42 protein-coding genes, 1 rRNA gene and 1 other RNA gene (1 of these 44 running past the window's edge) are annotated in these 57,671 nt (G+C 73.1%); 18 read left to right on the top strand and 26 right to left on the bottom strand.

The features are described 5' to 3' along the window. The 5 genes from ACIQVI_RS07445 to ACIQVI_RS07425 form a co-directional block, all read right to left on the bottom strand. Window positions 1-192: the start of an NAD-dependent malic enzyme gene (locus ACIQVI_RS07445; RefSeq protein WP_351969815.1), read on the bottom strand. Its footprint begins 1,239 nt before the window's first position; the window shows 192 of its 1,431 coding nt (coding positions 1-192); the start codon lies at window positions 190-192; the stop codon falls past the left edge of the window. A 422-nt stretch (window positions 193-614) separates the two neighbouring features. Next, window positions 615-2,954 carry a HelD family protein gene (locus ACIQVI_RS07440; RefSeq protein WP_403592419.1) on the bottom strand — a complete coding sequence of 780 codons (2,340 nt, stop codon included), beginning with the start codon at window positions 2,952-2,954 and terminating at the stop codon, window positions 615-617. Between the two features lie 125 nt (window positions 2,955-3,079). Next, a complete protein-coding gene (locus tag ACIQVI_RS07435; protein WP_403592416.1) occupies window positions 3,080-4,216 on the bottom strand; it encodes a uroporphyrinogen-III synthase in 1,137 nt (378 codons plus the stop codon). Between the two features lie 84 nt (window positions 4,217-4,300). Continuing rightward, window positions 4,301-5,656, bottom strand: a complete 1,356-nt coding sequence (locus ACIQVI_RS07430) for a nitrate/nitrite transporter (RefSeq protein WP_403592413.1) — start codon at window positions 5,654-5,656, stop codon at window positions 4,301-4,303. A gap of 118 nt (window positions 5,657-5,774) precedes the next feature. Next, window positions 5,775-6,818 (bottom strand): LysR family transcriptional regulator, encoded by a 1,044-nt coding sequence (locus ACIQVI_RS07425; RefSeq protein ID WP_351969819.1) that lies wholly within the window; start codon window positions 6,816-6,818, stop codon window positions 5,775-5,777. 47 nt (window positions 6,819-6,865) lie between these two features. Between ACIQVI_RS07425 and ACIQVI_RS07420 the strand changes: the two genes are divergently transcribed. Beyond that, on the top strand, window positions 6,866-8,155 hold the full coding sequence (locus ACIQVI_RS07420) for an MFS transporter (RefSeq protein WP_403592410.1): 1,290 nt from the start codon (window positions 6,866-6,868) through the stop codon (window positions 8,153-8,155). 26 nt (window positions 8,156-8,181) lie between these two features. Here the strand turns inward: ACIQVI_RS07420 and ssrA are convergent. The 5 genes from ssrA to ftsE all read right to left on the bottom strand — a co-directional run bounded on the left by ssrA (window position 8,182) and on the right by ftsE (window position 12,138). Continuing rightward, window positions 8,182-8,574, bottom strand: a transfer-messenger RNA (tmRNA) gene (gene ssrA, locus ACIQVI_RS07415). Between the two features lie 103 nt (window positions 8,575-8,677). Continuing rightward, on the bottom strand, window positions 8,678-9,217 hold the full coding sequence (smpB, locus tag ACIQVI_RS07410) for an SsrA-binding protein SmpB (protein WP_351969821.1): 540 nt from the start codon (window positions 9,215-9,217) through the stop codon (window positions 8,678-8,680). An 18-nt stretch (window positions 9,218-9,235) separates the two neighbouring features. Further along, the gene (locus ACIQVI_RS07405) at window positions 9,236-10,423 is read right to left on the bottom strand and encodes a S41 family peptidase (protein ID WP_403592407.1); all 1,188 of its coding nucleotides are present in this window, start codon (window positions 10,421-10,423) and stop codon (window positions 9,236-9,238) included. 78 nt (window positions 10,424-10,501) lie between these two features. Beyond that, window positions 10,502-11,419, bottom strand: coding sequence for a permease-like cell division protein FtsX (gene ftsX, locus ACIQVI_RS07400; protein WP_351969823.1), 918 nt, complete (start codon window positions 11,417-11,419; stop codon window positions 10,502-10,504). Window positions 11,420-11,448: 29 nt separating this feature from the next. After that, complete coding sequence (gene ftsE / locus ACIQVI_RS07395) at window positions 11,449-12,138, bottom strand: cell division ATP-binding protein FtsE (RefSeq protein WP_053648390.1); 690 nt, start codon at window positions 12,136-12,138, stop codon at window positions 11,449-11,451. A gap of 233 nt (window positions 12,139-12,371) precedes the next feature. Here ftsE and ACIQVI_RS07390 point away from each other — a divergent pair, with 233 nt between their 5' ends. Next, window positions 12,372-12,554: a hypothetical protein gene (locus ACIQVI_RS07390; RefSeq protein WP_053648388.1), complete on the top strand. Its 183-nt coding sequence runs from the start codon at window positions 12,372-12,374 to the stop codon at window positions 12,552-12,554. Window positions 12,555-12,662: 108 nt separating this feature from the next. On the opposite strand, the gene ACIQVI_RS07385 is transcribed toward ACIQVI_RS07390, so the two are convergent. The 4 genes from ACIQVI_RS07385 to ACIQVI_RS07370 all read right to left on the bottom strand — a co-directional run bounded on the left by ACIQVI_RS07385 (window position 12,663) and on the right by ACIQVI_RS07370 (window position 18,439). After that, window positions 12,663-13,760, bottom strand: coding sequence for a hypothetical protein (locus tag ACIQVI_RS07385; RefSeq protein WP_403592402.1), 1,098 nt, complete (start codon window positions 13,758-13,760; stop codon window positions 12,663-12,665). Window positions 13,761-14,120: 360 nt separating this feature from the next. Further along, window positions 14,121-15,224 (bottom strand): peptide chain release factor 2, encoded by a 1,104-nt coding sequence (prfB, locus tag ACIQVI_RS07380; protein ID WP_121830831.1) that lies wholly within the window; start codon window positions 15,222-15,224, stop codon window positions 14,121-14,123. Window positions 15,225-15,299: 75 nt separating this feature from the next. Continuing rightward, the gene (locus tag ACIQVI_RS07375; RefSeq protein WP_403592399.1) at window positions 15,300-16,541 is read right to left on the bottom strand and encodes a protein kinase; all 1,242 of its coding nucleotides are present in this window, start codon (window positions 16,539-16,541) and stop codon (window positions 15,300-15,302) included. A gap of 107 nt (window positions 16,542-16,648) precedes the next feature. Then, the gene (locus tag ACIQVI_RS07370) at window positions 16,649-18,439 is read right to left on the bottom strand and encodes a serine/threonine-protein kinase (RefSeq protein WP_403592396.1); all 1,791 of its coding nucleotides are present in this window, start codon (window positions 18,437-18,439) and stop codon (window positions 16,649-16,651) included. Between the two features lie 478 nt (window positions 18,440-18,917). Between ACIQVI_RS07370 and ACIQVI_RS07365 the strand changes: the two genes are divergently transcribed. The 4 genes from ACIQVI_RS07365 to ACIQVI_RS07350 all read left to right on the top strand — a co-directional run bounded on the left by ACIQVI_RS07365 (window position 18,918) and on the right by ACIQVI_RS07350 (window position 26,533). Beyond that, a complete protein-coding gene (locus tag ACIQVI_RS07365; protein ID WP_403592393.1) occupies window positions 18,918-22,811 on the top strand; it encodes an FHA domain-containing protein in 3,894 nt (1,297 codons plus the stop codon). Between the two features lie 124 nt (window positions 22,812-22,935). Further along, window positions 22,936-24,294 carry an ABC transporter substrate-binding protein gene (locus tag ACIQVI_RS07360; protein ID WP_403592390.1) on the top strand — a complete coding sequence of 453 codons (1,359 nt, stop codon included), beginning with the start codon at window positions 22,936-22,938 and terminating at the stop codon, window positions 24,292-24,294. An 8-nt stretch (window positions 24,295-24,302) separates the two neighbouring features. Beyond that, entirely contained in the window at window positions 24,303-25,652 is a 1,350-nt protein-coding gene (locus ACIQVI_RS07355) for a sugar ABC transporter permease (RefSeq protein WP_351971624.1), read from the top strand. Further along, a complete protein-coding gene (locus ACIQVI_RS07350; protein WP_403592386.1) occupies window positions 25,649-26,533 on the top strand; it encodes a carbohydrate ABC transporter permease in 885 nt (294 codons plus the stop codon). The genes ACIQVI_RS07355 and ACIQVI_RS07350 overlap by 4 nt, the downstream gene beginning before the upstream one ends. A gap of 15 nt (window positions 26,534-26,548) precedes the next feature. Here ACIQVI_RS07350 and ACIQVI_RS07345 read toward each other — a convergent pair whose 3' ends face one another. Continuing rightward, on the bottom strand, window positions 26,549-27,148 hold the full coding sequence (locus ACIQVI_RS07345; protein WP_403592383.1) for a TetR/AcrR family transcriptional regulator: 600 nt from the start codon (window positions 27,146-27,148) through the stop codon (window positions 26,549-26,551). Window positions 27,149-27,404: 256 nt separating this feature from the next. Between ACIQVI_RS07345 and ACIQVI_RS07340 the strand changes: the two genes are divergently transcribed. From ACIQVI_RS07340 to ACIQVI_RS07330, 3 genes are read left to right on the top strand one after another with little or no spacing between them, the layout of a single operon-like run. After that, window positions 27,405-28,322 carry an ABC transporter permease gene (locus ACIQVI_RS07340; RefSeq protein WP_403592380.1) on the top strand — a complete coding sequence of 306 codons (918 nt, stop codon included), beginning with the start codon at window positions 27,405-27,407 and terminating at the stop codon, window positions 28,320-28,322. Beyond that, entirely contained in the window at window positions 28,315-29,118 is an 804-nt protein-coding gene (locus tag ACIQVI_RS07335; protein ID WP_403592377.1) for an ABC transporter ATP-binding protein, read from the top strand. The genes ACIQVI_RS07340 and ACIQVI_RS07335 overlap by 8 nt, the downstream gene beginning before the upstream one ends. A gap of 11 nt (window positions 29,119-29,129) precedes the next feature. Continuing rightward, window positions 29,130-30,488 (top strand): glycosyltransferase 87 family protein, encoded by a 1,359-nt coding sequence (locus ACIQVI_RS07330; protein WP_403592374.1) that lies wholly within the window; start codon window positions 29,130-29,132, stop codon window positions 30,486-30,488. Between the two features lie 72 nt (window positions 30,489-30,560). Here the strand turns inward: ACIQVI_RS07330 and ACIQVI_RS07325 are convergent, their stop codons facing one another. After that, window positions 30,561-35,525: an NAD-glutamate dehydrogenase gene (locus tag ACIQVI_RS07325; RefSeq protein WP_403592371.1), complete on the bottom strand. Its 4,965-nt coding sequence runs from the start codon at window positions 35,523-35,525 to the stop codon at window positions 30,561-30,563. Window positions 35,526-35,910: 385 nt separating this feature from the next. On the opposite strand from ACIQVI_RS07325, the gene ACIQVI_RS07320 reads away from it, so the two are divergent. After that, complete coding sequence (locus ACIQVI_RS07320) at window positions 35,911-36,465, top strand: DJ-1/PfpI family protein (RefSeq protein ID WP_121832668.1); 555 nt, start codon at window positions 35,911-35,913, stop codon at window positions 36,463-36,465. 97 nt (window positions 36,466-36,562) lie between these two features. Here the strand turns inward: ACIQVI_RS07320 and ACIQVI_RS07315 are convergent, their stop codons facing one another. Then, entirely contained in the window at window positions 36,563-37,222 is a 660-nt protein-coding gene (locus tag ACIQVI_RS07315) for an HAD family hydrolase (protein ID WP_351971627.1), read from the bottom strand. Window positions 37,223-37,290: 68 nt separating this feature from the next. After that, window positions 37,291-37,797 carry a DUF6912 family protein gene (locus tag ACIQVI_RS07310; RefSeq protein ID WP_121832670.1) on the bottom strand — a complete coding sequence of 169 codons (507 nt, stop codon included), beginning with the start codon at window positions 37,795-37,797 and terminating at the stop codon, window positions 37,291-37,293. Window positions 37,798-38,072: 275 nt separating this feature from the next. Here ACIQVI_RS07310 and ACIQVI_RS07305 point away from each other — a divergent pair, with 275 nt between their 5' ends. Next, entirely contained in the window at window positions 38,073-38,996 is a 924-nt protein-coding gene (locus ACIQVI_RS07305; protein WP_403592367.1) for an Rv3235 family protein, read from the top strand. A 62-nt stretch (window positions 38,997-39,058) separates the two neighbouring features. On the opposite strand, the gene secA is transcribed toward ACIQVI_RS07305, so the two are convergent. Then, window positions 39,059-41,863 carry a preprotein translocase subunit SecA gene (secA, locus tag ACIQVI_RS07300; RefSeq protein ID WP_403592364.1) on the bottom strand — a complete coding sequence of 935 codons (2,805 nt, stop codon included), beginning with the start codon at window positions 41,861-41,863 and terminating at the stop codon, window positions 39,059-39,061. 239 nt (window positions 41,864-42,102) lie between these two features. On the opposite strand from secA, the gene ACIQVI_RS07295 reads away from it, so the two are divergent. Then, a complete protein-coding gene (locus tag ACIQVI_RS07295) occupies window positions 42,103-42,687 on the top strand; it encodes a GNAT family N-acetyltransferase (RefSeq protein ID WP_403592361.1) in 585 nt (194 codons plus the stop codon). 46 nt (window positions 42,688-42,733) lie between these two features. Continuing rightward, window positions 42,734-43,903: a winged helix-turn-helix domain-containing protein gene (locus ACIQVI_RS07290; protein ID WP_403592359.1), complete on the top strand. Its 1,170-nt coding sequence runs from the start codon at window positions 42,734-42,736 to the stop codon at window positions 43,901-43,903. A gap of 124 nt (window positions 43,904-44,027) precedes the next feature. Here the strand turns inward: ACIQVI_RS07290 and ACIQVI_RS07285 are convergent, their stop codons facing one another. The 6 genes from ACIQVI_RS07285 to mtrA all read right to left on the bottom strand — a co-directional run bounded on the left by ACIQVI_RS07285 (window position 44,028) and on the right by mtrA (window position 51,533). After that, a complete protein-coding gene (locus ACIQVI_RS07285; RefSeq protein ID WP_351971867.1) occupies window positions 44,028-44,780 on the bottom strand; it encodes a response regulator transcription factor in 753 nt (250 codons plus the stop codon). Between the two features lie 197 nt (window positions 44,781-44,977). Next, window positions 44,978-45,673 (bottom strand): ribosome hibernation-promoting factor, HPF/YfiA family, encoded by a 696-nt coding sequence (hpf, locus tag ACIQVI_RS07280; protein WP_351971868.1) that lies wholly within the window; start codon window positions 45,671-45,673, stop codon window positions 44,978-44,980. A gap of 295 nt (window positions 45,674-45,968) precedes the next feature. After that, a complete protein-coding gene (locus ACIQVI_RS07275) occupies window positions 45,969-46,772 on the bottom strand; it encodes a ComF family protein (RefSeq protein WP_403592355.1) in 804 nt (267 codons plus the stop codon). Between the two features lie 169 nt (window positions 46,773-46,941). After that, window positions 46,942-48,804, bottom strand: a complete 1,863-nt coding sequence (locus tag ACIQVI_RS07270) for an LpqB family beta-propeller domain-containing protein (protein ID WP_403592352.1) — start codon at window positions 48,802-48,804, stop codon at window positions 46,942-46,944. Continuing rightward, complete coding sequence (gene mtrB, locus ACIQVI_RS07265) at window positions 48,794-50,854, bottom strand: MtrAB system histidine kinase MtrB (RefSeq protein ID WP_403592349.1); 2,061 nt, start codon at window positions 50,852-50,854, stop codon at window positions 48,794-48,796. Before mtrB ends, ACIQVI_RS07270 begins: the two co-directional genes overlap by 11 nt. A 1-nt stretch (window position 50,855) precedes the next feature. After that, window positions 50,856-51,533, bottom strand: coding sequence for a two-component system response regulator MtrA (gene mtrA, locus ACIQVI_RS07260; RefSeq protein WP_010356958.1), 678 nt, complete (start codon window positions 51,531-51,533; stop codon window positions 50,856-50,858). Window positions 51,534-51,865: 332 nt separating this feature from the next. Here mtrA and ACIQVI_RS07255 point away from each other — a divergent pair, with 332 nt between their 5' ends. From ACIQVI_RS07255 to ACIQVI_RS07235, 5 genes are read left to right on the top strand one after another with little or no spacing between them, the layout of a single operon-like run. Then, on the top strand, window positions 51,866-53,080 hold the full coding sequence (locus tag ACIQVI_RS07255; protein ID WP_403592346.1) for a hypothetical protein: 1,215 nt from the start codon (window positions 51,866-51,868) through the stop codon (window positions 53,078-53,080). A 4-nt stretch (window positions 53,081-53,084) separates the two neighbouring features. Beyond that, window positions 53,085-53,777 carry a DUF4129 domain-containing protein gene (locus ACIQVI_RS07250; protein WP_403592343.1) on the top strand — a complete coding sequence of 231 codons (693 nt, stop codon included), beginning with the start codon at window positions 53,085-53,087 and terminating at the stop codon, window positions 53,775-53,777. Continuing rightward, entirely contained in the window at window positions 53,774-55,009 is a 1,236-nt protein-coding gene (locus tag ACIQVI_RS07245) for a DUF4350 domain-containing protein (RefSeq protein WP_403592341.1), read from the top strand. Before ACIQVI_RS07250 ends, ACIQVI_RS07245 begins: the two co-directional genes overlap by 4 nt. After that, on the top strand, window positions 55,006-55,989 hold the full coding sequence (locus tag ACIQVI_RS07240) for an AAA family ATPase (RefSeq protein ID WP_403592338.1): 984 nt from the start codon (window positions 55,006-55,008) through the stop codon (window positions 55,987-55,989). The genes ACIQVI_RS07245 and ACIQVI_RS07240 overlap by 4 nt, the downstream gene beginning before the upstream one ends. Window positions 55,990-56,001: 12 nt before the next feature. Beyond that, window positions 56,002-57,309 (top strand): DUF58 domain-containing protein, encoded by a 1,308-nt coding sequence (locus ACIQVI_RS07235; RefSeq protein WP_403592335.1) that lies wholly within the window; start codon window positions 56,002-56,004, stop codon window positions 57,307-57,309. Window positions 57,310-57,397: 88 nt separating this feature from the next. Here ACIQVI_RS07235 and rrf read toward each other — a convergent pair. Further along, a 5S ribosomal RNA gene (rrf, locus tag ACIQVI_RS07230) occupies window positions 57,398-57,514 on the bottom strand. Window positions 57,515-57,671: the final 157 nt, after the last annotated feature.

Below are 57,671 nucleotides of genomic sequence, written 5' to 3'. Positions count from 1 at the left end.
GTGGGCCGTGGAGGTCGCGGCGATGGTGACGTCGATGCGGAGCTTCTCGTGGCCGGAGGCGGTCACGTCGAGGCCGGTGACGGATCCGCCGGACGACTCCACCGCCGTGGTGAGCTGGGAGACCGCGGTCCCGCTCGCGGGAACCTCCAGCCGGACCGTCATCGAGTACGAGACGCTGGGCGCCGTTGCCATGGCCGAGTTCCTCTGCTTTCCCTGAGCTTCGTTGCTACGCCGCCCCGGCTGGTTGCCCGGCGGCGCCCTCCGATGGTCGCACCTACCAGCGAGTAGCGGGTAATGCGGTCATTTTGTTTTCGGAAAGTAGTTTCCACCATACGAGAGGGGTTCGGGAAACAGAAGAGGCCCCCGCCACCTGGGGTGACGAGGGCCTCGACTTCGTACGTACGTCCAAAGGACGGTCTAGGTGGCACCGACCCGCCATGCTCGCCTCGCGGCAAGTGGTCCCTCTGAGGGACGAAGGTTGGGCCCGGGGGCTTGGATCGAGCCGGTGCCACACCCAGGCTAACAAACCACTCCCGTTGGTGATTCCAGCGCCACAGGTTGACCTGAAACCGGCCGTGGAGCGGCCGGCCGCCGGGGGACGGCCGGCCGGGGGCTCAGTCCCGCAGCAGGTCCGGCACCCCCGCCGCGTCCGGCAGGTCACCGGCCCCCGCGACCACCGTGAGCTGCTGCGTCGCCCGGGTCAGGGCCACGTAGAGCACCCGCAGGCCGGCCGGGGACTCGTCCGCGATCTCCGCGGGCGAGACGACCACCGTGGCGTCGTACTCCAGGCCCTTGGCCTCCAGGGAGCCGAGCGCGACCACCCGGTCGCCCAGCTCCGCGAGCCAGCGGGCGGCCTCCTCGCGCCGCCGCATGGCGACGACGACGCCGACCGTGCCCTCGACCTGTTCGAGCAGCCTTCGCGCCTCGAAACGTACGGTTTCGGCCAGATCCGCGTCCCCGGCGCCCTCCGGGACCGCGACGAACCGGGGCTCGACGCCGGTCGAGCGGACCGCGCGGGGCGACTCCTTGCCCGGCATGGCGAGGGCGAGGACCCTGGCGGCCAGCTCGGCGATCTCGGCCGGGTTGCGGTAGTTCACGGTCAGCTCGAAGCGGCGGCGCGGCCGGGAGCCGAGCGCCTCGTCCCGGGCCGCGGCCGCCTCGTCCGGGTCGGACCAGGAGGACTGCGCCGGGTCCCCGACCACCGTCCAGGTGGCGTGCCGGCCGCGCCGCCCGACCATCCGCCACTGCATGGGCGTGAGGTCCTGGGCCTCGTCGACGATCACGTGCGCGTACTCGGTGCGCTCCGCCGCGAGCCGCTCGGCCCGCTCGCGCTGGGTCTCCTCCCGTACCGGCATCAGCTCCTCCAGGCCCGTGAGCTGGTCCAGCGGGTCGTACTCCCGCCGCTTCCGGGGCCGGGCCGGGGCGCCGAGCAGGGTGTTCAGCTCGTCGAGGAGGGCCACGTCGTGGACGGAGAGCTCCGGGCGGCGCAGCGAGCGGGCGAGCCTGCGCACCTCGCCCGGGTTGAGGATCCGGCGGGCCCAGCGGCCGAGCCGCCGCTCGTCGGCCATCGCGCCGAGGACCTGCCGGGGGGTCAGCTCGGGCCACCAGGCGTCGAGGAAGCCGAGGAAGGAGTCCTCGGTGGAGACGTCCTCGTCGAAGGAGGAGCGCAGCTCGGCGGCCAGCTCGGGGTCGCTGTGCCGGCCGGACGCGCCGGACTTGGCGTAGAGCGCGTCGAGCAGCAGCCGGCGGGCGCGCGGGCGGAGCAGGTTGACGGGGGCGGTGCCGCCGAGGACGTTGTGGCGGATGCGCCGCAGCTCGTCGGCCTCCAGCTCCAGGCGGCGCCCGAAGGCGACGACCCGCAGCCGGGCGGGGGTGCCGGCGGGCGCCCGGTCGGCGTCCTCCCCCGGCTCGGGCCGCGTCCTGGGCGCGGGGGTCTCCAAGGCGCCCCGGGCGGCCTTGCGGAGCACCGCGAGCATCCGGGAGGAGCCCTTGATCCGGGCCACGGCCGGATCGTCGTAGGCGGTGGCCTCGGCGCCGTCGACCAGCGAGCCGACCGCGCGGATGGCGACCTGGCCCTCCTCGCCGAGGGAGGGCAGGACGCCCTCGGTGTACGAGACGAGGAGCGGGGTCGGGGAGACGATCAGGATGCCGCCCGCGTACCGCCGCCGGTCCTGGTAGAGCAGGTACGCGGCCCGGTGCAGGGCCACGGCCGTCTTGCCGGTGCCGGGGCCGCCCTCCACGTACGTCACGGAGGCGGCGGGCGCCCGGATGACGAGGTCCTGCTCGGCCTGGATGGAGGAGACGATGTCCCGCATGGTGTGGCTGCGGGCCTGGCCGAGGGCGGCCATCAGGGCGCCGTCGCCGATGACGGGCAGCTCGTGCCCGCCGAGCGTGGCCCGCAGCTCGGGGCGCATCAGGTCGTCCTCGACGCCGAGGACCCGGCGGCCCTTGGAGCGGATGACGCGGCGGCGCACGACCCGGCCGGGGTCGACGGGGGTGGACCGGTAGAAGGGCGCGGCGGCGGGCGCGCGCCAGTCGATGACGAGCGGCGCGTAGTCGGAGTCGAGGACGCCGATACGGCCGATGTGGAGGGTCTCCCCGATGTCGGCGGTGTTGTCCGGGCGGACGGCGTCCTCGGCGGGCTCGACGGAGGTGTAGGCCCCGTCGGGCCCCTTCTTCCCGTCCTTGCCGTACAGCAGGTCGATCCTGCCGAAGAGGAAGTCCTCGAACTCGTTGTTGAGGCGGTTGAGGTGGATGCCGGCGCGGAAGACCTGGGCGTCGCGCTCGGCGAGGGCGCCGGGCGTGCCGACCTGCCCGCGCCGGGCGGCGTCGTTCATCAGGAACTCCGCCTCGTGGATCTTCTCCTCCAGCCGGCGGTAGACCTGGTCAAGATGTTCCTGCTCGACACCGATCTCACGGTCCCTGACCGTGTCCACGGCTTCCTGCGCGGCCACCTAAGGCCCCCTTCTCACGTGCACTGGGCAGCCGTCGAGCGTACGCCACCGGGAGCCGCCGTGTCAGGCGGGCGGGGGGTCGCCGTGCGGGAGCCTCGGAGGAGAGGGGGCGGCCGCGTCCGGCCCTACCCGTCGTACTTGTCGTCCGCCGACGGGTCCAGGGCCAGCCGGTAGCCCCGTTTGACCACCGTCTGGATCAGTTTCGGGGTGCCGAGGGCCGTGCGGAGGCGGGCCATCGCCGTCTCGACCGCGTGCTCGTCGCGGCCCGCGCCCGGCAGGGCGCGCAGGAGGTCGGCGCGGGAGACGACCCAGCCGGGGCGGCGGGCGAGGAGGCCGAGGAGGGCCATGCCGGCGGGCGGGACGGGGCGCAGGGCGCCGTCGACGAGGACGGCGTGGCCGCGGACCTCCACGCGGTGCCCGGCCACCGGCAGGACCCGGGCCCGGGCGGGCAGTTCGGTGCAGAGGACCTGGACGAGCGGCCCGAGCCGGAAGCGCTCCGGCTGGTAGGTGTCGATGCCCTCCGCCTGGAGCGGCAGCGCGGTCACGGGCCCCACGCACACCGCGAGCACGTCGTGCCGCAGCGCCGCGACGAGTTCGGCCCGTACCCCCTTCTCCCCGGCCCGGGAGAGCAGCGAGGCGGCGGCCGGGGCGCTGGTGAAGGTGACCGCGTCCAGGCTCCCGGCGAGGACCGCGTCGAGGAGCCGGTCGAGCGGGCCGGTGTCCTCCGGCGGCATCCAGCGGTAGACGGGGACGACGACGACCTCGGCGCCGCCCTCCGTCAGCGCCTCCACGAAGCCGGGCAGCGGCTCCCCGTGCAGCTGGAGCGCGATCCGGCGGCCGGTCACGCCCTCGGCGAGGAGCCGGTCGAGGACCTCGGCCATGGACTCCGAGGACGGCGACCAGGACTCGGTGAGTCCGGCGGCCCGTACGGCCCCCTTGACCTTCGGCCCCCGGGCGAGGAGTTCGACGTCCCGCAGGACGGCGAGGAGCTCCTCGCCGTACCCCCAGCCGTCGGCGGCCTCGACCCAGCCCCGGAAGCCGATCGCCGTGGTGGCGACGACGACGTCCGGGGCGTGGCCGATGAGTTCCTTGGTGGCGGCGAGGAGTTCGGTGTCGTCGGCGAGCGGCACGATCCGCAGGGCGGGTCCGTGGACGACGGCGGCGCCGCGCCGGCGCAGCAGGGCGATGAGTTCGTCCGCGCGCCGCGCCGCGGTGACGCCGACGGTGAAGCCGGCGAGGGGGCCGTGTTCTTGCTCGTCCATGGACGCAGAGCCTGACGGGGACGCGTGACGGACGCGGTTCGCCCGTATTTCCTGGTCGTTACGGTCCGTGCCGGGCACCGGGGATCACACCTTCGCGTAACCGGGCCGGGGCTCCGGCTCCGTGACGGCCTCGGCGGTCTCGGGCACGGCCGCCGGGCGCCGAAGGTATACCGCCCGGGTGACGGCCATGCAGAGGGCGTAGAAGACGAGGAAGGCGACGAAGGCGGCGGTGCCGGTGCCGGAGGTCTGGAAGGACTGGCGGAAGGCGAGGTTGATGCCGAGTCCGCCGAGCGCGCCGACCGCCCCGATGAGGCCCATGGCGGCGCCGGAGAGGCGCCGGCCGTACGCCTCGGCGTCCTCGCCCGCGAGCCCCCTGCGGTGCCCCTGGGCGAGGAAGATCGCCGGAATCATCTTGTACGTGGAGCCGTTGCCGAGGCCGCTGAGAACGAAGAGGCCGATGAAGCCGGCGAGGAAGACGGCGAGGGACTCGATCACGGAGGCGTAGATCACCACGGAGGTCGCGGCGGCCATCGCGGCGAAGGTCCACAGGGTGATGCGGGCGCCGCCGTGCCGGTCGGCGAGGGAGCCGCCGACGGGCCGGACGAGCGAGCCGAGCAGGGGGCCGATGAAGGTGAGCGAGGCGGCCTGGAGGGGGGTGCGGCCGAACTGGGTCTGGAGCACCAGGCCGAAGGCGAAGCTGTAGCCGATGAAGGAGCCGAAGGTGCCGACGTAGAGGAAGGCCATGATCCAGGTGTGCCGGGCCCACACGGCCTCCTTCGCGGCCCCGGTGTCGTTCCTGACGGGGGCGAGGTTGTCCATGAAGAGCGCGGAGCACGTGGCGGCGACCACGATCAGGGGCAGGTAGACACCGAGCACGATCCGGGGGTGCACCGCGCCGGCGGTCCCGATGACGAGGAGGCCGACGAGCTGCACGACGGGGACGCCGATGTTGCCGCCGCCCGCGTTGAGCCCGAGCGCCCAGCCCTTCTTCCGCAGCGGGAAGAAGGCGTTGATGTTGGTCATGGAGGAGGCGAAGTTGCCGCCGCCGACGCCGGTGAGGGCCGCCACCAGGACGAAGGTGGTGTACGACGTCCCGGGCTCCATGACCGCGAAGGCGAGGCCGGTCGGCAGCAGGAGCAGCAGGGCGCTGAAGACGGTCCAGTTCCGGCCGCCGAAGCGGGCGACGGCGAAGGTGTACGGGATCCGGATCAGCGCGCCGACGAAGGTGGCGGTCGCGATCAGGAAGAACTTGCCGGCGGGGTCGACGCCGTACTGCGGTCCCATGAAGAGGACCATGACCGACCACAGGCTCCAGATCGAGAAGCCGATGTGCTCGGAGAGGACGGAGAAGATCAGGTTCCGCCGTGCGATCCGCTCCCCCTCCTCACGCCAGAAGGTCTCGTCCTCCGGTTCCCACCGTTCGATCCACCGGCCGCCCATGTCGCACCTCCGCGGGGTCGGGCCCGGGGCGTCCACTGCCCCGGTCCACCTGCCAACGACGCTAGGGAGGCCGCGTTTCAGGCCGGTGCCGCGAGGTGACGGCGGCGGAACCTTGCTCTCACCCGGAGGGCGGGGTTGCTGTGAGCGGGGGGCGCGGACGGCCGGCCCCGGGCAGGCCCGGCTCGTCCTCCGGCAGCCAGGAGTCCGGCGGGCGGACGAGCCAGCCCTCCCGGGCGCCGATCTCGGCGGCGGCGGTCCGCAGGGCGTCCAGGCCGGGGTGGCGGAGCCCCTTGCGCCACACCAGGCTGACGGGCGACAGGGGGACGGGGTCGACGAGCGGGCGCAGGACGCAGCCGGGCATGGGCGGGAACTCGACGACGGCGAGCACCGGGTGGCGGTGCTTGGCCATGATCCGGCGGAACTCCTCCTTGCCGACCGCGAGCGGGGCGGGCGGGGAGAGCGCGATGCCGCGTCCGGCGAAGAGCCGGACGGCGAGGTCGGTCCACTCGGGGGTGCGCTCGTTCCCGGCCCCGGCGTAGATCCGCTCCCCGGCGAGGGCGGCGAGCGGGACCTCGGGGAGCGCGGCGAGGGGGTGGTCGTCGGGCAGGATCACGGCCATCGGCTCGTACCGCACGAACTGCGCGTCGAGCCCGGCCCGCAGATCGGCCGCGAGGCCGCCGTAGCGGCCGAAGGAGGTGTCGAGCCGGCCGGCGAGGACGGCCCGCGCGGCGCCGGTGAGGCCGCTCTCGTAGCGGGCCATCAGTTCGAGGTCGGGGGCGAGCTCGCGGGCCCGGCGCAGGACGCGCTCGTGGGCGAGGTCGGGGCTGTTGAGGTCGACGAGGAGGGGCCGGGGCGCGGCCCGGAAGGCCTCGCGCAGCTCGTCGTGGGCGGCGAGCACCCGGCGCGCGTACGGCAGGAGGCGTTCGCCGTCGGGGGTGAGGGAGACCTGCCGGGTGGTCCGGACGAACAGCTCGGCGCCCAGCTCGCGCTCCAGGCGCCGGACGTCCCGGCTGAGGGCCTGCTGGGCGACGTAGAGGCGGGCGGCGGCGCGGGTGAAGTGCAGCTCCTCGGCGACGGCGGTGAAGGCGCGCAGGAGACGGGGGTCGGTGTCGTACGGGGAGGCCACCGCCGCATTCAACAACACGGGTGCGTGAATGGCCATCGATCAGGTGTTGGACCGGGCGGGTGCGCGCGCCCGAACCTTGATCCATGCCGCAACCGGACCTCATCCCGTCCCCGGCGGGCCCGGCCTTCGTGCCGTGCTACGACGCCCCTTCCCCCGTCCCCTCTTTCGAGAAGTTCGAGAAGAAAGACCGCCGCGCCGAGCGGAACCGCAGCCCCTACCGCCGGCTCTTCGCCCGCCCCGGCACCCTGGCCTTCACCGCCGGGGGCCTGATCGGCCGGCTGCCCGCGGGCATGTTCGGCGTCAGCGCCGTGCTCATGATCGCGGCGGCGTACGACTCGTACGCCCTGGCCGGCGCGGTCACCGCCACCGGTCTCGCCGTCGGCTCCGTCGTCGCCCCCCTGACCGCCCGGCTGGTCGACCGGTACGGGCAGGCCAGGGTCGCGGTCCCGGCCGCCGCGTACGCCCTCCTCGGCCAGCTGGTCCTGGCACTGTGCGTGCACGAGCGGGCCCCGGCCTGGACGCTCTTCGCGGCGGTCGCCCTCACCGCCACCTTCCCGAACACCGGCGGGATGTCCCGGGCCCGCTGGGCGCACCTCCTGCGGGACGACCCGGACGCGCTGCACACCGCGAACTCCTTCGAGCAGGCCGCCGACGAGCTGTGCTTCATGCTGGGCCCGGTGCTCGCCGCCCTCTTCTGCTCGGCGCTCTTCCCGGAGGCGGGCACGCTCGCGGCCGGCGCGTTCTTCCTCGGCGGGACGCTCCTCTTCACGGCCCAGCGCTCCACCGAGCCGCCGGTCGCCCCGCGCGTCCCGGCGGGCTCCCCGCTGCGGGCCCCCGGCATGGCGCCGCTGCTCGCGGTCTTCCTGGCCACCGGGGCGGTCTTCGGCTCCATGGAGGTGGTGACCCTGGCGTACGTGGACGGGCCCGTCGCCGGACCGGTCCTCGCCCTCCAGGCGGCGGGCTCCTGCGCCGCCGGCCTGCTCTACGGCCGGGCCCGCCGCACCGCCCGGCTGCGCACCTGCCTGGCCGCGATGACGGTCCTGATGGCGCTGCCCCTGCTCGCCGCCTCGACCGGCTCCCTGCTCGCCCTGGCCGCCGGCCTGCTCGTGGCGGGCATGGCGACGGCGCCGACGATGGTGACGGGAATGGGCCTGGTCCAGCGCCTCACGCCCGCCGACCGGCTCAACGAGGGCATGACCCTGGCCGTGACCGCACTCCTGGCAGGCATCGCCACCGGCTCGGCCACCGGCGGCTGGGCCGCCGACCACGCCCCGTTCCCCGCGTCCGGCTTCCTGATCCCGCTCACGGCGGCGGCCACGGCGCTGGTCCTGTGCACGGCCGCGGGCATGACGAAGGCCCGGCGGTCGTGGTGACCGCCGGGCCTTCGCCCACATGGGATGAGTGGAGATGGCGGGAATCGAACCCGCGTCCAACGGTACGGAAACAGAGCTTCTCCGTGTGCAGTCCGCTACGAGTTTCTCAGCCCCGGAGATCACGCGGACAAGTCTCCGACGGGCTCAGTCACTGTTTGATTTCCCTCCAACCCCCGTGACCGGGGCTAGAGGTTTAGATCCCTTGATGACGCCAGGATCCGGGTCGGGACCATCCCCGGGCTGACGCTCCTCACAGAGGCTTCTGTTCGTTACCTAAAATTAGGCAGCGAGGGCGAAGCGGGAGTTATCGCTCTTGGTGTTGGCGATTATTGGTTGCGACATATGGTTTACGAGATCATTGCCGCTTCCTCGACACGCTTCCTCTGCATCGGTATCCGCTGTCGAAACCGATCATCCCCATGTTGATTTTTCAAGGTGCGCACCCCTCGCGAGGCGTGCAGGCCCATCGTACGTGACCAACGGCGGCCGTCGCCAGCGTATTCCCGGCGGCCGGTCCCCCGGCTAGAGCGACTGGCCCGCGCGCTGGCGCCGCTTGGCCGCCGCGACGGCGCGGTTCGTCTCGCGCGTGTCCTGCTTCTCGCGCAGGGTCTGGCGCTTGTCGTACTCCTTCTTGCCCTTGGCGAGGGCGATCTCGACCTTGACCCGGCCGTTGAGGAAGTACAGGGCGAGGGGCACGATCGTGTGACCCGTCTCCTGGGACTTCGCCTCCAGCTTGTCGATCTCCTCCCGGTGCAGGAGCAGCTTGCGCTTCCGCTTGGCCGAGTGGTTGGTCCAGCTGCCCTGCATGTACTCGGGGACGTGGATGTTGTGCAGCCACGCCTCGCCCCCGTCGATCTGGACGAAGCCGTCGACCAGCGAGGCCCGTCCCATCCGCAGCGACTTGACCTCGGTGCCCATGAGCACCACACCGCACTCGTAGGTGTCGATGATGAGGTAGTCGTGCCGCGCCTTCTTGTTCTGCGCGATCAGCTTGCGCTCCGGCGCCTTGTCCTGGTTCTTCTTGGCAGGCTTGCCCTGCACGTTCACGAGTCCCTTTGCCATAGTGCGGTCATTTTCGCACTACGAGCCCCCTCCGAGGCCACTCAATACCGTCCTCGCCCGCTCCTCGGCCCGCTCCCCCGCCGCCAGGTCCGGGGTGATGCCGCTCCCGTCGACGGCGTGCCCGGCCGGGGTCCGGTAGTGGCCGACGGTCAGCTCGGCGACCGAGCCGTCGGGCAGGGTGCTCGGCATCTGGACCGAGCCCTTGCCGAAGGTCCGGGAGCCGACCGTGACGGCCCGCCCCCGGTCCTGGAGGGCGCCGGTGAGCAGCTCGGCCGCGCTCATCGTGCCCCCGTCGACCAGCGCCACCAGAGGCCGCTCGGTGTCGCCGCCGCCCTCCGCGTACACGGCCCGCTCCTCGCCCTCCACGTCGTACGTGGCGACGAGCCCGCCGTCCAGGAAGGCGGAGGCGGCCACGGCGGCCTCCTCGACCAGGCCGCCCGCGTTGCCCCGCAGGTCCAGGAGGACGCCCGCGCCGGCCGGGGCGTCCCGCACCGCGTCCCGCACGCGCGTGCCGGCGCCCTTGGTGAAGGCCTCGACCCGGATCAGTACGGCCCCGTCGTCGAGGCGGCGGACGGTCACCGGGTCCGTCGCGAGCCGGGCCCGGCGCAGGGTCTGCGTCCAGGCGGCGCGCCCGCGCTCGACCCGCAGGGCGACGGACGAGCCCGGCACCCCGTCGCCGCGCAGCAGGGCGACGGCCTCGGAGACGGAGAGCCCGTCGACCGGGCGGCCGTCGACGGAGACGAGCCGGTCGCCGGTGCGGAGCCCGGCCCGGGCGGCGGGGCCGCCGGGCTGGACCCGGGTGATCCGGACGCGGTCGCCGTCGGCCCGGCCCGCGGAGAGCCCGACGCCCGTGTAGGCGCCGTCGAGGGACTGCTCGAACTCCGCGTACTCCCGCTTGTCGTACACCGCGTCCCAGCGGTCGCCGCTGCGGCTGACGAACTCCTCGGCGGCCTTCTTGCCCGACTTCCCGTCGGCCATGGCCGCGGCGGCGGCGCGGCGGAGCGCGGCGCTGTCGACGGGCGCCCGGTCCCCGGACCGCCCTCCCGCGTCCGGGGTCGCCCCGGCCCGCTCGGCCGCCGGCTCCTGCCGGGGCAGCGAGCCCGTGGCGGCGGCGGTGGCGAGGACGCCGGTGAAGACCAACGTCAGAACGGCCCCACGGAGCACTCCGCGGGGCCGGCTACAGAGAAGGTCGGTGCCGTCCGGCATGTCGCCCACTCTAGGACAAGGCGATGGCGCCGCACGGGCTTTGGCCGTACGACGCCATCCACCGGCGAGGGTGTCTTCTCACACCTTCAGGTACTTGCGCAGCGCGACGAGAGCCGCCACGGCGGGCATCAGGAGCCCGATGGCGATCACCAGCGGCAGCTTGGCGAAGACCGCGTCCCAGCCGATGAACTGGATGAGCTGGACCTTGTCGGCGAGGGCGATGCCGTGGTCGATCAGGAAGTACCGGCCGGCGAGCAGCAGCACGCAGGCGACGCCGCCGCCGAGGAGTCCGGCGAAGGCGGCCTCCATGATGAACGGCATCTGGATGTAGAAGCTGGACGCGCCGACGAGCCGCATGATCCCCGTCTCGCGACGGCGGCTGAAGGCCGAGACGCGCACGGTGTTGACGATCAGCATCAGCGCGATGACCAGCATCAGGCCCATGACGCAGAGCGCGGCGATGTTCATGCCGTTCATCAGGTCGAAGAGGTTCTGCAGGATGTTCCGCTGGTCCTGGACCGACTCGACGCCGTCCCGGCCGGCGAAGGCCGTGGCCACCACCTGGTACTTCTCCGGGTCCTTGAGCTTGACCCGGAACGACGACGGCATCTGGTCCGGCGTCACCACGGAGGCGAGGGCGGTCTCGCCGTACTGCTCCTTGTAGTGCTTGTAGGCCTCGTCGGACGTCTCGTAGTGGACGGACTCGACGATGTCCATCTTCTTCAGGTCGGCCTCGATCCGCTCCTTCTGCTGGCCGGTGACCGCGCCCTTGGGGCACTTGCCGGCCGTGGCCGCGTCGGCCTTGTTGCAGAGGTAGATGGAGACGTTGACCTTGTCGTACCAGTAGTCCTTCATCGTGCTGACCTGCTCGCGCATGAGCAGCGCGCCGCCGAACAGGGCGAGCGAGAGGGCCACGGAGACGATGACGGCGAAGGTCATCGTGAGATTGCGCCGGAGGCCGACGCCGATCTCGGAGAGCACGAACTGAGCGCGCATGGGTCTGCTTTCTCCTACTCGCTACAGGCTCAGTGCTGGTATCCGTAGACGCCGCGCGCCTGGTCGCGGACGAGGCGACCCTTTTCCAGCTCGATGACGCGCTTGCGCATCTGGTCGACGATGTTCTGGTCGTGGGTCGCCATGACGACGGTGGTTCCCGTCCTGTTGATGCGGTCGAGCAGCTTCATGATGCCGACGGAGGTCTGCGGGTCGAGGTTGCCGGTGGGCTCGTCGGCGATCAGCAGCATCGGACGGTTCACGAAGGCGCGGGCGATGGCGACGCGCTGCTGCTCACCGCCGGACAGCTCGCCCGGCATCCGGTCCTCCTTGCCGCCGAGGCCGACCAGGTCGAGCACCTGCGGCACGGCCTTGCGGATCTCGCCGCGCGGCTTGCCGATGACCTCCTGGGCGAAGGCCACGTTCTGGGCGACGGTCTTGTTGGGCAGCAGGCGGAAGTCCTGGAAGACGGTCCCGAGCTGGCGCCGCATGTGCGGCACCTTCCAGTTGGACAGCCGGGCCAGGTCCTTGCCGAGGACGTGCACCTGGCCTTGGCTGGCGCGCTCCTCACGCAGGAGCAGCCGCAGGAAGGTCGACTTTCCGGAGCCGGAGGAACCGACGAGGAAGACGAACTCCCCCTTCTCGATCTCCAGGGATACATCCCGGAGCGCGGGGCGGTTCTGCTTCGGATAGGACTTGGAGACGTTGTCGAATCGGATCACGGATGCACCACGGTCGGCCGGGAGTAGGTGTGCGTGACCTTACGCGACCGGGGACGGCCCCCGCAGTCGCGGTCCTGGCTTGTGCGGTATATCCTTTTCGCCCTTCCGGACGGAGGGCGACGGGCCTGCGGGGCGCGCCGAAACGGCGCGGAGCTGGCACAGTGGTAGGGGAACGCCCGGACCCCTCCGGTCGTTGCCCTGGTGGGTACCCCAGTGCGGGAGGAGGAGAGCGCATGACCTACGACCGACTGGTGTGCGCCAACTGCGCGGCCCCGGTCGCCGAGGGCCGCTGCCCCGTCTGCCGCGCGAACCGGGAGCGACTGACCCCGCAGGGTCTTTCCCCCGCCATGCTGCTGACGGTGGCGATCGCCCTCCTCGCGGCGATCGCGCTGCTCGCGGCGGTCCGTACGGCCTAGGGCCGCCCCCAACGGGCCACAGGGCCGCCCGGACGGCCCATACGAGCCGGAGGAACGACCGAAGGGCCGGGGAGAGGTCTCCCCGGCCCTTCGTCACGCGCGGAACCGTCAGGCGGCGGTACGGCCGCCGGCGACGAGGCGCGGCAGCATACGGAAGCCGATGCCACCGGCGATCATGGTCGCGGCGCCGATGATCAGGAACGAGGTCTCGGCCGCACCGGTCTCGGCGAGCTCCTCCTTGGCCTGACCCTGCTGCACGGGCTGCGAGCCCACGTTCTGGGTGTCGGGGTTGTTGTTGTCGACGCACTCGGCGCCGTCGAGGTCGACGGTGCAGGTACCGGCGCCACCGGTGGTGGCGTTGCCGCCGGTGGTGGCGTTGCCGCCGCCGGTGGAGGAGCCGGTGTCGCCGCCCGAGCCGCTGCCGCTGCCCGAGCCGCCGCTGTCGCCGGAGCCGCCGTTGTCGCTGGAACCGCCGTTGCCGCCGTTTCCGTTGCCGCCGTTCCCGGCGTTGCCGCCGTTCCCGCCGTTTCCGTTGCCGCCGTTGCCGTTACCGCCGGCGGCGTCGTTCCCACCGTTACCGTTGCCACCGGCCGCGTCGTTACCGCCCGCCGCGTCGTTGCCACCGGCAGCGTCGTTTCCGCCCGCAGCGTCGTTACCGCCGGCGGCGTCATTGCCACCGGCAGCGTCGTTCCCGCCCGCAGCGTCATTGCCACCGGCCGCGTCGTTACCACCGGCAGCGTCGTTCCCGCCCGCAGCGTCATTGCCACCAGCGGCGTCGTTACCGCCCGCAGCGTCATTGCCACCAGCGGCGTCGTTACCGCCCGCAGCATCGTTACCACCGGCGGCGTCGTTTCCGCCCGCAGCGTCGTTACCACCGGCGGCGTCATTGCCACCGGCCGCGTCGTTACCACCGGCCGCGTCGTTCCCGCCCGCAGCGTCATTGCCACCAGCGGCGTCGTTGCCACCCGCAGCGTCATTGCCACCGGCGGTGTCCGTGCCACCGCTCTCGGCGCCCTCGATGTTGCCGACGATCGTGTTGCCGTCGATGTCGCCCTCGCTCTGGAGGGTGATCTCCTCGGACTGGTTCGTGTCCGAACCGAAGCTGTCGACGGCCTGTGCGGCGCCGGCCGCCGTCAGGGACGCACCGGCGATGATCACGGCACTGGCCGCGACCCGCACCAGGCGGACCCGCGTCTTGTTGGTCATCTGGCTGCTACCCCCAGTAGCTCATCTCGTCATGGGGCAGCGCTCGGGGCCTGCGCGGCAGGGGCGACGTCACGACTGGACCGGCCCCCGTTCACACGCGCCCCAGAAATGCGCATGCCAGTACGTCACCCTTCCGAGTTTCCGAAGAAGCGTCAAGGTCGTTGCGCGTGCGATGCCCGAAAGATCACTTGCTGACCGACATGCGACGATGCAACTGTGACGTAATCCCTGAGCTACGGGCCCCGCCGCGTCAGTTCCCTTGTCGACAAAGCGTCCTGACGGACCGTCTTCCGCTTGCTCCAGCGAATACGGGCCCCGCACCGTGTCGGTGCGGGGCCCGTAGAGAAGAGGAGCCGGAGGCTACTTGTCCTGCTGCTTGCGCCAGCGGATGCCCGCCTCCAGGAAGCCGTCGATCTCGCCGTCCAGGACGGACTGCGGGTTGCCGACCTCGAACTCCGTACGGAGGTCCTTGACCATCTGGTACGGGTGGAGGACGTACGAGCGCATCTGGTTGCCCCAGGAGCTGCCGCTGTCCTTCAGCGCGTCCATCTTGGCGCGCTCCTCCTGGCGCTGGCGCTCCAGGAGCTTGGCCTGGAGGACGTTCATGGCGCTCGCCTTGTTCTGGATCTGGGAGCGCTCGTTCTGGCAGGAGACCACGATGCCGGTCGGGAGGTGCGTGATGCGCACGGCCGAGTCGGTCGTGTTGACGCCCTGGCCGCCGGGGCCCGACGCGCGGTAGACGTCGACGCGCAGGTCCGACTCGTCGATCTCGACGTGGTCGGAGGACTCGACGACCGGCAGGACCTCGACGCCCGCGAAGGAGGTCTGGCGGCGCCCCTGGTTGTCGAAGGGCGAGATGCGGACCAGGCGGTGGGTGCCCTGCTCGACGGAGAGCGTGCCGTAGGCGTACGGGGCCTTCACCACGAAGGTGGTCGACTTGATGCCGGCCTCCTCCGCGTACGAGGTCTCGTAGATCTCGGTGGAGTAGCCGTGGCGCTCCGCCCAGCGCAGGTACATGCGCTGGAGCCGCTCGGCGAAGTCGGAGGCGTCGACGCCGCCGGCCTCGGCCCGGATGTTGACCAGGGCCTCGCGCTCGTCGTACTCGCCGGAGAGGAGGGTGCGGACCTCCATCTCGTCGAGGGCCTTGCGGACGGAGGTCAGCTCCGCCTCGGCCTCGGCGAGGGTGTCCGGGTCGTCCATCTCCTCGGCGAGCTCGAAGAGCACCCCGAGGTCGTCGATCCGCCCGCGCAGGGTCTCGGCCTTGCGGACCTCGGCCTGGAGGTGCGAAAGCTTGCTCGTGATCTTCTGCGCCGCCTCCGGGTCGTCCCACAGGGACGGGGCCGCGGCCTGCTCTTCGAGCACGGCGATGTCGGCCCTCAGCTTCTCGAGGTCCAGGACGGCCTCGATCGACCCCATGGTCGAGGAGAGGGACTTCAGCTCTTCGGATACGTCGACGACTGCCACGCGTCCAGCGTAACGGCTCCGGGCGGGGAGCCGAACCTGCGGCCGCCGGGGGGTGTCCCGGCGGTCCGCGGGGCCCTACGGCAGGGGCGAGGACTGCTTCGAGTCCTGCGGCGGGGCCTCCCCGTCGCCGGAGGCCGCGTAGTAGCCGCCGGCGCCCAGCGCTCCCGCGAGCACGACCGCCGCGACGGCGAAGGCGATCCGGCGCTTGCGGACCGTGCCCGCCTTGTGGCGGGCCGAGCCGGGGCGGCGGGCGCCCGCCGGGCGGGGGGCGCGGGCGGTGCCGAGGGGGCCGCCGGAGAGCTCGTCGGGGGCCGGGACCCGCATGGAGGTGTGGGTGTCCCGGTGGGAGTCGGCGGAGGCGCCGGGGACGAGCGGGACGGCGGCCCGGCGCGGGCCGGGCTCGGCGGCGCCCGGCGCGGTGGCGTACCCGTCCTCCTCGTACGGCTCCGGGGCCGGCTCCGCGTCGGGCTCGTCGACGTCGAGCGGCGGGATGCCCTTGAGCAGCGGCAGGACGTCCTTGAGGCGGGCGGCCAGCTCGGAGGCGCGCAGCCGGGAGGCGGGGGCCTTGGCGAGGCACTGCACGAGCAGCTGCCACAGCTCCTCGGGGATGCCGGGCAGCGGGACGACGGTCTCGGTGACGTGGCGGCGCAGGACCGCGCCGGGGTGGCCGCCGCCGAACGGGGTGAAGCCGGCGAGCAGCTCGTACAGGACGGTCGCGAGGGCGTAGATGTCGACGGCGGCGCGCGGCGGGAGGCCCTCGACGATCTCGGGGGCGAGGTAGTCGGGGGTGCCGATGATCCGGGTGGCCTTGGTGCGGCCGGGGGTGTCGATGAGCTTGGCGACGCCGAAGTCGGTGAGCAGGGCGGGGTGGGCGCCGCCGGGGCCGAGCGGGCCCTCCATGTCGAGCAGGATGTTCTCGGGCTTGACGTCCCGGTGGACGACCCCGGCGGCGTGCGCGGCGGCCAGGGCGTCGGCGACGTCGGCGACGATCGCGACGGCGGCCTCGGGGGCGAGCCGGCGCTCGCGGTCGAGGCGGGTGCGCAGGTCGGTGCCGCGCACGAGGTCCATGACGAGGGCGAGGTCGTTGCCGTCGACGACGAGGTCGCGGACCTTGACCACGCGGGGGTGGTCGAGTCCGAGCAGGGCGGTCCGCTCCCGGACGAAGCGGCCGACGAGTTCCTGGTCGGAGGCCAGGTCCTCGCGCAGCAGTTTGACGGCGACGGGCCCTTCGGGGCCCTCGCCGAGCCACACCGTTCCGGCGCTGCCCCGCCCGAGGATCTGGTGGGCGGTGTAGCGGCTGCCGATGTTCCGTGCCAAGACTGCTCCCTCAGCGGCTGCGGTTCACGCCAAACGTACGCGTCCGCGGGCGCCGGTCGTCACTTCCGGGAGGAAAACACCCCCCGGAAGTCGACAAATCAACAGTATTACTGTCCCGTACCGCCGGTAGCACCCGTGTTTCCGGTGCCGGTGCCCGTGCTCGCGCTGTCGAACAGGTCGGACACCCAGGTGGTGAAGGACGAGACGCCGTCGCCGATCGCCTCCCAGTAGCCCTTGCCCTCGGCGACCCAGCTCTGGAGCGGGGTCAGCTCCCAGACGAGCCAGCCGGCGACCACGAACAGGACGATCATGACCAGGCAGCCCTTGAGGCAGCCGAGGCCGGGGATCCGGATCGGGTTGGCGCTGCGCCGGCGCGGTTCGCGCGGCGGGCGCGGCTCGCGGGGCGCCGGGGCCTGGGGCGGCGGCTGCGGGGGCGCGTACTGCTGCTGGGGCGGGGCGTACTGCTGCTGCGGGGCGGGCGGCGGCGCGTACTGCTGGGGCTGGTGCTGCGGCTGGTACTGCTGGGGCGCGGGCCGCTGCGGAGCCGGGCGCTGCTGCTGGTACGGCGGGGGCTGCTGCCGCTGCTGGTTCTGCGGCGGGTGCGGGGGCTGCTGCGGCTGGCGCTGGGGGCGCCGGCGCAGGGGGTCCTGGCTCGGGTCCAGGTACTGCACCTGCGTCTGCTCGTTGCGGTCGCGGGCGGCGCGCAGCTGGTTCTGCCAGGGGTGCGGCTCCTCGCCCTGACCGCCCTGGCCGCCCTGTCCCGCCTGGGGCGGGCCCGGGGGCACGGGGGGCATGACGGTCGTCGGGTCGGCGCCGCCGCCCGGGCCGCCGGTCGGCATGACGCTGGTCGCGCCGGCGGGGTCGTAGCGCGGGGGCGCCCCGGCCCCGGCGGGCAGCACCTGGGTCGGGTCGGCGGATCCGGGGGCGCCGTGGGACAGCACCTGGGTCGGGTCGGCGGCCCCGGGGGTCCCGGGGACCGGCGCGGGCGCCGGGTCGGGGGCGAGGAGCGCCCCGACGCCGTCCGCCGCCTCGATCTGGGCGGGCGTGGCGTGCACGCCGATGCCGGCGGCGACCGCGCGCAGGCCCCGGGCGAGGTTCACGGCGCTCGGGCGCCGGTCGGGGTCCTTGCTGAGGCAGCGCTCTATGACCGTCCACAGCGGGCCGGGGACGGTCGAGGGGCGGCGCGGCTCCTCGCTGAGGTGGCGGTGCAGGACCTCCAGGGCGGTGCCGCCCGCGAACGGCGGGCGGCCGGTGACCAGCTCGTAGAGGAGGATGCCCGCGCCGTAGATGTCGACGGCGGAGGTCTGCGGGCGGCCCTCGGCGGACTCGGGCGCCACGTACGCGGGCGTGCCGACGAACTCGTGGGTGCGGGTCAGGCCCGGGGAGTCGGCGAGGCGCGCGATGCCGAAGTCGGTGAGCATCGGGTGCATCTCGCCGTTGTGCTCGGCGAGCAGGACGTTGGCCGGCTTCAGGTCGCGGTGGACGACGCCGTCGGCGTGGCTGGCGGCGAGCGCGTCGGCGATCTGGGCGGTGAGGAGCGCGGCGGCGACCGGGGTGAGCGGTCCGCTCTCCCGGATGTACCGGTGCAGGTCGGGGCCCTCGACGAGGTCCATGACGAGGGCGAGGACGTCGCCCTCGACGACCAGGTCGCGGGTGCGCACGATGTTCGGGTGGGTGAGCCGGAGCAGCACGGACCGCTCGCGCAGGAAGCGCATCACGATGTCCGCGTCGTTGGCCAGCTCCTCCTTGAGGACCTTGATCGCGACGGTCTCGCCGGGCTGGCCGGGCACGGCCGCCTCGGCGCCCGCCGTCTCCCGCTGGCGGGCTCGCCAGACGGTGCCCGTGGCGCCGCGGCCGAGCGGCTCCTCGAGCAGGTACTTGCTGCCGATAGGCCGCACGTCACGCGCTCCCTGCTGATCGTGGTCCTGGGGTGGTTCCTGTGCTGTCCCCGCGGTCCCTGTCCTCTGTTGTGACCCGTCCGGGTGTCCGACCCACTTTAGTGCCGCCGAACGGGTCCCAGGCCGGTCGTCCACAGGGCGTTTCCGGAGGGCGCCCTGACCGAAGATGTCCGGAACGTACCCCGGTCCTGTCCGGAAGGAGACGCTTCTCCGAGCGGGTCGGTTGCCAGGCATGTTCCGAAGGCATGTCCAACCAGGCACTTTTGCGCCCACAGCCGACCATTCAAGATCACTTACGGCCGACCGGCGGGCGCGCTGTCGGTGGCAGGTGCGAGGATGCCTCCAGCACGTCGCACCGATGGGGTCGGGAGCCCCGCGCCGTGCCGACCTGTACCGGACGACGCGTCCGTGCCGGGTGGGGGGAGACACGGGCGGTTCCCCTGCCGGGCACGTCGCGCAGAAGGGACCGCTGACGGCGATGCAGATCCGGCTGACCGTCCTCGCGCCGCACGCCGGCCACGGCGCCGGGCGCGCCTGCGACGTGCTCGTCACCGCACCGGCCGGGACGGCGCTCTCCGCCGTGGCCTCCCAGCTGGCCGCCGCCGTCACGGGCCCCGAGACCTCCGCCTCGGGCACGACCGTGCTCTACACGGGCGCGGAGCGGCTGGACGGCCGGCGCTGCGTGCTCGGCGAGCCCCCGCTGGTCGACGGCGCCGTCCTCTCGCTCCAGGTCCCCGGACCGGACGACCGGGTCGGGGAGGGCGCGGCCGCCCGGCTGCACGTGGTGGCGGGTCCGGACGCGGGCGGGGTGCACCTGCTGCACGGCGGAGCGATCAGAATCGGCCGTTCCGTCGACGCCGACGTCCCGCTCGACGACCCGGACGTCTCCCGCGCGCACTGCACGGTGACGGTCGGCGGGGACGGCCGGGTCACGGTCGCCGACCGCGGCTCGACGAACGGCACGACCCTCGACGGCGCCCCGGTCGGCGAGCGCCCGGTCCGGCTCCGGCCAGGCGCGCTGCTGCGCCTCGGCGAGTCCGCCCTCCGCCTGACGGGCCCCGGCGACGACCCCTGCGGTACGGACGCGGTGGCGACGGCCCCGGACGGCGAGGGCCACCTGCGGCTCACGCGCGGGCCCGGCGGCGCGGACCGGCCGAACCCGGCGGGCGGCCCCGGGGCGGCCCCGGGCGGCTCCCGGACGGCTCCGGGCGGCCCGGTGGACGACGACACAACCCACGGCGGCGGGCACGCGCTCGCGTGGGGCGGCGACGCGGCCGACGACGGCCGGGGCGTGCCGTACGCCGACGACCACGCCCGCGACCCGCACGACCACTACGACGACGATTCCCTCGGCCACGCGCGCGAGGGTCACAGCCACGGGCGTGACGGACGCGATCACGCGCGTGACGGCGGCTCCCACGACCCGTACGGCTCCGGCTCCGCCGGTGGCGGGGGCCCGGCCCCCCAGGCGCAGGCGCCCCGGGCGGGCGGCAGGCGCGGGCTCGGCGCGTGGGCCCGGCGCCTCGCCGGAGGCCGCGAGGAGCTTCCGGCCCCCGCCGCCGAGGCCCGTCCGGTCCCCGACACGCACGCGGGCGCCCGGCAGGGCCCCGGCGTCCGCGACGGCGCGCGGGGTCCCGTACCGGGCGCCGACACCTGGCCCGACCCGGCCACCGTCCTGCTCACCGCGCTCGGCCCCGGCCCCCGGCTCTGGGAGCGGGACCCTGACCATCCCGAGTTCCTGGCGGTCCGGCTCGGCACCACGGACCGCGCCGAGCTCTCCGGGGTGCCGGTCACGGTCGGGCTGCGCGAGGCCGGTTCGCTCGGTCTCGCGGGTCCCGGCGACCGGCTCGCCGGGTTCGCCCGCTCGGTGGTGGCCCAGCTCGCCGCCCTGCACTCCCCCTCCGACCTGGAGATCGTCCTCGTCAGCGCCGACCGGAACCGCTCCCCGGAGGAGCGGCGCCGCGCCTGGGGCTGGCTCGGCTGGCTCCCGCACGTCCGCCCGGCCCACGGCCAGGACTGCCGGCTGCTCCTGGCGTACGACCGCGAGCAGGCCCACGCGCGTACGTCCGAACTGACCCGGCGGCTCGACGACGGTCCGCTCGGGCCCGGCTGGCCCAGCGCCGACCGCGCGTCCGTCGCGGAGGCCGCCGCCCGCTACGAGGGGCCCCGGACGGTCGTCGTCGTGGACGGCGACCCCGGTACGGCGGCGCTGCGCGAGACCGTGGCGCGGCTCGCGGGGGCCGGGGCGGCGGCCGGCATCCACCTCCTCTGTCTCGCCGAGGCGCCCTCCGCGTCGCCGGTGTCGCCGGTGGCCGCGACCTACGAGGCCGCGTGCGCCGCGTCCCTCGCGTTCCGCGAGTGCGGGGCCGCCGCGCTCCTCAGCGGGGACGTGGCGACGGCGCTGCGGCTGCTGCGCACGGCGGGCGGGCGCGTGGCGGGCCACGGGACCGTCGGCGTGGTCGACGCGGTCTCCGTCGCCTGGGCCGAGCGGTTCGGGCGGGCCCTCGCGCCGCTGCGGCCGGAGACCCCGGCGGCGCCGCACGGGCGGGCCGCCGCGCTGCCCCCGTCCTCCCGGCTGCTCGACGAGCTGGGCCTCGCCCGGGCCACGCCCGCCTCCCTGATGGCCCGCTGGGCCTCCGCCGGGGACGGGACGGCCGTCCTGGGCACGGGCCCGCACGGCCCGCTGGCCGTGGACCTCACCCAGGAAGGTCCGCACCTGCTGATCGAGGGCCCGGCGGGCAGCGGGCGCACGGAGTTGCTCCGCTCGATCGCCGCCTCGCTCGCGGCGGGCGCCCGCCCCGACCGGCTCGGCCTGCTCCTCGTGGACGGGGCGGGCGGCGAGCGCGGCGAGGGCCTCGCGGCCTGTACGGAGCTGCCGCACGTGACCGAGCACCTGGTGGCGTCGGACCCGGTCCGGATGCGGGAGTTCGCGCAGGCGCTCGGCGCCGAGCTGAAGCGGCGGGCCGAGCTCCTGGGCGACACGCCCTTCGCCGACCGCCGGGGCGCCCGCGCCCCGCAGGTGTCCGAGCGGCTGGTCGGCCAGCGCGGGCCGAGCGCGGCGGAGTCCGTCCCCCGGGGCGCCCGCGCGACCGTCCGCCTCCCGGACACCGGCGACCACCCGAGCGGCCGCACCCTCCGCACGGGCGACGGCACGATCGGCGCCCTCCCGAGCAGCCGCACGGCACCCCGGACGCCGTACCCGGGCGCGGACGACGTCGACAGCCGCGCGAGCGGCCGCGCGTCCCGCACCGGAGCGGACGCCTTCCTGACCGACACCCCCAGCGGCCGACTCCCACGCCGGGACCCCGGGTCCCCGGACGACCGCCGCCCCCTCCGCCCCGGAGCAGACGACCACGCAAGCGGCCGCGTCCCCCGCCCCGGAGCAGACGACCTGGGCGGCCACGCCAGCGGCCGAACCCTCCGCACCGGAGACGGCGACCTCGACAACCGCACGAGCAGGCGCACCCCCCGCACCGGGGACGGCGACTTGGGCGACCGCCCCAGCAGCCGGACCCTCCGGGCCGGAGACGGGGACCTCGACAGCCGTACGAGCGGGCGCGTGCCCCGCGCCGGGGCCGACGACCTCACCGACCGGCCCAGCAGGCGCGTGCCCCCCGCCCGAGACGGAGACCTGGGCGGCCACGCCAGCGGCAGGACCCTCCGGACCGGAGACGCCGACCTGGGCGACCGCCCCAGCAGCCGAACCCTCCGCACCGGCGCCGACGACCTCGACAACCGCCCCAGCGGACGCGCCCCCCGTCCCGAAGGAGCCGGGATCCGGATTCCCCGGCCCGTTTCGGGCGAGGCGGCGGCGGGGGGTCGGGCGCTGCCCCGGCTGGTGGTGCTGGTGGACGACTTCGACGCCCTGGTCGCGCCCGCGCTCGGCGCCCCCGGCCGGCCGGCCGCCGGGTCCGTGGTGCGGGCCCTGGAGGCCGTCGCCCGGCACGGGGAGCGGCTCGGCGTGCACCTCGTCGTGACCTCGGCCCGCCCGGACCGCACGGCCGACACCGAGCCCGCCCACAGCGCCCGGCTGCGGATCGTGCTCGACGCGCCCCCGGTGACGGCGGGACCGGACGTCCCGGCGGCCGGGCGGGGCCGTCTCGGACACCCGGACGGCCGGGTGACCCCCTTCCAGGCGGGCCGCGTCACCGGCCGGATCCCCCGGACGGCGACGCTCCGGCCGACGGTCGTCCCGCTGGAGTGGGAGCGGATGGGCGATCCGCCCACCCGCCGCCCGGTCCGCGAGCTGGGCAACGGACCGACGGACCTGGCGCTCCTCGCGAGCGCGCTCGACCGGGCGGCCCGCTCGGTGGAGGCGACGCCCGTGGCGCCCCTCTCCTCTCCCGCGACGTCCGCCGGAAACCCTTCCTGACGTCACGTCACGAGCCAATCACGATCGTCCACTTGACACGGAAGGCGGTATTGCGGCCCCCGCATCACCGGGCGTAGACCTGTCGGCACGGGACAGCTCAGCGCACGAAAGAGACGGGGCAGCGATGCGTACAACTCTTCGTCCACGCAAGGCCGCCGTGACCTTCACGGCACTCACGGCGCTCGCCGCGCTCGCCCTCGCGGGCTGCGGCGACGGGGGTGCGAAGGACCCCGAGGCGAAACCGACCGGCGAACTCCCCCTGAAGGGGGAGAAGATCGAGGTCGCGGCCGTCTGGACGGGTCCGGAGCAGGAGAACTTCACCAAGGTCCTGAAGGAGTTCGAGAAGCGGACCGGCGCGACCGTGACGTTCGTGCCCGCCCAGGACCCGATCGTGAACTTCCTCGGCACGAAGATCGCGGGCGGCTCCCCGCCCGACGTGGCGATGCTCCCGCAGGTGGGCGCGATCCAGCAGGCCGCCGCCCAGAAGTGGCTCAAGCCGGTCGGCCCGGAGGCCAAGGCCCAGTTGGCCGCGAACTACTCGCGCGGCTGGCAGGAGCTGGGCGCGGTGGACGGCACCCAGTACGGCGTCTACTTCAAGGCCGCCAACAAGTCCCTGGTCTGGTACAACACGGCCGTCTTCGAGAACGCGGGCGCCACCGAGCCGAAGACCTGGAAGGAGTTCCTGACCACCGCCGAGACGATATCGGCGTCCGGCGTCACGCCGGTCTCGGTCGGCGGCGCGGACGGCTGGACCCTCACCGACTGGTTCGAGAACGTCTACCTCTCCCAGGCGGGCCCGGAGAAGTACGACCAGTTGGCGAAGCACGAGATCAAGTGGACGGACCCGTCCGTCACCGCCGCCCTGACCACGCTCGCCGAGCTGTTCGGCAAGCCGTCGCTGCTCGCGGGCGGAACGAGCGGCGCGCTGCAGACGGAGTACCCGGCCTCGGTCACCCAGACCTTCACCGGCGGGGCCGAGCCGAAGGGCGCGATGGTCTACGAGGGCGACTTCGCCGCCGTCAACATCGCCCAGACCGAGGCGAAGATCGGCACGGACGCGAAGGTGTTCCCCTTCCCGAAGGTCGGGGACGCCGGGACCGTGCCCGTGGTGACGGCCGGCGACGCGGCCGTGGCCCTCAAGGACACCAAGGGCGCGCAGGCGCTCCTCGCCTTCCTGGCCTCCCCGGACGCGGCGAAGATCTGGGCGGGCGCGGGCGGCTTCCTCTCGCCGAACAAGAACCTGGACCCGGCGGCGTACCCGAACGACGTCCAGCGCGAGATCGCCGAGGCGCTGATCGGCGCCGGTGACGACTTCCGGTTCGACATGTCGGACCAGATGCCGCAGTCGTTCGGCGGGACGCCCGGCAAGGGCGAGTGGAAGGCGCTCCAGGACTTCCTGAAGAACCCGAAGGACATCGCCGGGACCCAGGCGCGCCTGGAGGCGGACGCGGCGAAGGCGTACCGGGCCGCCGCGAAGGGCTGAGGCCGGTCATGTCCTCCCCCACCGCCACGCGCGCGAGGAGCACGACCGGAACGAAGGGGACCCGAAGGGACGGGGGGCGGAGCCGGGCCGTGGCGGCGGGGTTCCTGCTGCCCGCCCTGCTCCTGCTCGGCGCGCTCGTCGTCTACCCGATCGGGTACTCCGTCCAGCGCTCGTTCTTCGACCGCTCCGGCTCCTCCTTCGTCGGCCTCGACAACTACCTGGCCCTGTTCACCGACGACTCGCTCCGCACCGCCGTGAAGAACAACCTGGTCTGGCTGGTGGTGGCCCCCGCGGTCGCCACCGCCCTCGGCCTGGTCTTCGCGGTCCTGACCGAACGCGTCCGCTGGGGAACGGCGTTCAAGCTGCTCGTCTTCATGCCGATGGCGATCTCGATGCTGGCCGCCGGGATCATCTTCCGGCTGGTGTACGAGCAGGACCCGGACCGGGGCGTCGCGAACGCGGTCTGGGTTGGCGTCCACGACACCTTCGCCGAGTCCTCGGTCTTCCCGAAGGCCCGGCCGCTGCCCGTGCACCCGCTGAAGGCGGCCGGGGACGGCGCGTTCGTGACGAAGGAACCGGTGCGGGCCGGGCAGCCCGTACGGCTCCCGCTGGTCGGGGTGGCGCCGGCGCAGATGCCGGAGGGCGCGCGCCCGGCCGCGCCGCCGGCCGGCACGGATCCGGGCACGATCACCGGCACGGCCTGGCTGGACTTCACCCGGGGCGGCGGCGGGCGGCCGAACGAGGTCGACCCGGCCGAGCGGGGTCTCGCGGGGCTGCGGATCGAGGCCGTACGGGACGGGAAGGTGGTCGCGACGGCGACGGCGGCGGCCGACGGCACGTTCGCCCTGCCCGCCGACCGCGCGGACGGGGCCGTGCTGCGGCTGCCCGCGAGCAACTTCCGGGAGCAGTACAACGGCGTCGAGTGGCTGGGCCCGTCGCTCGTCACGCCCGCGATCATCGGGGCGTACGTGTGGATGTGGGCCGGGTTCGCGATGGTGCTCATCGGGGCGGGGCTCGCGGCCGTGCCGCGCGAGCTGCTCGAAGCGGCGCGGGTGGACGGGGCGAACGAGTGGCAGGTGTTCCGCCGGATCACGGTGCCGCTCCTGGCGCCGGTCCTCGCGGTCGTCCTCGTCACCCTGATGATCAACGTGCTCAAGATCTTCGACCTGGTCTTCGTGATCGCGCCGGGCTCGGCGCAGGACGACGCGAACGTACTCGCGCTCCAGCTGTACCGCTCGTCCTTCGGCACGGACGCGGACCTGGGGGTCGGCTCGGCCATCGCCGTCCTGCTGCTCCTGCTCGTGGTCCCGGTGATGGTCCTCAACATCCGCCGTATGCGCAGGGAGGCCCGCCGATGAGCACGACCGACGTCCGGCCGACCCGTCCCTCCCGCTCCCCGGCGGCGCGGCTCGCGTCCGCGGCCGCGTCCGGCGCGGTCCGGGTCTTCCTCGTCCTGGCGGGCCTGTTCTGGCTGCTGCCGACGGTCGGGCTGCTGCTCTCCTCACTCCGCTCGCCGTCCGACATCGCGGCGAGCGGCTGGTGGGAGGTGTTCGCGGCGCCGGCCCGGCTGACCACGGAGAACTACGCGCACCTGCTCGCGAACGACACGATCACCGGCTCCCTGCTCAACACCGTCCTGATCACCGTCCCGGCCACGCTGCTCGTCCTGGTGATCGGCTCGTTCGCCGGGTACGCGTTCGCGTGGCTGGAGTTCCCGGGCCGGGACTGGTGGTTCCTGGGCGTGGTGGCCCTGCTGGTGGTGCCGGTGCAGGTCGCCCTGGTGCCGGTGTCGAAGCTGTTCGGGGTGGTCGGGCTGTTCGAGACGACCGCCGGGGTGGTCCTCTTCCACACGGCCTTCGGCCTGCCGTTCGCGATCTTCCTGCTGCGGAACTTCTTCGCGGAGATCCCGCGCGAGCTCCTGGAGGCGGCGCGGCTCGACGGGGCGGGCGAGATCCGGCTGTTCACCCGGGTGGTGCTGCCGCTCGGCGGCCCGGCGATCGCCTCGCTCGGCATCTTCCAGTTCCTCTGGGTCTGGAACGACATGCTGATCGCCCTGATCTTCGCGGACTCGCAGTCACCGCCGATCACGGTGGCGCTCCAGCAGCAGGTCCGGCAGTTCGGCAACAACGTGGACGTGCTCGCACCGGGCGCGTTCCTGTCGATGGTGATACCGCTGCTGGTGTTCTTCGCGTTCCAGCGCCAGTTCGCGTCGGGGGTGATGGCGGGCGCGGTGAAGTGACCCCTCTTCGCGGGGTCAGCCCGTGAGCGCCGCCACCGCCGAGCGCGCGAGGTCGTCGACGTACCCCGGGGGCAGCGGGGTACGGACGACGACCAGGCGCCAGTACAGCGGCCCGGCGACCAGGTCGAGGGCCCGGTCCGGGTCGGCCCCCTCGGGGAGTTCGCCGCGCGCGACGGCCTCGCGGACGATCCGGGCGACGACGCCCTGCTGTCCGTCGAGCAGCGCGGCCTTGACGGCGTCGGCGATCTCGGGGTGCCGGGCGGCCTCGACGAGGAGGTCGGGGACGACCCGGGAGGCGACCGGGTGGCTCAGGGCCTGCGCGGCCACCTCCAGGAGGGCGCGCACGTCCCCGTGCAGGGAGCCGGTGGCGGGCACCGGCAGGCCCTGGGCGGCGAAGGCGCCGACGAGGTCGAGGACGAGGGAGAGCTTGGACTTCCAGCGCCGGTAGACGGCGGTCTTGCCGACGCCCGCGCGGCGCGCGATCCCCTCGATGGACATCCGGGCGAAGCCGACGGCCGCGAGCTCCTCGAAGACGGCGGCGCGGATGGCCTCGGTCACGTCCTCGCGGAGCACGGCGGCTCCGGCGGGCGTGCGGCGGGGGGTCGGTTCGGTCATGGACGGCATCCTAACCAACGGCGACGTCACGACGATACGGTTGCGTTCCGTCGCCGGGCGTCCTACTGTCCCCGTAGCGACGATACGGACCCGTTCCGTCGTGGCGAGCCCCCGTGCCGCCGACCGGACCGGGCCGCACCGCACGCCCACCGGAGCCGCCGCACTCCACACCCGGCCCCACCGACCACCCGAGCCCGCACCGCAGACGTCGGCCGCATCCGGCACCCGGCGCAGGCCCCACCCCGAAAGCCCGCCCATGACCGCCGCCCTCGCGCCACTCCCGTCACGGACCGCCGCCCCTCCCCCCGAGGACCTCCGCGCGCTCGCCCTCCGGCACGGACTGACCGTCAGCGGGGCCCGTCCCCCGCTGACGGAGTACGTCCGGCAGCTCTGGTCCCGCCGCGACTTCGTCGCCGCCTTCGCGACCGCCCGGCTGACCGCCCAGTACAGCCAGGCCCGTCTCGGCCAGCTCTGGCAGCTGGCGACCCCGCTGCTCAACGCGGCCGTCTACTACCTGATCTTCGGCGTGTTCATGAACGCCAAGCACGGCGTCCCCGACTACGTCCCCTTCCTGATCACCGGCGTCTTCGTGTGGACCTTCACCTCCAACACGCTCATGGCCGGCACCCGGGCGATCAGCGGCAACCTCGGCCTGGTCCGCGCCCTGCACTTCCCGCGCGCGAGCCTGCCGCTCTCGCTCGCCCTCCAGCAGCTCCAGCAGTTCCTGCTCTCGCTCGCCGCGCTCGTCGTGATCCTGCTCTGCTGCGGCCAGTTCCCCACCCCGAGCTGGCTGCTCGCCGTCCCCGCGCTCGCCTGCCAGACCCTGTTCAACACGGGCGCGGCGCTCGCCCTGGCCCGTCTCGCGGCCCGCACCCCGGACGTCGGCCAGCTGATGCCGTTCGCGCTCCGCACCTGGATGTACGCCTCGGGCGCCATGTGGTCGATCCAGAACCTGGCGGGCGGCGGGCGCCTCCCCGAGGGCGTGGTGCTCGCCCTCCGCTGCAACCCGGCGGCGGTCTACATCGACCTCATGCGCTTCGCCCTGATCGGGAGCCACACGGCGGACCGGCTGCCGCCGCATGTCTGGGCGCTCGCCGCAGGCTGGGCCCTGCTGTCCTTCGCGGGCGGCTTCATCTGGTTCTGGAAGGCGGAGGAGGCGTACGGCCGTGGCTGAGACCCGCGAGGACGAGAGGATCCCGACCGTCGTCGTCGACGGCGTCCACCTCACGTACACCGTGCACGGACATGGACACGGACACGGAGAGGGAAGGGAACGCGGACGATGGCGGAGGGCCCCGGCCACGACCCGGGTCCACGCCGTCAAGGGAGTCGACTTCGTCGCGTACCGGGGCGAGGCGATCGGCCTGATCGGCTCGAACGGATCCGGGAAGTCCACCCTCCTGAAGGCCGTCGCGGGGCTCCTGCCCGTCGACCGGGGCCGGATCTACACCCACGGCCGCCCCGCCCTCCTCGGCGTCGACGCGGTCCTGATGAACGACCTGACGGGCGAGCGGAACGTCGTCCTCGGCGGCCTCGCCATGGGCATGAGCCGTACGGAGGTCCGCGAGCGCTACGACGGGATCGTCGACTTCTCCGGCGTCAACGAGAAGGACGACGCGATCTCCCGCCCGATGCGGACGTACTCCTCCGGAATGGGCGCCCGGCTGCGCTTCTCCATCGCCGCCGCGAGGAGCCACGACGTCCTGCTGATCGACGAGGCCCTGGCCACCGGCGACGCCCGCTTCCGCCGCCGCAGCAGGCGGCGGATCGAGGAGCTGCGGGCGGAGGCCGGAACGGTCCTCCTGGTCAGCCACTCGCACTCCACCGTCGCGGAGACCTGCGAGCGCGCCCTGTGGCTGGAGGCGGGAACGCTCCGGATGGACGGCCCCGCGCGGGAGGTGGTGGCGGCGTACGAGGAGTTCGTCGCGTCAGGGGCGAAGACCACCGGCAAAAACGACATTACGGTCTAAAGTGCGGTGGGGTGACGAACGATCAGCCGCAGACCCCCCACCCGGCCGGCACCGCACCCCCGGGCTCCCCCGCGTCCGGGCCCCCGGCCGGCGCCGCGCGTCCCGCCGGCACCGAACCCCCCGCCCTCACCCGCTCCCCCTTCGCGTCGGACACCTTCACCTCCGCCACCTTCGTCACGGTCGGCAGCGGCCCCCGGCTCGCGCTCGCCGCCGTCTGGCTCCTCACCCGGGCCGGGATGCTCCTGCTGCTCCTCCGCGACGACCTCGGCATCGGCGGGGTGGCCCGCGAGGTGGCGCTCTACGAGCACTGGTACGGGCAGTTCGTCACGGGCACCTTCCCGCCCGGCGACGCCACCTGGCAGTACCCGCCGGGGGCCGGGCTCGTGATCATGTCCCCGGGCGCCCTCCCCTGGCTCACCTACTTCCAGGCCTTCGTCACCCTCACCCTCCTCGCCGACGCGGTCGTCACCCTCGCCCTCGCCCGCGCCGACGGCGCGCGCCTCACCCACGGCGCCTGGATCTGGGTCTGCGGCCTCCCGCTCCTCCTCCACCTCCCCCTCGCCCGGTACGACGTCCAGACCACCGCCCTCGCCGTCCTCGCCCTGCTCGCCGTCACCGCCCGGACGACCACCGCCCACCAGCTCGGCGGGGCGCTCGCCGGGATCGGGGCGATGGTCAAGGTGTGGCCGGCCCTCGCCCTCCTCGGCACGCCCCGGGGCCGGACCACCCGGGAGGCGTGGACCGCCGCCGCCGTCACCGCCGTCGCGCTCCTCGCGACCCTCGCGCTCTTCTTCTCCGAGTCGCTCGGCTTCCTGCGCCAGCAGGGCAACCGGGGCATCCAGATCGAGTCCCTGGGCGGCACCGCCCTCGCGCTCGCCCGGTCCGCCGGCGTCTGGCCGGGGAAGGTCGAGTTCCGTTACGGCGCCCTGGAGTACGTCGGCCCGTACGTCTCCACCCTCGGCCACCTCGCCCTGCTGTTCACCGTCCTCGCCCTGGCCTGGCTGGTCCTCTGGCGCGTCCGGGCCCACCGCTGGACCCCCGCCACCCCGCTGGACACGGCCTTCGCCGCCGTCCTGCTGTTCACCGTCACCAGCCGGGTGATCAGCCCCCAGTACATGATCTGGCTGCTGGGACTGGCCGCCGTCTGCCTGACCTCCCGGGACACCGTGATGCGGCCGGTGGCGCTGCTGCTCCTCCCGGCGGCGGCGCTGAGCGCGCTCGCGTACCCCGTCCTCTACTTCGACGTCATCGACGGCACCCCCACGGGCCTCGCCGTGATGGTGCTCCGCAACGGCCTGCTGCTCGCCGCCGCCCTGCTCGCCGCCCGCCGCCTGTGGACCTCGACGGTCGCCGCCGCGCCGGAGGAGTAGGGGGAACGGCGAGGGGCCCCGCCGGTCTCGTTCCTCCGGCGGGGCCCCTCGTACGCGTACGTCCTCGACGTCCTAGCTGTGCGAGCGCAGCAGCGTGCGCATCGTCCGCATCGCCACCGACAGGTTCGCCAGGTCGAAGGTGTCCGAGCCCTGGATCTCCTCCAGGGTCGTCCGCGCGCGGCCCAGGATCGCCGCGTTGCGCTCCTCCCAGGCCTTGAACCGCTCCTCCGGTCCGGCGTCGGCGCCGCCCGCCGTCAGGACGTCCTGCGTGAGCGCCGCGTGCGCCGCGAACAGGTCCTCGCGGATCGAGGCGCGGGCCATCGACTGCCAGCGGTCGTCGCGCGGCAGCTCGATGATCCGGTCCATCAGGTCGGTGATCCGCAGCCGGTCGGCCAGGTCGTAGTAGACCTCGGCCACCGCGAGCGGGTCCGTGCCCGTCCGGTCCGCGATCGCGACGATGTCGAGCGCCGGGAAGGCGGAGGAGAAGCCGGCGACCCGCCGGGCGAGCTCCTCCGGCACGCCGAACCCGGTCAGCTCGTCCAGGATCGACCGGTACCACTCCAGGTCCGCGCCGCGCAGCAGCTCCGGCAGCCGCGACCAGACCTCCTCGACGCGCTCGGCGAAGAACTCGATGGTCTCGGTGAGCCGGAGCGGCTGCGGCCGGTTGTTGAGCAGCCAGCGCGTGCCGCGCTCGACGAGCCGGCGCGCGTGCAGCCGCATCCGGGTCTGGATCTCGGCCGGCACCACGTTGTCGAGGGCCTCGACGGCGTCCCAGACCTGGCCGAGGCGGAAGACGACGCGGGCGGCGGTCTGCGCCCGGACGATCTCCTCGATCGACGCGCCGGTCTCCTCGCGGAGGCGGTGCAGGAAGGTCGAACCGCCGGCGTTGACGGTGTCGTTGACCAGGACGGTGGTGACGATCTCGCGCCGCAGCGGGTGGCCGTCGACGGCCTCGGTGAACCGCTCGCGCAGCAGCGTCGGGAAGTACGCGTGGAGCAGCCCGGTCAGGTACGGGTCGTCCGGCAGCTCCGTGCCGATCAGCTCGTCGGCCACCGTGATCTTGGTGTACGCGAGGAGGACGGCGAGCTCCGGCTGGCTCAGGCCCTTGCCGTTGTTGAGGAGTTCGCGGATCTGCCGGTCGTTGGGCAGGAACTCCAGGGAGCGGTCGAGGGCCCCGTCGCGGCCCAGGCGGCGCATGAACCGCTGGTGGGCGTGGAGCAGGGAAGGCGACTGGGCGACGGCGTTGGCCAGGGCCGTGTTCTGCGCGTAGTTGTTGCGCAGGACGAGCGTGCCGACCTCGTCGGTCATCTCCGCGAGGATCTTGTTGCGCTGCTTGACGGTCATGTCGCCCTCGGCGACGAGCCCGTTCAGCAGGATCTTGATGTTGACCTCGTGGTCGGAGGTGTCGACGCCGGCGCTGTTGTCGATGGCGTCGGTGTTGACCTTGCCGCCCTCGCCCGCGGGGCCGCCGGTGCGGGCGAACTCGATGCGGCCCAGCTGGGTCGCGCCGAGGTTGCCGCCCTCGCCGATCACCTTCGCGCGGACGTCCTGGCCGTCGACGCGGATGGCGTCGTTGGCCTTGTCGCCGACGTCGGCGTTCGACTCGGCCGAGGACTTGACGTACGTGCCGATGCCGCCGTTCCACAGCAGGTCGACGGGCGACTGCAGGATCGCCTTCATCAGCTCGGCCGGGGTCATCTTGGTGATCCCGTCCTCGATGCCGAGGGCGGCCCTGACCTGCGCGTTGACCGGGATCGACTTGGCGCTGCGGGGGTGGACGCCGCCGCCCGCGGAGAGCAGCGAGGTGTCGTAGTCGGCCCAGGAGGAGCGGGGCAGCTCGAAGAGGCGGCGGCGCTCGGCGTACGAGACGGCCGCGTCGGGGTTCGGGTCCAGGAAGATGTGCCGGTGGTCGAAGGCGGCGACCAGGCGGATGTGCTCGGAGAGCAGCATTCCGTTGCCGAAGACGTCGCCGGACATGTCGCCGACGCCGACGACGCGGAAGTCCTCGGTCTGGGTGTCGTGGCCCAGCTCGCGGAAGTGCCGCTTGACGGACTCCCAGGCGCCCCGGGCGGTGATGCCCATGCCCTTGTGGTCGTAGCCGGCCGAGCCGCCGGAGGCGAACGCGTCGCCGAGCCAGAAGCCGTACGCCTCCGCGACCCCGTTGGCGATGTCGGAGAAGGTCGCGGTGCCCTTGTCGGCGGCGACGACCAGGTAGGTGTCGTCCTCGTCGTGGCGGACCACGTCGACCGGCGGCACGACCTCGCCCGCGACCAGGTTGTCGGTGATGTCGAGCAGGGCCGAGATGAACGTCTTGTACGAGGCGATGCCCTCGGCCAGCCAGGCGTCCCGGTCCGCGGTCGGGTCCGGGAGCTGCTTGGCGACGAAGCCGCCCTTGGCGCCGACGGGCACGATGACGGTGTTCTTCACCATCTGCGCCTTGACCAGGCCGAGGATCTCGGTGCGGAAGTCCTCGCGCCGGTCGGACCAGCGCAGACCGCCGCGGGCCACCTTGCCGAAGCGCAGGTGGACGCCCTCGACGCGGGGCGAGTACACCCAGATCTCGAAGGCGGGGCGCGGGGCCGGCAGCTCGGGGATGGCCTGCGGGTCGAACTTCATCGACACGTAGGAGTGCGGCTTCCCGCTCTCGGTGGTCTGGAAGAAGTTCGTCCGCAGGGTGGCCTTGATGACGGTGAGGAAGGAGCGCAGGATGCGGTCCTCGTCCAGGCTCGCGACCTGGTCGAGGGCGGCGTCCAGCTCTTCGAGGAGCGCGTCGATCAGCTCGGTGCCGGCGCGCTGGCGCTCCGGCGCCATCCGGGCCTCGAAGAGGTTGACGAGCAGCCGGGTGGTGTGGACGTTGTTGCGGAGGGTGTCCTCCATGTAGTCCTGGCTGAAGGTCGCGCCGGCCTGGCGCAGGTACTTGGCGTAGGCGCGCAGCACCATCGCCTCGCGCCAGTTGAGCCCGGCGGAGAGGACCAGGGAGTTGAAGCCGTCGTTCTCGGCCTCGCCGGTCCAGGTGGCGGCGAAGGCCTCCTGGAAGCGCTCGCGGGCGTCGTCGCCCAGGGTGACGCCGCTGCCGTTGGTCGCCGGGAGCCGCAGGCCGAAGTCGTAGATCCAGGCGTGGGTGCGGTCGGCGCAGCGCAGCTCGTAGGGGCGCTCGTCGGTGACCTCGACGCCGAGCCGGTTGAGGACCGGCAGGACGGCGGAGAGGGAGATCTGGTCGCCGGTCTTGTAGATCTTGAAGCGGCGCTCGCCGGGGCCCGCGAGGACCGGCTCGTACAGGGAGAGCGAGAAGTCCTTCTCGCTGTCGGCGAGGGCCTCCAGGTGGACCAGGTCGGAGACGGCCGCGCGGGGCGAGTGGTCGGCCTTGTAGCCCTCGGGGAAGGCGTTGCCGTAGCGGCGCAGCAGCTCGGCGGCGCGCTCCTCGCCCAGCTCGGCGTTGAGCGCCTCGCCGAAGCCGTCGGACCAGGAGCGGGCGGCCTCGGCGAGCCGGGCCTCGATGCGCTCGACGTCGGCGTCGGTGAGCTTGGCCAGCTCGGTGCCGGGCTCGACGCGGACGACGAAGTGCAGCCGGGAGAGGATCGACTCGGTGTTCCAGGCGGTGAAGTCGACGCTGGTGCCGCCGAGCTCCTCCTTCAGGATGTCGATGATCCGCAGCCGGACGCGGGTGGTGTAGCGGTCGCGCGGCAGGTAGACGAGGGCCGAGTAGTAGCGGCCGTACTCGTCCTGGCGCAGGTAGAGCCGCAGCCGGCGCCGCTCCTGGAGGTAGAGGACGCTGGTGACGACGGCCTGGAGCTGGTCGGCCGGGGTCTGGAAGAGCTCGTCGCGCGGGTAGGTCTCCAGGATCTGGAGCAGGTCGCGGCCGTCGTGGCTGTTCGGGGAGAATCCGGCGCCCGCCAGGACCTCCTGGACCTTGCGCTTGACGACCGGGACGCGGCGGACGGACTCGGTGTAGGCGGCCGAGGAGAAGAGGCCGAGGAAGCGGCGCTCGCCGACGACGTTGCCCGCGGCGTCGAACTTCTTCACGCCGATGTAGTCGAGGTACGAGGGCCGGTGCACGGTCGCCCGGCTGTTGGCCTTCGTCAGGATCAGCAGCTTGTGCTCGCGGGCCTTGGCGCGGGCGTCGGCGGGCAGCCGGCTGAAGGAGGGCGACACGGGGTGGGCGTGGTGGCCCTCGTCGTCGCCGGAGTGGCGCGGGTCGGAGCGCAGGATGCCGAGGCCGGTGCCGGGCACGGCGGACAGGGCGTCGCCGTCGACGAGCTCGTACTCGCGGTAGCCGAGGAAGGTGAAGTGGTCGTCGGCGAGCCAGCGCAGCAGCTCGCGGGCCTCCTCCACCTCGGTCGGGCGCAGGTCGGAGGCGGTGGGCTCGTCGGCGAGGCCGTCCGCGATGCGCAGCGCGGCGTCGCGCATCTTCTCCCAGTCCTCGACCGTCTCGCGGACGTCGGACAGGACGCGCACCAGGTCGGCGGTGATCTGCTTGAGGTCGGCGCGGTCGGTCTCGCGGTCGATCTCGACGTGGATCCAGGACTCGGTGAGCGCGTCGTGCGGCAGCTCGCCGTGGATCTGGGCCGACAGGACCTCGATGAGGCGGCCGGTGACGTCACGGCGGACGAGGACCTGGGGGTGGATGACGACGTGGATGCCGCGGCCCTGGCGGGACAGCTCGTTGGTCACCGAGTCGACGAGGAAGGGCATGTCGTCGGTGACGACCTCGACGACGGAGTGGCTGCTGGTCCAGCCGTTCTCCTCGACCGTCGGGGTGTGGACGCGCACGTTCGCCGTGCCCTGCGGGCGGTTCTCCGCGAGGCGGTAGTGGGAGAGGGCGGCGCCGAAGACGTCGACCGGGTCGCGGTCGGACAGGTCCTCGGGCGCGGTGTGCAGGTAGTAGCGCTGGAGGTATTCGAGCACGCTGTCGCCGTCCGGGCGTCGGCCCGCACCGTCCGGCCCCGTCGGAAGTCGCCCCCCGACCGGGCTGTGCTCAGCTACCCGGGCGGCCCTTTCGAGCAGCTCGGCCTTGGCTTCGTCCAGCTTGGTCTGCATGTCCTCTGACTCCTGGCCGCGCGCCGTTGCGCGGCATCGGTGGAAGGAAGGGCACGGCGCCCCTGCGTCGTGTTTCCGCGAAAGGCGGCGTCATGCCCGGATGAGAGATGCCCGGGTCGTCTACGGCCGCCGGTCGCGGCCCGCCCGGGCGAAGGGGATCGGCACACGCACGGTCGGCCCGGCCGCCGGAGCGGGTCGGGCGGCAGCCGGGGGCTTCACTGCCCCCTCGGCGTATCGCGCTGATCACGTCGGAAAGCCTATCGCTCCCGACCCCCGAACCGTCATGAGCCGTATGTGTACAAAAGAGGGGGTGGAAGTTTGACGTTATGGACAGCGACACATGTCCTCAGGGCACGGCATCCGACTTCTGTGAGCGGGGAGAGCCATGGCGAGGATCCTGATCGTGACCGGCGACGCGGCGGAGTCGCTGGAGGTGCTGTACCCCTACCAACGCCTCCTGGAGGAGGGGTACGAGGTCGACATCGCGGCTCCGGCCCGCAAGACGCTGCGGTTCGTGGTCCACGACTTCGAGCCCGGCTTCGACACGTACACCGAGAAGCCCGGCTACACCTGGCCCGCCGACCTGGCGTTCTCGGAGGTCGACCCGGGGGCGTACGCGGCGGTGGTGATCCCGGGCGGCCGGGCGCCGGAGTACCTGCGGAACGATCCGGAGCTCCGCAAGATCCTCAAGGCCTTCTTCGACGCGGACAAGCCGGTCGCGCAGATCTGCCACGGCCCGCTCCTGACGGCGGCGACCGGCAGCCTGGAGGGCCGCCGGGTCACGGCCTACCCGGCCCTGGAGCTCGACATGCAGGCGGCCGGGGCGTCCTTCCAGGACACGGCGGCCGTGGTGGACGGCCTGCTCGTCTCCTCGCGGGCGTGGCCGGACCACCCGGTCTGGATGAGGGAGTTCCTGAAGGTGCTCGGGTCGCGGGGCTGACGCCGGGGAAACCCGTCGGCGGAGGGTCTGGGGCCTGTCCGGCGGATCGTCGGCGGAGGGGCTGGGGCCTGTCCGGCGGATCATGGCCGGGGAGGCCCTAGACCAGCTCCTCCGCCACGGCGACCGCCTCCGCGAGGGAGTCGACCACCGGCACCCCCACCCGCTCCAGGGAGGCGCGGCTGTGCGAGCCGCCGGTGTAGAGCACGGCCTTGGCCCCGACGTGCGCGGCGGCGAGCGCGTCGTCCGCCGCGTCGCCGATGACGACCACCCGCTCGGGCAGGACGCCCTCCAGGGCGGCCAGGTGGCGCACCATGTGCCCGGACTTCCCGTCCGTGGAGGTGTCGGTCCGCCCGTCCATGCGCAGGAACCGCTCCGCGATCCCGTGCCGCCGCACGAGGGGCACGAGGTCGGCGTGCGGGGCGAGCGAGAGGAGCGACTGCGTGAAGCCGGACGCCTGGCGCGCGGCGAGCAGTTCGGCGGCGCCGAGGGTCAGGCCGCAGTTCTCGGCGCGCTCCCAGTAGTGCCGGTGGAAGACGCCGTCCATGAGGGTCCACTCGGCGTCGGTGGGCAGCCGCCCCATGAGCCGCTCGTAGAACTTCGGCACCGGCACCATGTACAGCTCGCGGTACCGCTCCAGCGTGAGCGGTTCGAGTCCCAGTTCGGCGAAGGCGGCGTTCGTCGCCCCGATGACGGCGTCGATGTCGTCGAGCAGCGTGCCGTTCCAGTCCCAGACCAGGTGTTTTCCGTGCTTCCCCATGGAAGGACGGTACCCGTCGCCCCGGGCGGCGAAGAGTGCGGAGCCCTCTTGGGATCCTCCCGTGACCCTCAGCCCAGCAGCCCGGGGATCTCCTGCACCCCGAACCACAGCAGTTCGTGGTCCTCGGCCCCGTCCACGGTGAACCGCGCGTCGTCGTCGCCGAGGTCCGCCGCGCCCAGCGCGTCCGCCGCCGCCCTGACGTCCGCCTCGGCGTCGTCCGCGTCGGCGTGCACGGCCGCGGCCTTGGCCAGCGGTACGGGTCCGGCGATCCGGACCTCGCCGATCGAACCGGCGTCGAGCCCGCGGTCGGGGTCCGTGGCCGCGTCCTCGTCGGCCACGTCGACGGCGACGACGATCCGGCGCCGGGGCGCCCCGGGGTCGGCGGCGAGCAGGCGCAGGGAGGCGGCGGCGGCCCGGCCGAGCGCCGCGTACTCCAGCTCCTCGATGTCGTCGGAGACGTACCACTCGCGCAGCACGGGGGTGACGGCGTAGGCGGTCAGCGGGCCGGGGCCCAGCTCGCCCGCCTTGTGCGCCTGTGCGAGACCGGGGAGGGTCAGGGGGACGTAGACGCGCATCGGCTGGCCGCTTTCGTAGAGGGAGAGATCCTCAGGATACGTGCGGAGTCCCCCTTCGGGGCGGCGGGCCGAACGAGCCGTCCGTCCACCCCCCGCGCCCGTACGCGGGACCTCCGGAGAGCCGATTTCCGACCCCGTCACCCGGATAGGTGATCTCCCTCCGCCCCACCCCGGGACGGGGGTCCCCTTGCGGCGCCCCGGGCCCCCGCCGTACAAGATCCCCAACGGAAGTTACCGACCGGTACCACTCGGTTACGCAACGACAGGGGCTCACCATGACCACGACGCTCACGCCGCCGACCACGACGCCGGGGACCGCCGGACCCGCGACGCCGGGGACCGTTGGACCCGCGACGCCCCGGGGCACGGCCGCGACGGCCACCGGCCCGGCTACGGCCACGGGGCCCGACAGGGCTCCGACCCCGGCCGCCGGCCTCGCCACGACCCCGACCGCTCCCTCTCCGACCCCGGTCGGCGGCCCCGCCACGACCCCGACCACCGTCTCTCTCACCCCGGTCGGCGGGCCTGCCGAGGCCCTGACCACGGCCCCCGCGCCCACCCCCACGCCTCCGGCTCCGGCTCCGGCTCCGGTCACCGTCTCCGTAACGGCCCTGCCCGCCACCGTCATGGCCGCACCTCCGGCCGTCCCGGCCACAGCCCCGGCCTCCGCCTCCTCGACAGCCACAGCCACCGGTCCCGCCACGGTCCCGGCCCAGGCGCCCGCCCCCGGCGGCGCCGCCACCCGTCGCCCCCGCACTCCGCGCCCCCGTACCGCCCCCGGTGGCCCCGCCGGGACCCGGCCGCGCGGGGCCGCCGGGGTCCGGCCCCGTACGCCCGAGCGCGGGGCGCCCCGCGCGCTCCCCCCGCACACCGTCTTCGCCGAGCGGCTGCTCGCCGTCCTGAGCGGGGAGCGGCCGGTGCACTGGATGCTCGGTCACACCCTCGGCGAGGCGTACGAGCAGCTCGTCCGGCTCGCCCCGGAGACGCCTCTGCGCTCGCTCGGCCCCCGGCCGGTCCTGCGCCGCTGCTCGGTCCAGGCGCACCCCGCGCAGGGCGCCGTCGAGGCCTTCGCGACCGTCGCCACCGGCGCCCGCGTCCGGGCGATGGCGTTCCGGCTCGAGCGCGGCGCGGACCAGCGCTGGCGCTGCGCGGCCGTGGAGCTCGACGGGCTGGGCGCGACCGCCGCCCACCGCACATGACGGCGGAGGGGCCGCCCACCCCACCGGGTGAACGGCCCCTCCCGCGCCGAAGGCTCAGCGCGTCACTTCTTGCGGCGACGCCCGCCGCCCGCGTTCTTCTGCGCCTTGCGCCGCTCCGCACGGGTCAGCCCGTCGCCGGAGTCCGGCTCGCCGGAGGAGAAGTCGCCCTCGACGACCCCGCCGTCGCCGTCCACGGTCGGCGCGGAGAAGTGCAGCCGGTCCGGCCGCTGCGGGGCGTCGAGCCCCTTGGCGCGGATCTCCGGACGCCCGGCACCGGCCGGCACCGCGTCGCTCTTGTCGAGCGAGGGCGCCTGCACCGGGACCTCCTCGACCTGCTGCTCGACCTGGACCTCCAGGTTGAACAGGTAGCCGACGGACTCCTCCTTGATGCCCTCCATCATGGCGGTGAACATGTCGAAGCCCTCGCGCTGGTACTCGACCAGCGGGTCCTTCTGCGCCATGGCGCGCAGGCCGATGCCCTCCTGGAGGTAGTCCATCTCGTAGAGGTGCTCGCGCCACTTGCGGTCCAGGACCGACAGGACCACGCGCCGCTCCAGCTCGCGCATGATCTCCGAGCCGAGCTGCTTCTCACGGGCGTCGTACTGCTCGTGGATGTCGTCCTTGATGGACTCGGCGATGAACTCGGCGGTGATGCCCGCCCGGTCCCCGGCCGCGTCCTCCAGGTCCTCCACGGTGACCTTCACCGGGTAGAGCTGCTTGAAGGCGTTCCACAGGCGGTCGAGGTCCCACTCCTCCGCGAAGCCCTCGGCGGTCTCCTGGCGGATGTAGTCGTCGATCGTGTCGTCCATGAAGTGCTGGATCTGCTCGCGCAGGTCCTCGCCCTCCAGGACGCGCCGGCGCTCGCCGTAGATGACCTCGCGCTGCCGGTTGAGGACCTCGTCGTACTTCAGGACGTTCTTGCGGGTCTCGAAGTTCTGGGTCTCGACCTGGGACTGCGCGGAGGCGATGGCGCGGGTGACCATCTTGTTCTCGATCGGCACGTCGTCCGGCACGTTGGCCATGGCCATCACGCGCTCCACCATCTGCGCCTTGAACAGGCGCATCAGGTCGTCGCCGAGCGAGAGGTAGAAGCGGGACTCGCCCGGGTCGCCCTGACGGCCGGAGCGGCCGCGGAGCTGGTTGTCGATACGACGGGACTCGTGGCGCTCGGTGCCCAGGACGTACAGCCCGCCGAGGTCCTTGACCTCCTCGAACTCCGCCTTCACGGCCTTCTCGGCCCGCTCCAGGGCGCCGGGCAGGGCCGCGGCCCACTCCTCGACGTGCTCGACCGGGTCCAAGCCCGCCTGGCGCAGCTCGGCCTCGGCGAGGTCGTCCGGGTTGCCGCCGAGCTTGATGTCCGTACCGCGTCCCGCCATGTTCGTGGCGACGGTGACGGCGCCGCGGCGGCCGGCCTGGGCGACGATGCTGGCCTCGCGCTCGTGGTGCTTGGCGTTGAGCACCTCGTGCTGGATGCCGCGCTTGGAGAGCTGCTGCGAGAGGTACTCGGACTTCTCGACGGAGGTCGTGCCGACCAGGATCGGCTGGCCCTTCTCGTGCTTCTCCGCGATGTCGTCGACGACGGCGGCGAACTTCGCGACCTCGGTCCGGTAGATCAGGTCCGACTGGTCCTTGCGGATCATCGGCTTGTTCGTCGGGATCGGGACGACGCCGAGCTTGTAGATCTGGTGGAACTCGGCGGCCTCGGTCATGGCCGTACCGGTCATGCCGGACAGCTTGTCGTACAGGCGGAAGAAGTTCTGGAGGGTGATCGTGGCGAGCGTCTGGTTCTCGTCCTTGATCTGCACCCCCTCCTTCGCCTCGATCGCCTGGTGCATTCCCTCGTTGTAGCGGCGGCCGGCGAGGATGCGGCCGGTGTGCTCGTCGACGATCATGACCTCGCCGTCGATGACGACGTAGTCCTTGTCCTTCTTGAACAGTTCCTTCGCCTTGATGGCGTTGTTCAGGTAGCCGACGAGCGGGGTGTTCACCGACTCGTAGAGGTTGTCGATGCCCAGCCAGTCCTCGACCTTGGCGACGCCCGCCTCGTGGATGGCGACGGTGCGCTTCTTCTCGTCGACCTCGTAGTCGCCGGTCTCCTCGATGCCCTTGAGCTGGTTGCCGGGCTCGCCCTTGGTGAGGCGGGTGACCAGCTTGGCGAAGTCGCCGTACCACTTGGTGGCCTGGTCGGCGGGGCCGGAGATGATCAGCGGCGTACGGGCCTCGTCGACGAGGATGGAGTCGACCTCGTCGACACAGGCGAAGTTGTGGCCGCGCTGGACGAGCTCGTCCTTGGACCACGCCATGTTGTCGCGGAGGTAGTCGAAGCCGAACTCGTTGTTCGTGCCGTAGGTGATGTCGCAGCCGTACTGCTCGCGGCGCTGGGCCGGCGTCATGTTGGCGAGGATGCAGCCGACGTTCAGGCCGAGGAAGCGGTGGACCCGGCCCATGAGCTCGGAGTCGCGCTCGGCCAGGTAGTCGTTGACCGTGATCAGGTGCACGCCCTTGCCGGAGAGCGCGTTGAGGTACGCCGGGAGGGTGCCGACGAGGGTCTTGCCCTCACCGGTCTTCATCTCGGCGACGTACCCGAGGTGGAGGGCGGCGCCGCCCATCAGCTGGACGTCGTAGTGGCGCTGGCCGAGGACGCGCTTGGCGGCCTCGCGCACCGTCGCGAAGGCCTCGGGCATCAGGTCGTCGAGGCTCTCACCGTCGGCGTACCGCTGCTTGTACTCGTCGGTGAGCGCCCTCAACTCGGCGTCGGAGAGGTTGACGAAGTCCTCTTCGATGGAGTTGACCTGGTCCGCGATGCGGTGCAGTTTGCGCAGGATCTTGCCTTCGCCTGCACGCATGAGCTTGTTGAAGACGGACACTGAGGCTGGTCTCCTTGCCGGTCGGGCCTGGCACTAGGTCTTGTCATGGACACGAGCGCGGGCACGGCAGGTGGTCCCCACCGCAACGGCCATCGTAAGCGAGACCGCCCCCGCACAGGGAGGCCCGCAGTGCCGGAGCCGTACGCACGCCCGGAATGAGAACGCACGAGGCGGGCGGAAGGTGCCGCCCCATCCGAAAAGTGTTCGCTTCGGCACCGGCCGGTCACCACAATCCCTCCATGGAACCGATCACCCTCACCACCGACCGGCTGCGGCTGCGCAACCCCACCCCCGGCGACGCCGAGGACGTGTACGCGATCTGCCAGGATCCCGCCATCCGCCGCTGGACCACCGTCCCCGACCCCTACACCCGCCAGGACGCCGACTTCTTCCTGAACCGCCTGGTCCCCGACGGCTGGCGCGAGGACACCGAGTACCCCTTCGTCGCCGAACCGCTGGCCGGCGGCCCCCTGCTCGCCGCGGCCTCCCTGCACGACCGCGGCCTGGGCACCTGGGAGGTCGGCTACTGGCTGGCCCCGGACCACCGCGGCCACGGCTACATGACGGAGATCGTCCGCGCCCTGGCCCACTGGGCCTTCACCGGCCTCGGCTGCACGCGCCTGGTGTGGCGCGCCGAGGTGGGCAACACCGGCTCGCGCGCGGTGGCCGAGCGCGTCGGCTTCGTCATGGAGGGCACCCAGCGCGCCGCCCTGCCCAACAAGGGCACGCTCCGGGACGCCTGGGTCGGCGCCCTGCTCCCCTCCGACTTCGGCCTGCCCAGCCCCCTGCCGTACCTCCCCGCGCGCGACCTCCCGGCGGCCTGACGCGATCCCGCTCCCGCTGTCAGTGCCGGGGCCTAGGGTGCGGTCCATGACGTCTGTGCCGCGCCCCGCCGCCGAACTGTCCGCCGACGAAGCCCGCAGGATCGCGCTCCGCGCCCAGGGGTTCCTGGGCGCGCCCGACCGCCGCGCCGGTGTGCGCGGAGTGCTGCGGAGCCTCGGCCAGGTCCAGCTCGACACCATCTCGGTCCTGGCCCGCTCGCACGAGCTGATCCCGTACGCGCGCCTGGGCGCCGTGGGCCGCACGACGGTGGAGGACGCGTACTGGACGGGGACGCACGCCTTCGAGTACTGGTCGCACGCCGCCTGCGTGCTGCCCGTCGAGGAGTGGCCGCTCTTCGCCTTCCGCAGGCGCGCCTACCGCGGCCGCCCGCACTGGGGCCACGAGCTGTCGCCCGGCGCGTACGACAAGGTGATCTCCCAGCTGCGGGACGAGGGCCCGCGCACGGCGACCGAGCTGGGCGGCGCGAAGAACAAGGGCGAGTGGTGGGACTGGTCCGACTCCAAGATCGCCGTGGAGCGGGCGCTGATGCACGGCGAGGTGGTGGTGGTCGAGCGGCGCGGCTGGAAGCGGGTCTACGACCTGGCCGAGCGGGCGATCCCCGGGGCGCTGCTCCACGACGACCTGGACGACACCGAGTGCGTGCGGCGCCTGGTGCGGCAGGCGGGCGAGGCGCTCGGTGTGGGCACGCGCGCGGACATCGCCGACTACCACCGGCTCAAGGGCGAGCAGTTCGACGCGGTGGTCGAGGCGTCGGGGCTCGTGCCGGTGACGGTGGCGGGCTGGGGGAAGCCGGCCTGGGCGGACCCGGCGGCCCTGGCGACCGAGCCGCGCGGCCGGCACCGCACGACGCTGCTCTCGCCGTTCGACTCGCTGATCTGGGAGCGGGCCCGCACGGAGCGGATCTTCGGCTTCACGCACCGCCTGGAGGCGTACGTGCCGAAGCAGAAGCGGATCCACGGCTACTTCGCGATGCCGGTGCTCTCCGGCGGCCGCCTGGTCGGCCGGGTGGACCCGGCCCGCGAGGGCCGGACGCTCGTGGCCCGCCAGGTGACCCTGGACGGCCCCAAGGCGGTCCCGGCGGTGGCCCGCGCCCTGCGCGAGGCGGCCGAGTGGGTCGGCTGCGACACGGTGACGGTGATCCCGGACCGCGTGAACCTCCCGTCCCTGACCCCGGAACTGATCAGGGAACTGGGCTGAGACCCGGAGGCCCCCGGCGGACCGGAGGGCCTCAGCGGATCTCCAAGATCTTCTCCCGCATCGCACTGCATCCCCCGGGGGGCGACCCCCGGACCCCCAGCAGGGGCGTCCCCCGGCGGGAGCCTCAGCGGATCTCCAGGATCTTCTCCCGCATCGCGTAGACCACGGCCTCCATCCTGGAGTGCAGCTGAAGCTTCTCCAGGATGTTCCGGACGTGGTTCTTCACGGTGTTCTCGGAGATGAACAACTCCTTGGCGATGTCCCGGTTGTTCATCCCGGTCGCGACGAGCTTGAGGACCTCCAGCTCGCGGTCGGTCAGCCGGGGCGCGGGCACGAGCCTGCGCTCGTCGGTCCGCTGGATCATCGACTTGAACTCGGTGAGGAGCTTGGACGCCATGGAGGGGCTGATCTGGGACTGCCCGTCCGCGACCGCGCGGATCGCCGTCGCGACCTCGTCGGTGGAGATCTCCTTGAGGAGGTAGCCGGTGGCCCCCGCCTTGATCGCCTCGTAGAGGTCGGCCTCCTCGTCGCTGATCGTCAGCATGATGATCTTCGCGCTGGGGGCGACCTCCTTGATGGTGGTGCACGCCTCGATGCCGCCGCGCCGGGGCATCCGCACGTCCATCAGGACGATGTCGGGCAGCAGATCGGCCGCTTTGTCGACCGCCTCGGCCCCGTCACCCGCCTCTCCGACGACCTGGATGTCCTCTTCGTGTGCGAGGACGATCTCCAGACCGCGCCGGAAAAGGGCGTGGTCGTCCACGACGAGGACCCGGATCGGCTCCTTGCGGAACGTTCCGCTGTCCGAATCCGATCCCTCCGGGACCGACTCACCGTGCTCGCGCCCGCTGAGCACCGGCCCGAAGCTGTCCGCCATCGTTCCTCCCCCTGAAGGCCGTGGCCTGAATTCGTTTCCGGTCCTCCAACCCGTGCCCAGGAAGCACCGGTTGGCGTGCATGCCATGATTTCATGCCCGGGCGGATGCGGTTCGATCCTCGGGCGCACGGGGGTGCCCCTGGGGGCGCGTCGGGCGCTCCAGGGGCACCGTGGAAGGGGAAGGGCGCGGGGCGGCGATCAGCCGCCGAGCGCACCGCCGGCGCCGCCGTCGGCGAGCGGGTCGCTCTCCGCGAGCGGGTCGCTCTCCAGGTGGATGACGCCGTAGTCGTACGCGTGTCGCCGGTAGACGACGCTCGGCTGCTTGGTGTCGGAGTCGACGAAGAGGTAGAAGTCGTGCCCGACCAGCTCCATCTCGTAGAGCGCCTGGTCGAGCGTCATCGGTGCGGCCTTGTGGGTCTTCTCGCGGACCACCAGCGGGCCGTCGCCCTGGACTTCGATCGAGCCCACCATCTTGGTGGGCACCTCGTCGGTCTCGTCGACGACGAGCCGTCCGTCCCCGTCGAACTGGGCGACGCCGGGCACGACGTCACCGACCTCGGCGGCCGACAGCCGGCCGTTGCCACGGCGGGTGTACCGCTTGTCGTGCTGCTTGCGCAGTCGCGCCTCGAGCTTGTCGCTGGCGAGGTCGAGCGCTGCGTACGGGTCGCCTGCCGCAGCCTCCGCCCGGATCACCGGGCCGCGGGAGTGGAGGGTGATCTCCACGCGGTCGGACCGGTCGGCCTGCCGCGGGTTGTGCTCCTTGGACACCTCGACGTCGAGGCTGATCACCTTGCCGTCGAGCTTCTGGATCTTCTCCAGCTTCAGCTTCTCGGCCACGTGCTTGCGGAACCGCTCGGGCACCTCGGTCTTGCGGCCCTTGACGACGATGTCCACGCAGAACTCCGTTCCCGGATCGCCCGGATCGGCTCCTCGGCCGCCGGGCATCTCCCTTTGCACCAGACTCCGGATGGATTACCGGAGCTCGGACTCGGCGACTTTCACCTCCTCCTCCCCGGTCGGGAAGATCCCCACCCCTTCGGCAGGAGGTTAATTCGCCCTGAACTCCTGTCCAGAGGCGCAACCATGTATTCGGTGAGGAGACGGCTTTCGCCATTCCTCACAACCGAACATAGCCCCTTCGGACGGGTGTCGGCACCCGCTGCCGCGACATACCTCCGTTCGGGCGTTTTCACCTCTCACCACCTGCAACGATCCAAGATCTCGAAGAGTTCCGGTTTATTTCGAACGAAGCGGGAGAGGATGCAATCACAGCCGCCGCCCGCTGTTCGAATCCGTGCTGCGCGGAAGCGGCCGGTAAACCGTGCGGTATTTCAGAAATGAACGAAAGCTGTACGGCTCCGAGGGCGCGGGCCGCCTCCGCCAGCGAGGCGCCGGTGGTCATCAGGTCGTCCACGAGCACCACCGTTCCCGTCGCGAGCAGCCGCGCGCCGCCCGGCGCGACCTCGAGGGCCCCGGAGAGGTTCGCGAGGCGCCCCCGCGCCCCGAGCCCGGCCTGGTCCGCCACGTACCGCCGCTGCCGCAGCACGGGCACCACCCGCACGTCCCGCCCCGCCCGCCGCAGCCTCCCGGCCGCGGCCAGGGCGATCCGCCGCGTCGGATCGTGCCCACGCGCCCGCACGGAGCGCCGCGAGGACGGCACCGGTACGAGGAGCAGCGGCCCGGCCCCGGACCCCGGCACGGCCCCGGCGGCGGCCTCCACGGCACCGGCCAGGGCGCCGCCCAGGGGCCCGGCGAGGGCGAGCGCCCCGCGTTCCTTGTGGGCGAGGAGCACTTCCCGTACGGCGTCGGCGTAGGGCGCGGCCGCGTGGACCGCAGGGAGCCCGGCGGGCTCGGGCTCCGGCCGCACGCGGCGCGGCCCGGTCCCGGTCAGCGCCTCCGCGCACTCCGGGCACAGCTCGGTCCGCGGTCTGCCGCAGCCTCCGCAGGCGACCGGCAGGACCAGCCCGGCGATCTCGCGCCACCACCCCCGCATGGCTCCACTGTGCGCCTTCCGGCGCCCTCCGGCCACCCCTGTGGAAAACCCCTGCGGCGAGCGGCGGGAGCGGCGCTCGCCGAAGAATCCCGGCAGGCCCCGGAGTACGTCAGGTACGCCCCGCGCGGGCCGGTGCGGGCCGCCGGGAGAAGGCCCCGGCCGGACGGTCCTAGCCGGGATAGACCGGCGAGTCCCCGGTCTTCACCACCGGCTGCCAGTTCGTCCCCGGCGGCAGCCGGACGATGCCGTCCTCGGAGTCGGCCACCATCGGCGTGTCCACCGACTCCGTGTGCGGCGCGGACACCGAACTCACCCCGTTCAGACCGGGGAGCACCGAGGTCGTGGAGGTCGAGCCGTCCGTCTGGAGGTAACGGATCTGCTGCACGCCCCCCGCCTCCTTGCCGACCACGACGAGCCGGCTCGGCCCGGCCCAGGAGACGGCCGTGACCGACTCCATCCGGGGCGCGGCGGGCTGGAGGTCCACCACCGAGACGGTGCTCTCCTCGTCCGTCGTCTGCCGCTCGATCCGGCCGATCTGGAGGGTGGTGCGCTCGCCGTGCCTGACCACCAGGGCGATCCGGACGCCGTCGGCGGAGACCCGCAGCGACTCGATCCGGTCCTCCTCCAGCCACGGCGTGCGGACCTCGACGGGCTGCCCGGTGCCGCCCGGCACCATCCACAGCCGGCGCTTGGCCGGATCCCGGTCGGCCACCCACAGGTCGCCCCGGCCGCCCCAACTGGGCGCGGACAGCCGGTCCTCCGGCCGGACGCCCTTGCTCTCCAGGACGGCCGGCTGGGCGGCCTGCTCCATGGTGATCGAGGAGACGAACAGCCGCTGACCGTTCTTGTCGACCCCGGCCGCCCGGGTCTCGCCCCGGTCGACGGCGATCGACCCGAGGGCCACCGGGCCCTTGCCGAGCGGCCCCGGCACGTCGACCGGCGCGGCCGTCTCCTTGCCCGCGACCACCAGCTTCTTCAGCCTGCCCTGCTCGTCGACGAAGTACGGCTTCTCGTCGAGGTCGGTCTCCCGGACCGGCGCGAACTCGGCCGCCTGCCCCTTGCCGAGCCGGCACAGCGAGTCCTGCCCGTCCAGCAGCTCCACCTGCTCGACCCGTACGGACGGCAGGTCGCGCAGCGTGAACAGCAGCTGCGCCGCCATCCGCCGGCACGCCACCCCGTCGGCCCGGTTCCCCTTGAAGTCGAGCGGCACCTTCAGCGTGGACTGGTCGTCCGTCGCCAGGGTGGTGACGTCCTTCTGGAGCGTCGTACGGGAGGGGAAGCTGGAGTCGACGGCCTGCTTCAGCCAGTTCGTCGGGCCGTCGAGCAGCGCCTTGACGGTCTGGGTCACCGGATCCATCCGGGTGACCGGATCCTGCCGCTGCCGGATGTAGACGGGATCGGCGACGACCCAGTCCTCCCCGGAGGCGAAGTAGTACTTGTTGACCGACCGGTAGTTGCGGAGGAAGTCGGCCTCGCCGAGGACCAGACCGGGCGGGAGGCTGTCGATCCGCCACTCCTTGCCCTTGCCGTTCCCCACCGGCTCCTGCACGACCTGGATCGACCACAGGTAGTCGGCGGGGCCGATCGGCTGGTACGCGTGACGGGCGTCCACCGTCGCGATCTTGCGACCGGCGAGCGGGTAGACCCGGACCTCCTTGTCGGGGTCGGCGTTGCGGTCGGCCTGCTTGCGGCTGGGCGCGGTGGCGAGCACGGTGATGCTCTGCTCCGGCTTCCAGCTGCCCGCTGCCTTCTTCGTCAGGTACTTGCGGGCGGTGGCGAAACCGGGGTCGTCACTGGTCATGGCCTCCAGGAAGCCGTCGACGATCTCGCCCGGGGCCGCGTTCTCGCGGGGAGCGACGGCGTAGACCCGCACCTGCGAGTCGCCCGTGTTGGAGCCCTTCACCTGCTGTACTTCCCCGCTGTCGGGCATCGACGCGCAGCCGCCCGCCAGAAGGGCGCCGCACGCGGCAAGCAGCGTCGCCCGCGCGACCCGTCCCCGCCCCGCGTGCTCCGCTCGGGAGTCAGCGCCCACGTGTCCCGCCCTCCTGCTCCGCGTTCCCGTTCCCCCGGCCGTTCCCGTTGCCTCCGCCGTCCCCGCCGCCGCTCCGGCCGGCGGTCGCCGTGCCCGGCCCGCGGCCGTCGGTATCCGTCGCCGGCCGCGGCACCACCCGGGCGCCGCTGCCGGGCAGCGCCGTCGGGTCGACGGTCGCCCGGGGCGCCCCGGGCAGCCCCGGCGGCACGGGGAGCGCCTGCCGGTCCCCGCCGGGCTGCGCCGGCACCGCCGTCCGGCGGGCGTTCTCCCGCGCGTGGCCGGCGGCCGCCTGCTCGCGGTTGCGGCGCGAGTCCTCGGGCTCCAGGGGTATCGGGGAGCCCCGCAGCGGCTCGTCCGCCGTACGCGGCAGGGTGAGCCGGAACTGCGAACCGCCGCCGGGCTCGCCCCAGGCCTGGAGCCAGCCGCCGTGCAGCCGGGCGTCCTCGACGGCGATCGACAGGCCGAGGCCGGTGCCGCCGGTCGTCCGGGCACGGGCCGGGTCGGCCCGCCAGAAGCGGTTGAACACCCGGGTCGCCTCGCCCGGCTTCAGCCCGACGCCGTAGTCGCGGACGGCGACGGCGACGGCCCCGCCCGCGGCGGCCAGCTTCACCACCACGTCCCGGCCCTCGCCGTGCTCGACGGCGTTGACGACGAGGTTGCGCAGCACCCGCTCGACGCGGCGGGCGTCCGCCTCGGCCACCACCGGCTGCTGGTCTCCGACGACCACGATCCGGGTGTTCTTGCGCTCGGCGAGGGGCTCGGCGCCGCCTATGACCCGGCGCACGACCTGCCGCAGGTCTATCGGCTCGGCCTCCAGGGCGGCCGCGCCCGCGTCGAACCGGCTGATCTCCAGGAGATCGGAGAGCAGCGACTCGAAGCGGTCGAGCTGGTCCCCGAGGAGCTCGGCGGAACGTGCGGTGACCGGGTCGAAGTCGACCCGGGCCTCGTGGATGACGTCGGCCGCCATCCGGACCGTGGTCAGCGGGGTGCGCAGCTCGTGCGAGACGTCCGAGACGAACCGCCGCTGCATCCGCGACAGCTCCTCCAGCTGCTGGATCTTGAGCTGGAGGTTCTGGGCCATCTTGTTGAAGGCCTCGCCGAGGCGCGCGATGTCGTCCTCGCCAGTGACCTTCATCCGCTCCTGGAGGCGCCCGGCCGAGAGCCGCTCGGCGATCCCGGCGGCCATCCGCACGGGCGTGACGACCTGGCGCACCATGAGCCAGGCGATGGCCCCGAGCAGCACGACGACGAAGAGCCCGGCGGTCGCCAGGGTGCCCTTGACCAGGGCGAGGGAGTCCTCCTCCTGGGTCAGCGGGAAGAGGTAGTACAGCTCGTACTGGGTGCCCTCGGCGTCGTTCAGGCGCTTGCCGATCACCAGGCCGGGCTCGGACGCCTTGCTGCTGGTGTAGTGGATCCGCGTGAACTTCTGGAAGGTGTCGGTGCCCAGGGCCACCGAGTGCCGCAGTTCGCGGGGGATGCTCGTCGCCGGGTCGACCTCGCCGGAGGCGCGGACGCCACGGCTCGCGGTGTCACCGGTGTCGAGGGAGAGCGCGACCACGTTGAAGGCGCTCTGACCGCCGCTGGCGAGCTGCTCGACCAGGGTGGAGCGCCAGTTCACGGAGGCGCCGTCCCGCCCGCCGTCCGGCTGCCCGGGCGTCGCGGGGGTGGTCGCCGCCCGGTCCTGCGCGGCGGAGAACCCGCCGGCGGCCTGGCCCTGGGCGGCCTTCTCCTTGGCCTCGAGCAGACCGTTGCGGACCTGTCCGATGACGACGATGCCGAGCAGCAGCACGACCCCGAGGGACATCAGCAGGGTGCCCGCGACGATCCGCAGCTGGATGTTCCGCCGCCACAGGCGCACGGCGGGCAGCAGGGGCCGGCGGATCCAGCGCGCGACGAGCCGGAAGACCGGCCCTCCCCGCGCACCGTCCTGGAGGAGCCGCGCGCCGCGCGGCGGACGGCCGGAACGCGAGCCCCCCCGCCCCGGTCCGGCAGCCCGCCCCGTACGGCTTCCCGGGTCCCCGGGCTTCGGAGCAGTACTGCCCTTGCTCATGTCAGCTCGGTCCCGCCTTGTAACCGACGCCACGGACGGTCACCACGATCTCCGGGCGCTCGGGGTCCTTCTCGACCTTCGAGCGCAGCCGCTGGACGTGCACGTTCACCAGCCGGGTGTCGGCCGCGTGCCGGTAGCCCCACACCTGCTCCAGGAGGACCTCACGCGTGAAGACCTGCCACGGCTTGCGGGCGAGCGCGACGAGGAGGTCGAACTCGAGCGGGGTCAGGGCGATGGACTGCCCGTCCCGCTTCACGGAGTGCCCGGCCACGTCGATGACCAGGTCACCGATGGTGAGCTGCTCCGGAGCCGGCTCCTCGGACCGCCGCAGCCGCGCCCGGATGCGGGCGACGAGCTCCTTCGGCTTGAACGGCTTCACGATGTAGTCGTCGGCGCCGGACTCCAGGCCCACGACCACGTCGACCGTGTCGCTCTTGGCCGTGAGCATGACGATCGGCACTCCCGACTCGGCCCGGATGAGCCGGCACACCTCGATGCCGTCCCTGCCGGGCAGCATCAGGTCCAGCAACACCAGGTCGGGCTTCGCCTCACGGAAAGCGGCAAGCGCCTTGTCACCGTCCGCGACGAACGACGGCTCGAACCCTTCACCCCGCAGCACGATGCCGAGCATCTCGGCCAGTGCGGTGTCGTCGTCGACGACAAGAACGCGTCCCTTCATATCGACATCATCCCATTAGCCAATCGTTACCTGCCGTGACCTGTCCCACAGCGTCTCCCCCTGTCAGGGTCGTGATCTTGTGGAGAACGACCCGCTCGGCCCGCTGCCGCACGGTTCGCGCGGCCGGATCGGGCATCCGCACAGTGTGCCGTCTGCCGTCCGCACAATGAAGGTCCGGACGAAGCTACGAAGGACGAGGCCGCTCCCGCCCACGGGTGGGCCCCGCGTGGCACGATGGCACCCGGCCCGCCGCCGTGGTTCAGGTGTCGGCCGCCGTGACCGAGCCGGTTCGCCGATCCGGCGCCGCGACCATTCCCACGAGGTGGACGACCGTGAACGACACTCCGGGCTGGACTTCGCCCGGATCCGCCCCTTCCGGCGGCCAGGAAGGCTCCGGCATTCCCCGGCCCGCCGGCCCGGCCGACGTGAACGGCTCCACCTCCCAGTGGTCCAAGGACCAGCCGCCCGCCGGCCGGTGGACCCCGCCCACCGGACAGACGCCGCCCCCCGGCCCCGGCCGGAACTGGGGAGCGCCGCCCCCCGGCGCCCAGTGGGGCAGGCCGCCGGCCGCGAAGCCCGGTGTGGTCCCGCTGCGCCCGCTGGGCGTGGGCGAGATCCTCGACGGCTCGGTGAAGACCCTCCGCTCCTACTGGCGCACGATCCTGCCGATCACCGCCGCGCTCGCGGTGCTCGCCCAGGTCACCCACACCCTGGTCCAGCGCTATCTCGTCCCGGCGCCCCCGCCGCTCAGCTCGGACGCCACACCCGCCGAAGAGCTGGACCAGCTCGTCGAATCGGCCCGGTCCTCCCTGATCGGCCTGGGCCCGGACACGGTCGTGGCCCTGGTGGTGCTGACGGTCAGCAGCGCCCTGCTGGCCGTCGTGGCCGGCCGCGCGGTCCTCGGCCGCCCGATCTCGCCGGGAACCGCCTGGCGGGAGGCCCGCCCGCACCTGCCCCGGCTGCTCGGCCTGACCCTGCTGCTCGCGGTGATGGGCGCGGGCATCATGCTCGTCGGCCTGCTCCCCGGACTCGTGATCGGCGGCGCCCCGGGCATGGCCCTGGCCGCCGTCGGCGGCCTCGGCGCCCTGTTGGTCAACATCTGGCTGATGGTCCGCTTCAGCCTCGCCTCCCCCGCCCTGATACTGGAGCGCGGAGGCATCGTCCAGGCCCTGAAGCGCTCGGCGAAGCTGGTGCGCGGCTCGTGGTGGCGGATCTTCGGCATCACCCTGCTCATCCAGCTGCTGACCAACGTGTTCACGCTGATCATCTCGATCCCGTTCATCGCCATCGGCTTCGTGGTCGACGGCGAGGCCCTCTCCGCCCTCTCCTCCGGCTCTGCCGAGACCTTCGGCTGGCCGTTCCTGATCGTCACCGGCATCGGCGGAGTGATCACCGGCGCGGTCACCTACCCGATCTCCGCCGGTGTGACGGTCCTCCTCTACGTGGACCAGCGCATCCGCCGGGAGGCCCTGGACCTCGAACTGATCCGGGCCGCCGACCGCCCCGACCCCGGCCCCGCACCCGGCGACAAGGCCGTCGGGGGCTGATGCCGTGACGGGCGCGGGGGGCACGGCCACGGCACTGGCGCGCCTGCGCGCCGACGGCGACGTACCGGTGGACATCTCCCGTGTCCCCGCCCGCGAGGCGGCGGAGCGGGAGCTGTCCAGGCCGATGTACCACGAGAACGATCCGAGCCTCCTCCAGCGCGGCCTGAACCGCTTCTGGGAGTGGCTCGACGCCCTCTTCGGCTCCGCGTCCGGGGCCGCCCCGGGCGGCGTGCTCGGCCTCCTCGTCATCGCCCTGGTGGTGATCGCGCTCGCCGCCGCCCTCTGGTGGCGCCTCGGCACCCCCCGCCGGACACCCGCCACCACGGGCGACTCCCTCTTCGCGGACGGCCCCCGCTCCGCCCGCGACCACCGGGCGACCGCCGCCCGCCACGCCTCCGCCGGCCGCTGGAACGAAGCCGTCCAGGAACGGATGCGGGCCGTCGTCCGCTCCCTCGAAGAGCGCGCCCTGCTCGACCCCCGCCCCGGCCGCACGGCGGACGAGGCGGCCGCCGAGGCGGGCCGCTCCCTCCCCTCCCACGCGGACGAGCTGCGGCTCGCGGTCCGCGCCTTCGACGACGTCACGTACGGCGGCCGCACCGCCGACGAGTCCGCGTACCGCCGCGTCGAGGAACTGGACACCGCCCTGGAGCGGACCCGCCCCGCCCTCGACACCCCTCCCACGGGAACGCCCGCATGAGCAGCGCGGCCACCGGCACCCCGACACCCGACAGCGCGGCCCCCGCACCGGCCGGCACCACGTCGACCGCCCCTTCCGCCCGCCGGATCTGGACCCGTGTCCGCGGCACGGCCCTCGTCGTCGCCCTGGTCCTGATCGGCGGCCTCGTCCTCGCCACGGTCCGCTCCGCCGACGCCCACGGCGCCCTCGACCCCCGCTCCACCGAGCCCCACGGCAGCCGGGCCGTCGCCGAACTCCTCAAGCAGCGGGGCGTCACGCTCACCCTCGCCACCACCCTCGACGAGGCCACGACGGCCACGAACTCCGGAACCACCCTCCTGGTCACCGCCCCGGACCTGCTGACGGACGCCCAGCGGTCCACGCTCCGCTCGACCATGGAGAACTCCACCGGACGCACGGTCCTCCTCGGCGCGGGCTCCCCCTCCCTCGGCACCCTGGCCCCGGGAGTCACCGGCGCCCCCAGCACTACCGTCACGAACCTCTCCCCCGCCTGCGCCCTGCCCGCCGCCACCCGCGCCGGCAGCGTCGACCTGGGCGGCGAGCGCTACGAGGTCGCCCCCGGCACCACCGCCGACTCCTGCTACCCCTCCGGGGGCCGACCGACCCTGGTCCGCCTCCCCGGCACCGGCACCACCGACACGGTCCTCCTCGGCTCGCCCGACATCCTCCACAACGCCCGTCTCGACCAGCAGGGCAACGCCTCGCTCGCCCTGCAACTCCTCGGCTCCCGGCCCCATCTCGTCTGGTACCTCCCCTCCCTGTACGACGCCTCCGCCGACGCGTCCGAAGACGACACCACCGGAAACTTCCTCGCGCTCATCCCCTCCGGCTGGCTGTGGGGCACGCTCCAGCTCGCGCTCGCGGCCCTGCTCGCCGCCGTCTGGCGCGGCCGCCGCCTCGGCCCCCTGGTGACCGAGCGACTCCCCGTCGCCGTCCGCGCCTCCGAGGCCACCGAGGGCCGCGCCCGCCTCTACCGCAAGGCGAACGCCCGCGACCGCGCCGCCTCCGTCCTGCGCACCGCGACCCGCACCCGGCTCGCCCCGCTCCTCGGCGTCCCCACCCGGGACGCCCACTCCCCCGAACTCCTCCTCCCCGCGCTCTCCGCCCGTCTCCCCGGGACCACCGCGGACCCCAAGCACCTCCTCTTCGGCCCGGCCCCCGCCGACGACTCCGCCCTCATCCGCCTGGCGGACCAACTCGACGCCCTCGAAAGAGAGGTACGCACCTCATGAGCGCCCCGACCCCCGAGACCGCCACGAACTCGGACGGCGCCCGCGCCTCCCTGGAAGCCCTGCGCGCCGAGATCGCGAAGGCCGTGGTCGGCCAGGACCCCGCCGTCACCGGTCTCGTCGTCGCCCTGCTCTGCCGGGGACACGTCCTCCTCGAAGGCGTCCCGGGAGTCGCCAAGACCCTGCTGGTCCGCGCACTCGCCGCCGCGCTCGAACTCGACACCAAGCGCGTCCAGTTCACCCCCGACCTGATGCCGAGCGACGTCACCGGCTCCCTGGTCTACGACGCCCGCACCGCCGAGTTCTCCTTCCAGCCCGGCCCGGTCTTCACCCACCTGCTGCTCGCCGACGAGATCAACCGGACGCCCCCGAAGACCCAGTCGTCCCTCCTGGAGGCCATGGAGGAACGACAGGTCACGGTCGACGGCACCCCGCGCCCGCTGCCCGAACCGTTCCTGGTCGCGGCGACCCAGAACCCCGTCGAGTACGAGGGCACCTACCCCCTCCCCGAGGCCCAACTGGACCGGTTCCTGCTGAAGCTGACGGTCCCTCTGCCCTCACGCGCGGACGAGATCCAGGTCCTCACCCGTCACGCCGAGGGCTTCGACCCCCGCGACCTGAAGGCCGCCGGCGTCCGTCCCGTCGCGGGCCCCGCCGAGCTCGAAGCCGCCCGGGCCGCCGTCGCCGAGGTCTCGGTCTCCGCCGAGATCACCGGCTATGTCGTCGATATCTGCCGTGCCACGCGTGAATCCCCCTCGCTCACGCTCGGGGTCTCTCCCCGAGGCGCCACCGCCCTGCTCTCCACCGCCCGCGCCTGGGCCTGGCTCACCGGCCGGGACTACGTCACCCCGGACGACGTGAAGGCCCTCGCTCTCCCCACCCTGCGTCATCGCATCCACCTGCGGCCCGAGGCCGAGATGGAGGGAGTCACCCCGGACTCCGTCATCCACTCGATCCTCGCCCACGTCCCCGTACCCCGCTGAGAACGGCGCCCCATGGCCCTCACCGGACGAACCGCGCTGCTCGCGGCCCTCGGATCGCTCCCCGTCGGCATCCTCGCCCCCAGCTGGACGGGGATGCTCGCGGTGAACGCGCCCCTCTCACTCGCAATACTGTGCGACTACGCCCTGGCCGCGCCAGTACGAACGCTCCAATTCACCCGAAGCGGTGACACATCCGTTCGACTCGGTGACGCGGCGGAAGTCCAGCTCACGGTCACCAACCCGTCCCGCCGCCTCCGCGCCCAGCTGCGGGACGCCTGGCCGCCCAGCAGCTGGCTCCCCGGCACCGAACAGGCCTCCTCGCGCCACCGGCTGACCGTCCCCGCCGGCGAACGCCGCCGCCTCACCACGGTCCTGCGCCCGACCCGCCGGGGCGACCGCCTCGCCGAACGGATCACGGTCCGCTCGTACGGCCCCCTCGGCCTCGCGGCCCGCCAAGGCGGCCACGAGGTCCCCTGGACCGTCCGCGTCCTGCCCCCGTTCGCCAGCCGCAAGCACCTGCCGTCGCGCCTGGCCCGGCTCCGTGAACTCGACGGCCGCACCAGCGTGCTGACCCGCGGCGAGGGCACCGAGTTCGACAGCCTCCGCGAGTACGTGCCCGGTGACGACACCCGCTCGATCGACTGGCGCGCCACGGCCCGGCAGACCGCGGTCGCCGTCCGCACCTGGCGCCCCGAGCGCGACCGCCACGTCCTGATCGTCCTGGACACCGGCCGCACCTCGGCCGGCCGCGTCGGCGACGTCCCACGCCTGGACGCCTCCATGGACGCGGCCCTCCTGCTGACCGCTCTCGCCTCCCGCGCCGGCGACCGCGTGGATCTCCTGGCCTACGACCGCCGCCTCCGCGCCCAGGTCCAGGGCCGCTCCGCGAGAGACGTCCTGCCCGCCGTCGTCGACGCCCTGGCACCGCTCGAACCGGAACTGGTGGAGACCGATGCCCGTGGCCTGGCCGCGACCGCGCTCTCCCGTGCTCCCCGCCGCTCCCTGATCGTCCTGCTGACCGGCCTCGACGCCGCTCCGATCGAGGAAGGCCTCCTCCCGGCCCTGCCGCAGCTCACCCAGCGCCACACGCTTCTCGTGGCCTCGGTGGCCGATCCGCACATCGCCCGCATGGCCGCGAAGCGCGGCACGGTCGAGGGCGTGTACGAGGCCGCCGCAGCCACCCAGACACAGTCCCAGCGCACCCGCACCGCGGATCAGCTCCGGCGCCACGGCGTCACGGTCGTCGACGCCATCCCCGAGAACCTGGCCCCGGCCCTGGCGGACACGTACCTCGCCCTGAAGGCGGCCGGCCGTCTCTGAAACTCACCGGACCCCTGAATAGAGAAGGGAGGTGAACGCAAAAATGCCTCAACCCCCAGACATGGTCTGGGGGTTGAGGCTAAAAATTGTTCGGCGGTGTCCTACTCTCCCACAGGGTCCCCCCTGCAGTACCATCGGCGCTGAAAGGCTTAGCTTCCGGGTTCGGAATGTAACCGGGCGTTTCCCTAACGCTATGACCACCGAAACTCTATGAAACTATCGAACACCGCACGCACCGAACCCTGCGGTTCGAGGTGTGTTCGTTGTTTCAGAACTAACACAGTGGACGCGAGCAACTGAGGACAAGCCCTCGGCCTATTAGTACCGGTCAGCTCCACCCCTTACAGGGCTTCCACATCCGG

Source organism: Streptomyces sp. NPDC098101 (genome assembly GCF_044760185.1).
Taxonomy (GTDB): domain Bacteria; phylum Actinomycetota; class Actinomycetes; order Streptomycetales; family Streptomycetaceae; genus Streptomyces.
The sequence above is the reverse complement of the archived record's forward strand: the minus strand, read 5'-3'. Positions and strand labels throughout refer to the sequence as shown.

What these genes read in the sequence shown, in the direction of transcription:
- ACIQVI_RS07350 (WP_403592386.1), top strand. Translation starts at nt 25,649, where the DNA reads ATGAGCACGACCGACGTCCGGCCGACCCGTCCCTCCCGCTCCCCGGCG.
- ACIQVI_RS07365 (WP_403592393.1), top strand. Translation starts at nt 18,918, where the DNA reads ATGCAGATCCGGCTGACCGTCCTCGCGCCGCACGCCGGCCACGGCGCC.
- ACIQVI_RS07360 (WP_403592390.1), top strand. Translation starts at nt 22,936, where the DNA reads ATGCGTACAACTCTTCGTCCACGCAAGGCCGCCGTGACCTTCACGGCA.
- ACIQVI_RS07390 (WP_053648388.1), top strand. Translation starts at nt 12,372, where the DNA reads ATGACCTACGACCGACTGGTGTGCGCCAACTGCGCGGCCCCGGTCGCC.
- ACIQVI_RS07320 (WP_121832668.1), top strand. Translation starts at nt 35,911, where the DNA reads ATGGCGAGGATCCTGATCGTGACCGGCGACGCGGCGGAGTCGCTGGAG.
- ACIQVI_RS07235 (WP_403592335.1), top strand. Translation starts at nt 56,002, where the DNA reads ATGGCCCTCACCGGACGAACCGCGCTGCTCGCGGCCCTCGGATCGCTC.
- ACIQVI_RS07240 (WP_403592338.1), top strand. Translation starts at nt 55,006, where the DNA reads ATGAGCGCCCCGACCCCCGAGACCGCCACGAACTCGGACGGCGCCCGC.
- ACIQVI_RS07420 (WP_403592410.1), top strand. Translation starts at nt 6,866, where the DNA reads ATGCCGCAACCGGACCTCATCCCGTCCCCGGCGGGCCCGGCCTTCGTG.
- ACIQVI_RS07430 (WP_403592413.1), bottom strand. Translation starts at nt 5,656, where the DNA reads ATGGGCGGCCGGTGGATCGAACGGTGGGAACCGGAGGACGAGACCTTC.
- smpB (WP_351969821.1), bottom strand. Translation starts at nt 9,217, where the DNA reads ATGGCAAAGGGACTCGTGAACGTGCAGGGCAAGCCTGCCAAGAAGAAC.
- mtrB (WP_403592349.1), bottom strand. Translation starts at nt 50,854, where the DNA reads ATGAGCAAGGGCAGTACTGCTCCGAAGCCCGGGGACCCGGGAAGCCGT.
- ACIQVI_RS07345 (WP_403592383.1), bottom strand. Translation starts at nt 27,148, where the DNA reads ATGACCGAACCGACCCCCCGCCGCACGCCCGCCGGAGCCGCCGTGCTC.
- ACIQVI_RS07295 (WP_403592361.1), top strand. Translation starts at nt 42,103, where the DNA reads ATGGAACCGATCACCCTCACCACCGACCGGCTGCGGCTGCGCAACCCC.
- ACIQVI_RS07385 (WP_403592402.1), bottom strand. Translation starts at nt 13,760, where the DNA reads ATGACCAACAAGACGCGGGTCCGCCTGGTGCGGGTCGCGGCCAGTGCC.
- ftsX (WP_351969823.1), bottom strand. Translation starts at nt 11,419, where the DNA reads ATGCGCGCTCAGTTCGTGCTCTCCGAGATCGGCGTCGGCCTCCGGCGC.
- ACIQVI_RS07355 (WP_351971624.1), top strand. Translation starts at nt 24,303, where the DNA reads ATGTCCTCCCCCACCGCCACGCGCGCGAGGAGCACGACCGGAACGAAG.
- ACIQVI_RS07340 (WP_403592380.1), top strand. Translation starts at nt 27,405, where the DNA reads ATGACCGCCGCCCTCGCGCCACTCCCGTCACGGACCGCCGCCCCTCCC.
- ACIQVI_RS07325 (WP_403592371.1), bottom strand. Translation starts at nt 35,525, where the DNA reads ATGCAGACCAAGCTGGACGAAGCCAAGGCCGAGCTGCTCGAAAGGGCC.
- ACIQVI_RS07275 (WP_403592355.1), bottom strand. Translation starts at nt 46,772, where the DNA reads ATGCGGGGGTGGTGGCGCGAGATCGCCGGGCTGGTCCTGCCGGTCGCC.
- ACIQVI_RS07315 (WP_351971627.1), bottom strand. Translation starts at nt 37,222, where the DNA reads ATGGGGAAGCACGGAAAACACCTGGTCTGGGACTGGAACGGCACGCTG.
- ACIQVI_RS07305 (WP_403592367.1), top strand. Translation starts at nt 38,073, where the DNA reads ATGACCACGACGCTCACGCCGCCGACCACGACGCCGGGGACCGCCGGA.
- ACIQVI_RS07285 (WP_351971867.1), bottom strand. Translation starts at nt 44,780, where the DNA reads ATGGCGGACAGCTTCGGGCCGGTGCTCAGCGGGCGCGAGCACGGTGAG.
- ACIQVI_RS07425 (WP_351969819.1), bottom strand. Translation starts at nt 6,818, where the DNA reads ATGGCCATTCACGCACCCGTGTTGTTGAATGCGGCGGTGGCCTCCCCG.
- ACIQVI_RS07405 (WP_403592407.1), bottom strand. Translation starts at nt 10,423, where the DNA reads ATGCCGGACGGCACCGACCTTCTCTGTAGCCGGCCCCGCGGAGTGCTC.
- ACIQVI_RS07310 (WP_121832670.1), bottom strand. Translation starts at nt 37,797, where the DNA reads ATGCGCGTCTACGTCCCCCTGACCCTCCCCGGTCTCGCACAGGCGCAC.
- ACIQVI_RS07245 (WP_403592341.1), top strand. Translation starts at nt 53,774, where the DNA reads ATGAGCAGCGCGGCCACCGGCACCCCGACACCCGACAGCGCGGCCCCC.
- ACIQVI_RS07290 (WP_403592359.1), top strand. Translation starts at nt 42,734, where the DNA reads ATGACGTCTGTGCCGCGCCCCGCCGCCGAACTGTCCGCCGACGAAGCC.
- mtrA (WP_010356958.1), bottom strand. Translation starts at nt 51,533, where the DNA reads ATGAAGGGACGCGTTCTTGTCGTCGACGACGACACCGCACTGGCCGAG.
- ACIQVI_RS07435 (WP_403592416.1), bottom strand. Translation starts at nt 4,216, where the DNA reads ATGGACGAGCAAGAACACGGCCCCCTCGCCGGCTTCACCGTCGGCGTC.